This is a genomic window from Salegentibacter haimaensis (genome assembly GCF_054121495.1).
The window spans coordinates 115,343-172,493 of record NZ_JBSYGH010000004.1; the positions used below are offsets into that span (position 1 = coordinate 115,343).

The following is a 57,151-nucleotide window of genomic DNA, read 5'->3' on the forward strand; positions in this document are numbered from 1 at the left end:
ATAACGGCTTATTTGTAGGATAAAATTACAGCAGCTTTAGGCTGGAAACTATGACTTTAATCAGTAATGATTTGATCGCCGAGGGATTACATTGTTTTAAGTAGGCAGAGGTAGATTGACCATTATCATATTTTTTCGGGATTTTGCTTGCTATTTTTAAGTATTAATTCCTATCGATATGAAAACTATATACATTTATTTGATGAGCTTCCTTATGCCGGCCCTGCTAAGTGGGCAGGTTTTACAGGATGCCGATTTTGTAGGTAATTTCTATAATAGCTATGCCGCTGTGAAAAAAGGCAACCAATGGGCTTTTTTGGATAGCCTGGGAAACCTAAGTGTTGATTTTCGTGATGATTTAATCTATAATGAAAAAGCTTCAGAACGCACCGATTTGGGGGTGGCCTCGCAGAAAAATCCTTTGATGACCGATGGCCTGGCTATTATCAGGAAAATGAAAAATGGAATTCCCTGGTACGGGTTTATAGATGCTAAGGACAATACCGTAATCGAAGCCGATTTTCTTAATGTTTCCGGATTTAAAAATGGCAAAGCCCTGGCAATTAAAGTTGAAGGCAGGGAGTTGGGTAGAAATGACGTGCTGGATAAGCGAATTGTTTCTTATAAATACGATGTGGTACTTATCGACAAAACAGGCGAGGTAGTACAGTATTTGGCAGGACCCTTTCCAGTCTCGGTATCTCCAAAGAAATTAAGGGAGGCCCCTGAAATTTTGGCGCGAAGGCTATCAGAGAATTTGATTGCGGTTAGAAACCCAGATAAGCGCTGGGAAGTACATAAAGTTGAATAAAAAAGAGGGCTGCATTAGCAGCCCTCTTTTTTAAGAAACCTTAATAGATTTCGACTTTTTTTGTCTGGCCCCATCTTTCTTCATAAGCTCCAGTTTTAAAACTCCATCGCGGTATTGAGCCTTTACATCTTTCTCTTCGTCTATGCTATCTGGTAAAGTTAAACTGCGGGAAAAGGAATTATAACTAAACTCCTTTCTAAGATAACCTTCTTTTTTCTCCTCGCTGCTTTCTTCTTTTTCGACCGAAATGTGCAACATCCCGTTGTCTATAGAGATTTTAAAATCATCTTTACTTAGGCCCGGGGCTGCAAGTTCTATTTCATACTCGTTTCCCCGGTCTTTAATATTCATAGCCGGAGTGAAATCTGTATCAAAATCACCGTTAAATATTCGATTCAGGTTAAAAATACCTTTACGGGTATCCATTAAATCTGAAAAGAAAGGGTCATTTTCCATCCAGTTAGACCTGGAAATTGGGCTGCGGCTTTTGCCTGATTTAATGAGTGACATAATTTATATTATTTATGGTTAATAAAAATTTTCAGCTAAAATTAACCTGGAAAAAAAGAGATTAAAATGATAAAAATCAGAATGCTAATTGGCTGATGTTAAATGTTTTGAAGCTTAAAAAATGGAGTTGGTTTTGGGCGGTAAAAACAGAAACAGGAGACCATTGCCTCCTGTTTCCTAAGAAGATATTAAGTTTACTTACTAACACTTTAATTGATATCAGTGATCTTACACTCAGTAAAATATGTATATCAGGTTGCAAATACCTTTGATATCTTCTCAATTTGATTCTTAACTCCAAGAATGTACTTAAAAATCAAATATATTTTTTATTCTGATTATAAAAGTACATCCAAAAATTCCCGAAAAGGATGACAAATATCAATGTTTTTCTTTTTAAGAAATATTTAACTGTTTGAATTACAGCTTATTTGATGCTGTGTAATTTCTGTAAGTCAAGGATTTTAATGTTCCTGCCTTCAATATCAATAAGACCTTCTTTTTTTAAACTGCTAAGACTTCTTATAAAACTTTCAGTAGAAATTCCTGCCACGCTGGCCAAATCGGTGCGAGAAATACGAATTCCTTCCTGGGCATTATCTTTCATAATTTCAGCAAATTGCAGGATGGTATTGGTGGTTTTTTTTAAGACCGATGCATAAGCCATTTCCAGAAGATTTGTCTTTAATGCCGATAATTTATCGCTAAGCATTTGTGCGAGATCCAGCGTTAACCTATGGTTTTGCTGCAATAGTTCCTGAAAGTTCAAACTGCTCAATCTATAGAGATTGGTAGCCTGTAAGGCAGTGGCAGTTTCAGGATATTGAGATAGATTGCGGAAGTAATAAAACCCAAAAAAATCGTTTTTTTTACTAATGCTGGTAATCAATTCTTTTCCATATTCATCCATTCGATGGGTTTTTACCAGGCCTATTTCCACATAATATACAAAGCTCGCGTTTTTACGCTCTTTGTATATGATCTCATTTTTGAAGACTTTGAAAAATTCTCCCTTCTGCAAAAAATAATTTCGAAGTTCTTCGAGGTCGGTAAGTATCGGCTCCTCACCACTGGTTTCGTTTTCAGATAAAAGCTGGTATCGGGCCAGGCGGCTTTTAATGGTATTCAAGAGATCTTCTTCTTTAAAAGGTTTGGTGATATAATCATCGGCTCCCAGGTTCATTCCTTTTCGAATATCCTCAATTTCTGCCCTGGCCGAAAGAAAAACGAAGGGAATCTTATCGAAGTGCTTATTATGCCGCAAGGCCTTAAAAACCTCGTAACCATCCATAATTGGCATTAGAATATCACATACAATGATATCTGGCGGATCTCTAAAGATGCTCTCCAAACCTTCTTTCCCATTCGAAGCCACCTGAACCTCGTATGATTCAAGTTCCAGAATTTCCCTGGTGTTTTCACGCAAGGTTTTATCGTCTTCTATCAGCAAAACCTTTTTCATATACACTGAAATTAAACCCCATAGGGGTGTTGATAACACACATATCAAAAGTCGGGGGGAGGTAGTTTGGGCATTCCCTGATCCTGAAGAGAGGGGGGAATTTGTACCTAAATATACTCAGTATTTTTTAAAATAAATGATAAAAATCAGGATTTTCATTTTCTGAAAATTTAACTCTCAAATCACCTGTATTTACTGGTTATCAATGCTTTTTTGTGGTTCGGGATTAAATAAAATGTTATACTGAAACTGATATTTATCATACCTGGTAAAGCTTAATCTTCCTAATTTAATCGGTTATAAACTGCTTATGAGTCAAATTTAATTCTTACTAACCCCGGAAAATTAAACCTATGAAAACTACCCATAGTTATAGTATAGATCGACTCTATACAAACCTCGGAAAGCTATTTTATGCCATAGCCGCAGCCGATAAAAACATTAATTCTGCAGAAATCAAAGCTTTAAAAGATTTTGTTCAAAAAGAATGGTTGAAAGTCGATGATTTAGAAGACGAATTTGGTACCGATGCAGCTTACCAAATTGAAATTATGTTCGATTTGTTGATGGAAAATCCACCTGAAGCCGCAGATGCCTTCCAGGATTTTAAAGACTTTAAAGCCCGGCACGAAAACCTGTTTTCCGCAGAGATTAAAAAGCTCACCTGGAAAACCGCCGATGCCATTGCTGCGGCCTTTGCAGGAAAGAATAAATCTGAAGTGATTATGCTTTCCAAATTAAAAGCGATCCTTAAATCCTAAATTATGCAAAGCCTAATTTGCCAAAGCTGTGGCCATAACTTTACACCCGATTTTAGCGGTACTATGCGGGATCATAGTCTTAACGAAGACTATTGCTTCAATTGCTTTAAAAACGGTGAGTTTACCAGGCCTGCCTTAACCTTACATGAGCTGGAGGTTGAATTACTGGAAAAAGCCGAATTACATGAAGAAATTAGTCTCGAAGAAGCCAGGCAGGTCATTAAACGCCTGCCCGATCATAAAAGATGGCGCCTGGCAAATATTTAAGGGCCGGGAGGAATTATATCATAGCTTTTATAGCCGGGTTTTGACCGGGGCGTGGGTATTTCCCATTTTATAAATTCTTTTATAAACTCACCAACTTTTTCCAGAATTAAACTTTCGGTAATTTCAGAAGGACTATAGATGCCAAGTTCCACAATGTCTTTATCTGCCGGCATCCAATTGTCGGTTAAAGGAAAAACTACTATTATATCTATATCACCATTGTATAATTGGGAAAAAATAAGCGCACCACCGGGTAAGAGATTAAAAGCCGGTAATTGAGCGCTTTTATCGGCAAATTTTTCAGGAAAGCTTTCAAAGGTTATGTTGACCGCTTCGGTAGCATGAATCCAGTTTAGATGCTGCACTTTCCAACCAATAGGATAGGTTTTTACCACCCGATGAAGTGTATTCAAAATAAGATTTTTGGTTTCTCGCTGCCATAACAAACGCTTATCCAATAAATTTTGGATCGAGTTATTATATTCATTTACCCGTTCTTCCAAATGTTCCAGTTTCATCCTTAATAGGTTTCGTTATAGCTAAGCACCGGGATTTTTATTTTTGATTGCAACTCCTGCACTAAATCATTGTAAAAAATGCCGCTGCGTTCCGGCCGGGGTGCTCTTTCAAGTATCACCACTAAATCTGCCGAATTTCGCTTAATTACAGTTTGCAGGCCTTTAAGCCTATCTTCAGAAAATATAACCGAGAAATCCAGGTGCTCGTATTTTATTTTCTCCTGAAGGCTTTGCTTAAACCATCCCAGGAGATTTTTGATCATTAACTCATCTTCATTGGAAATGTGCACCACCACGATTTTAACAGGCTCGGGTTTAAAGAGCTGAATCAATTTCCCAATGTGGAAGATATCTTCCTGCTCATAATCTGAAGCGTATAATAAATTAGTTGGATGTTTATATTGATAATTGGGGGGAACGACCAAAACCGGCACGGTAGAGTTTGTCATCAAAGTCCTCACTGTACTGCCTAAAAAGAAGCGTTCTACGGCTCCCAGACCTGCCGTTCCCATTATGAGCAGATCAAATTTCAAATCTTTTATAAAGCCGGAAATTTGCTTTTTCGGATTTCCCATTCGCACTGCCCAGCTAATATCTAAATCATCCTGAGAACTTTCAAGGTGCAGGCTGGTGAAGGCTTCCAGATCTTTATGTTTTTGAAGCAAATAAGCCTTTTCATTCTCCTTTTCTACTTTCTCTGCAATATGAAGCACGATAAGTTCGGCATCCAGCAATTTGCTTAGCCCGGCAGCGTAGTTTAAAGCTGCTACCGAATTTTTTGAAAAATCGGTAGTGTAGATTAATTTTTTCATTTTCAGAGTTTTAAATAAAATTAAATCAAGTCTACTGCTTAAAGTATGATATTGCTCAATTTTGATTTGAGTCCTGAATCCTGGCCTTCTCTTTTTCCTGCTGCCGCTCCAATCTTCTAAAATAACCTCTGAATAGGAAGTTATGCTTTAAGGCTTCCATATTCTCTTCAAATTTTCTGGTAGCCGCTTCTATATTCTTTATGCTCATATCTAGATTTTCAACAAATACACTATCCTTAACCACATAATTAATTCCGCCGCGGGCTTCCTTAATTTCCCGGCTGTAATCTTTTAAGTTTTCACTTAAGGCTTCAATATTTTCAGAAGAATTTTCAAGGTTCTCCAGTAAATTTTTTATTTGTATTGCAGCGCTGCTATCAGAGAGTAAAGTTGCAGCGATGCTGTTTTCGTTATATTCTATTTTTTGACTTAATTGCTGAAGCCTGGAAAGCGTAATTGAAGCCGATTGGCTACTTTTATTAATGTTCACAAGACTTTGCTGAAGATTGTTGGCCATTAGAGAATCTTTAAGCAAATGACCCAGCACCCCTTCACCCGCATTGATAGCGTTGGTGATCTTCAACAAATCTGAAGTAAGTAAAGCTGCATTTTCATTGGTTTTATTAAGAGTGAAAAGCATATCGGCAGTGGCCACCTGGCTTACCGATTCTAAAGTGTCTCCGGCTTTAATTGTTAGACCATCCTTATTTTCACCGGGCATTAAGTTAACCACCATACTTCCAACCAAACCATCGGAATTGATCATAGCCTGGGATGATTTTCTAATGAACCTGGCCGATTTTTCATCGATAAGCATATCCACATTAATAGCCGTATCATTGAGAATGTTGATCGCTTTCACGGTACCTACGTTCACCCCCGAGTATCTTACATTATTTCCGGTTTGCAGGCCATTGGTATTTTTGAATACAGAAGTGATTTGGGTGGTGCTGGAAAACAGGCTTTTTTTCTGGCCAATTAAATATACTGCAAGCACCAGTAAGATGAGACCAATTATGACAAATAGCCCAAGGGTAAATTTTTGTGTATTACTTGTTTTCATATCATCAATTATTTAAAAAAGGCCTGAATATTTGGATCTTTTGAGGCCGTTAATTCAGCATAGGTGCCTTCTGCATAATTTAGTCCATCGAGTAAAAGAATAATTCGATTTGAAATCACCCTGGCGCAGTCTACATCGTGGGTGATGATTAGCGCACTGGTGTTATATTTCTTCTGAATGCTAATCATGAGCTGTATAATTTCTTTAGCGGTTATCGGGTCTAAGCCCGTGGTTGGTTCATCGTAAAATATTATATCGGGCTTTAGAATCAGGGCTCGGGCCAGGGCAACCCTGCGCTGCATCCCACCCGAAAGTTCGGCCGGCATTAGCTCCAGTGCTTTTTCCAGGCCTACGTTATGTAAGGCTTCCCGAACCCTGTCTTCGGTTTCGGCTTCAGTTAAATTAGAATGCCGTCTTAAGGGAAATTCCAGGTTTTCTCTTACCGTCATGGAATCGTACAGTGCACTTCCCTGAAAAAGAAAACCTATATGAGATCTTAATTCATCCATTTCAGTTTGTTTCATTACAGAAAGATCCTTCCCCAAAATTTCCACCTGCCCGGCATCGGGTTGCATCAGGCCCACCATACATTTAATCATCACCGATTTGCCCGACCCAGACCTTCCCATTAAAACCAGGTTTTCCCCTTTAAATAATTCAAGATTAAAGTCGTTCAAAACTTTGTTTTCACCAAAAGCCTTGTATAAATTCGAGATCCTGATTACCGGGTTTTGCGCCTTCATTTTAGTTGTAAAAAATATCGGTTATAAAAACGGCGATAAAATCGAGGATGAACAACAATAAAGAAGTAAAAACCACGGCTGAATTGCTCGCTTTTCCTACCCCGGCGGTACCTTTTTTACTGTTATAACCCTTAAAAGTACCCACCAGGCCAATGGCAAAACCAAAAAAAAATGTCTTGATGGTTGCCGGAATCAAATCGCTAAACTCCAGCGCTTCAAATACCTGGTTAAAGTACAAAGTGAAAGACACCTGTCCTTTGATATTTTCAACCAGGGCCGACCCAAATAAAGCTATGGCATCACCAATAATCACCAATAAGGGAAGCATTAAGGTTGCCGCCAAAATTCGGGTGACCACTAGAAACTTAAACGGATTGGTTCCAGAAACTTCCATGGCATCGATTTGTTCGGTGACCCGCATGCTGCCTAATTCTGCGCCAATTCCAGAACCAATTCGGCCTGCACAGATTAGGGCTATCATTACCGGCCCGATTTCTCTAACTATAGAAATGCTAATCATTGAGGGCATCCAGGACACCGCTCCAAATTCTAAAAGGGTGGGCCTGGACTGCAGGGTAAAAACCAACCCAAGTATAAAGCCGGTAACAGCTACCAAAAGCAAAGACTTTACCCCAAGATTATAACACTGCCTAATAAGTTCTTTAAACTCAAAAGGCGGGCTAATTACCTCCCTGAAGTATCGCCCTGCAAATTGACTCAGCTCTCCAATTTCAATGAAAAAAGACCTGAATTTACTGGTTGGGCTTCCGGCTGTGCTCATAATTACCTGATCAATCCTATAAAATTAAAGCCTGTACAGTCTCAAATAAATGATAAGCATCAGTATTAAACCACAAAGGGCTGTTTTGAAAGTGGGGATTCCGTATTCCAGCAGAGATTGAGGCCCGATTTCAGTTTAAAAAATCCCCCCGATAAACCGAAAAAAAACAAAACATTATAATCTGATTAGGATTTATGGTTTGTTTAATTTTAAATTTTAAGACAAATAGGAAAATTTAAATTTAAATCACACTTAACTACTTGGAAATAAGTATCTTATTTAGTTAATTTAAAGCCGATCCAATTATTTCATTATTTTGAACATTCATTTTTGTAAGAATTTTACTAAATTTTTTCAGGTATATCCGTTAGTTAAAATTTGGTTTACATTAAGAAAGTTAGGTTTTAACCGGTATTTTTGATACTTTGAATAAATTCTATAGATTTTTAATATATATCTGGATTTTTTAATGACACCATCACAAGCATCCAACTCACCTTCAACTGTTTCAGATAATAATTACCTTGCTCAGGATACCCGCATTGTGGCCGTTGGTGCCAGTGCCGGTGGTCTGGAAGCACTTAAGGCTTTTTTTCAGAATATCTCTGAAACCGATAAAAACGCCTATGTGGTTATTCAGCATTTATCACCCGATTATAAGAGTATGATGGGCGAGTTGTTGTCAAAACACACCAATTTACCTATCGTAGAAATTGAGGATAAAATGGAGGTGAAGCAGGGACACATTTATTTGATTCCCCCTGTGAATAACCTGGTGTTGGAAGATGGGATGCTGCATCTTGTGGATAAACCTAAAAATCAGAGTTTAAATCTGCCTATAGATATGTTTTTTACCTCCCTGGCTAATGCATATAAAGAAAGAGCTATTGGGGTGGTACTTAGCGGAACGGGAAGTGATGGTACCCGTGGAGTTAGAGCGATTAAGGAGTATGACGGAATGGTGATGGTACAGGAACCTGAAGAGGCAAAATTCGATGGTATGCCAACCAGTGCAATAAATACCGGGCTGGTAGATTATATACTTCCGGTCGCCGAAATGGGAGATGAACTTCAGGATTTTATCACGGCTCCGCCAGTAATCGAGACAAATAATGGCGAGTTAAACTATGACCAGGAACAGCTTACGAAAATCCTGAAATTCGTAGATGAAAAAACAGGTCTTGATTTTAGGGAATATAAGCATGCTACGCTTGCCCGTAGAATTTCCCGTCGAATGAATGTTTGTAAATGCCGCAGTTTAAACGAATATTATGATTTCCTGTCTTCGAATGAAGAAGAAGTGGATATTTTATACCGTGAATTTTTAATTGGGGTGACTAAATTTTTCAGGGATCAGTCGGTTTGGAAGGTGATGCGTGAAAAGGTAATTCCCGAATTGGTTGCTTCTAAACAGGATGGCGAAATCCTTAAAGTTTGGGATGTTGCCTGTAGCAGTGGAGAAGAGGCCTATACCCTGGCAATGAGTATAGATGCAGAAATCGAAAAGCAAAATAAGAAAGTAGATCTCAAAGTTTTTGCTACAGATATATCTACAAAACATCTGGAAATTGGTAGTAAAGGCCTGTACCCCGAAAGTATAGTAGCCGATATAGACCCCGATTTACTGCTCAAATATTTTCTTAGTAGAACCAATGGTTACCAGGTTGTGGAGAAACTACGGCGAATGGTGATTTTTTCAAGGCATAATATTATAAAAAACCCACCTTTCAGTAATATGGATATGGTGGTATGTCGTAATCTCCTTATCTATTTCCAACCCGGAATTCAAAACAAAGCCCTGAATGTGCTTCATTATGCCTTAAAGGAAAATGGAATACTGTTGCTGGGAACCAGTGAAAATGTTTATAACCACAGGGAAGATTTCGAGGTAATAAGTAAGGAAGGGAAGATCTATAAAAATATAAACCCCAGCCGTAAATTAAAATCGGGCTTATCTACTTCGGCGACAAACGGGTTGATTCAAAACCGAAAATATAAAGAGCGCACTACCAGAAATCACAGGAGTGCTGCCGGCAGTATGAAACAAAAATTAAGCGAAGAGCTTAATGAGAGCATTATGGAAGCCTTTGGTGGCGCCAGCGTTTTCATAGATTCTGAATTTAATATCCTGCAGGCTGTGGGTGAATTTAGAAAGTATGCTAATTTACCGGTAAGTGGCTTTTCTATCAATTTGCTGGATATGCTGGGTTCAGATTTAAGGCCGGTAGTGATGACCAGTCTTAAAAAAGCTGAAGCTGATAATGACAAGGTGATTTACAAAGAGGCTGTATATCAACATAATGGCGAGAAAAAGGGTGTGGATATTATAGTTAAGCCCTTTATGAGTAAAAGTGTTGATAATGATACGAATTTCGTAATCACTTTTATAGAAACCACGATTAAGACTGAAAAACTGACCCAGGTAGATAAAGTTAGTATTAGCAAACGTACCAAGGAATATGTTACCAGTCTGGAAGAGGAATTGAAATTAACCAAAGAAGAATTACAAACTTCTTTGGAAGAAATTGAAACCAGTAATGAGGAGTTACAGGCTGCTAACGAAGAATTGTTAGCCTCTAATGAAGAATTGCAGAGTACCAACGAGGAATTACAAAGCGTTAATGAAGAAATCAATACGGTAAACGCTGAAAATATTCAAAAGGTAGAAGACCTTGCAGCTCTTAATGCCGATATGAATAACCTGCTTGATAGCACTCAAATTGGCACCATTTTCCTCGATAAAGATTTGCGCATCCGTAAATTCACGCCTGCAATAAAGGATCACTTTAATCTAATTAATAGTGATGTGGGAAGACCTCTGGAGCATTTCACGTCAAGTATGGGGAAAAATAACCTTATCCCTAGTTGTAGAAGGGTTTTAAAATCTGGAAATGTGCTTGAAAAAGCCATAATCACCTCAAAAGGAGAGCACTTTTTAAGACGAATTTCGCCTTATTTCAATACAGAAAAGGAAGTAAACGGGGTAGTGGTCACCTTTATAGACATTAGTTTGTTGCAGAGATCCAAAGAAAAACTAATTGCCAGCGAAAAGCGCTTTAAGTCTTTCTATGAAGAAGATCCTGTGATGCATATAAGCATAGACCCCCAAACCTCCTTAATTGTACAGTGTAATAAACGCACGGTTTCGAATCTGGGTTACGATTCTCACGAAGATCTTATTGGGAAGCCAATTTTTGACCTCTATGATGAAGAAGCTCAGATAAAGGCTTTGAAATCCAATAAAACCTTCCAGGAAAAAGGAGAGCTGGTGAATATTGAGCAAAATATGCTCACTAAAGACGGAAAAACTTTACCCGTTATTTTAAATGCCACTGCCGAAAAGGATGAGGCAGATAATATAATTACTATCAGATATTCCTGTGTGGATATTTCAGGAATTCGCCAGGTTGAAGATAAATTGAAAGAACAAAAAGCCGATTTGGAAAGAGCAAATCGCGACCTGGAACAGTTTGTTTCTATTTGTTCACACGATTTACAGGAGCCACTTTCAACCATTAAATTTGGAAGTGATGTGTTAGGGAAGATGTATGCCAAAAACCTTGACGAAAAAGGGCAGAATTATATAAAATATATAGAGGAAGCTTCTACAAGGCTTTCGGCCCAGATCAAGGCCTTATTGGAGTATTCCAGAATTGGCCGAAGCGGTAATAAATCGCTTGTAGATGTAAAAGAAGTAGTAGAAATAGTAAAGTACGATCTCGGTAAAAGTATTCGGGATACAAAGGCCAAAGTACACGTGGGTAAAATGCCTAAATTAAAAGGTTATGAAATCGAGCTGAGATTGCTGTTTCAAAATCTTATAGGAAATGCGATTAAATATACCCGTGAAGACCAGACCCCCGAAGTTCGTATAAATTCTTATCGCGAAGGAGAGTTCTGGGTATTCTCGGTGATGGATAATGGAGTGGGAATTGCCGAAGAAGATCAAAAAAATATTTTTACGATTTTTAACCGGGTAAGAGGAACCGAAGCAAAAGATGGCACCGGAGTGGGCCTTGCGCATGTTGAAAAAATTGTTCAATTGCACGAAGGTAACATTTGGGTAGATTCGCAGGTTGGCGTTGGTAGTACTTTTTACTTTAAGCTAAAAGCTAATTAATGACCAAACTAAAAGACGCTTACCCCTATAAAGTCGATCTTAGTAATTGTGAAAAAGAACCTATACATATTATAGGTAAGGCACAGTCACATGGTGTGATTCTGGCTTGCAATTCCCAGACCTGGGAAATCACTCAATTAAGCGATAATACCGAAAAGTTCTTCGGAATAAAAACCCGGGATTTACTGGGAACATCGCTTCGCGATTTAATTGGAGAAGATAAATTACAACAGGTAGCCGAAGGTTTTAATGAAAAAATTAGCTTCGTTCCTGTTAAGATTACGCTCAATAATTTAGAGTTTTTAATGCTTCCGCATTATTCGGGAGAAAATCTGGTTATAGATTTTGAGCCTGCAGGCAAATTGTGGGATTCGTTGTTTTTTCAGCAGCAACTCACCTGGATCTTAAATAGATTGAGTGCGGCTCCCGATTTGGAAGCAATATGCCGGGAAACGGCGATTATCACCAGGAATATTTTTGAGTACGACCGGGTGATGATCTACAAATTTGATGAGGAATGGAACGGGGAGGTGATTGCCGAAGAAAAAAAGGAAGACCTTGATAGCTGGCTTGGCCTTCATTATCCTTCAACCGATATCCCGGCACAGTCGCGAAAAATGTTTTTGAAGAACAAAGTTCGTATCATCACCGATGTAAATTATTCGCCGGTGCCTCTGGTGCCCGAAATTTCTCCCGTTACTAACGAACCCTTAGATTTAAGCCTTTCCCAGCTAAGAGGCGTATCGCCTATTCATATTGAATACTTGCAAAATATGAAGGTAGGAGCCTCCTTAACAGCAGCTATTATCGTTAGCGGAAAGCTATGGGGTTTAATTACCTGCCATCATTCTACTTCAAAATTCATTAATTACTTTCAACGGGAAACCTGTAGATTTTTAACTCAGGTTTTTGCAAATCAGCTTAGTTTGCGCAGCAATGAAAAATTCATTGAAAAAAACCGCTTAAGTGACGGAATTCGTGCAAAACTGGTGAAACAAATGCAACGCAATATAGGCTTATCTGAAGCCTTAATAAAAAATGAAACTCTCTTTACCAGGCTCATCGAATGTACCGGTGGTGCCGTGGTTTTGGATGGGGAAATTGCGCTTACAGGTAAAACTCCAGACAAATCTCAATTAGAGAGTTTTGTAAATGAATTTTTACAGCATCAGGATGAGCACGTTTTTTTCAGTAAAAATATTTCTGCTGTTTATGCCCCGGGAGCCGATTTTCGTGAATCGGCTTCAGGAATACTGAGTTTGCGTATTGGAGAAGACCGCAATAACTATTTGTTATGGTTTAGACCAGAAATTTCAGAAACGGTTTCCTGGGGTGGTAATCCGCAGAATAAAGCTTCCTATAATGAAAAGGAAAAAAGAATAAGTCCGCGTAAATCTTTCGAAAAATGGACTGAAAAACTGCGGGGAGTATCCCAAACCTGGCAGGATTATGAGATTAGCGCCGCCCGTTTGCTGCGGGAAAGTATTAGCCACGTAATCATAGAAAAGCAAAAGGAGAAAATTGAGCTTTTAAATACCGAGCTAACCAGGGCCAATGAGGAAATGGAATTGTTTAGTTATAGTATTTCACACGATTTAAGAGCGCCTCTAAGAGGAATCGAGGGATTTGTAAAAATACTTCAGGAAGATCATTCCGAAGAATTCTCAAACGAGGTAAAAGAGTTGCTGAATACCGTGCTGCGATCTGCTGAAAATATGGATGAGCTCATCGATGAGCTATTGTCGCTGTTTAAAATTACAAAAGGAGAAATTAACAAGCATGAATTAGAATTAAAGGAGCTGATTAAGGATGTTTTGCAAACTCAAAATCCAGATGTGGCTTATCCCGATTCTAAAATTATAATAAAGGAGGATTTGCCCAGGCTTTCTGCAGATAAACGAATGCTTACCCAATTGCTGTCGAATTTAATTGGAAATGCCTTAAAATATTCTTCAAAAACTGAAAATGCAGTGGTGGAGATTGGCAGTTTGCATAGAAACGGGAAACAAACTATCTATATAAAAGATAATGGCCCGGGATTTGATCCTTCAAAGACCGAAGCAGTTTTTGATATATTCACCCGTTTTGCTTCAAATGAATTTAAAGGAACGGGGATAGGTCTTGCAGTGGTTAAGAGAATTGTCGAAAAACATCACGGCAGGGTTTGGGCCGAAACCAAACCGGGAGAGGGCAGTTGCTTTTACTTTCACCTGTAATAAATGAGAGCTTAATAATGGTATTTTGCCTATTTTTGAATTTTAAGTTAAACGATGATTAAAACCCCTTTACGCATACTATTAGTAGAAGATCAGGATACCGATGTTGTACTCATAAAAAGGCAAATAAAAAAGGTCGTTGAAAAGCCTGAAATAGAAGTGGTTCAGGACCTGGAAAACTGCAGGGAACGATTGTTGAATTTTGTTCCAGATGTTGTTTTATCAGATTATAACCTGCCTACCTGCAACGGATTGGATGTTTTAGAACTCACCCAAACTATCGATGACAATATTCCCTTAATCTTCATTACCGGTACCTTGGAAGATGAAGAATTGGCTGCAAACACGATTCTCTCAGGAGCCTCGGGATTTATCTTAAAAAAGCATATGGATGTGCTGGGTGAAAAATTAAAGCCCTTGCTGAAAAAGGTGGTTTATAATATGGTAGCTCACGAAGAATTACGGGAGCGCATTAGAAGAAATAAAATCGCCGTTAACCAGATATATAAATATTTGGATAATATGCATACCGATAATAAAGAGCAGCGGGAAAATATTGCAAAGATTAGAAGCAATATAGGAGAAATAAATATTGACGATGATGATGAAAATGCTTGATCACCTAAGAGAGGAAACCAAAGTTCTTCACGAAGAAATCGAAAAAGATAATCTTGCGGCAGGCATAATGACGCATCAAATAAGCCTGGAAGAATATAAACTGCTGCTTTTACAAAATTATTTGGCTTACAGGCAAATTGAGGAGCAGGTTCAGCCCTACCTGGAAAACTGGGATTCTACCAAAAGTTCGAGATTAAAACAGGATCTTGATAATTTAAATGTTAATACTGAAGGTATTCCTACTCCCAGTCTTAAAATTAGCAATGAGGCTGAAGCCTTTGGAGCAGCTTACGTGTTGGAAGGCTCTGCCCTGGGCGGGATAATGATTGCCAAAGAAATACCCAATTGCGAGGCCCTGGCACATTTGCCGAAACAATCTTTTTTCTCTCCGGAAAGAGAACATATGCAAGGCTGGAATGACTTTTTAAAGCGAGTACGCAACGCTGAGTTTAGCCAGCTTGAAATTGAACAGGCCGGAAAGAAAGCCCGGGAAACCTTTTTATTCTTTCATCAAATTTTCCAGACCACCCCGGAAATTTCCGGGTCCTAATTTCCCGGAAATACATAGAAACCCTAGGTGTAGGTTTATATAATTGCTCTTAAATTTGGGAAGCAGAAAGTAACCTATTCCCCCCGTACATTTTAAATCCCCCCTTTTTTAATAATTTTTGCTATACGCGGCCCAAATGTGCCATAATCTTAATCTTAAAATGTTAGGTACTAACCTAATACGAATTATTAAAAGATTAAAATTATGAAAAGAAGTATGAAGTTGATTGCAAGCATCTTTATGTTTGCCTTGCTATTTTCATCCTGTTCAAATGAGGAGGCTGTACAACTAAATGAGCCAACTCAAAAATCGAGTATTAATTTTGGGGTGATGCTTAACGATCTAATGAATAGGTCTATGAATAAGCAAGCCATTGAAGAAATACCTGGATGTTCAGATACAGACCCGGCTTATGTTTGGGTAGCTTTACAAGATGCCGATGATAACTGGGTGGGCGGATTTAATGGTGATGAAGATCAATTTATAGAAGTTCCGGTTGCAGGTTTTGGGCCCTATGGAGAAAATGGAGAAGATGCCTGGTTCACCGACGAATCATCTGAACTTGAGTTAGAACCTGGAATGTATACCCTCGAATATTTCTGGGTTTTTGACTCCGACGATAACCTTATTTGGGTGACACCCCGAAGCGGTAGCGAACTTGCAAATTTTGTAGATACAGCATTACCTTTATCGATAAATCTAGGTGCTGGGGTTAAAAAATACGTAGATGTAGAGGTGCTTTGCTTCGATGACCGCATTGTAAATGAATACGGTTATCTTTTCTTCGATATCATTGGGGTGGAAGCTATCACCTTCTGTGTATTTGGTAATTTCTGCGATGAAAAAGGAAGACATTTCCCAGCCCATTTCAGGCTCGAGATCTGGACTTACAGTGGCGATGAAAATAACCCTAAAGGTTCGCCTTTATTTAATTCAGAAGATCCTTATATCAATGAAGTGGGAACTAATAATGATGGAGATTTATATGCTACACCTTTGTGCATTCCTCTACCAGACAGAGGGGGTGAAGACTGGTATTATGCCGAAATCTATTTGCTCGATTGGGGTAATGCCAATGATGCCGGTGAGTTAATTAGAAGCGGAGTCTTTAGTGATGAAGCCGTTAGAAACCTGTACAACGATGACGATACAAATGAGTACTATCACTTTAGAGAAGATTGTACCGGAGAAGACAGTCCTAATATTTTTGATGAAGTTCCCGGTAACGGAGGCGGCAATGGTGGCGATTGTAACCAGAACGATCCAGATGCCGATTGTGACAACGATGGGGTTAGAAACGAAATAGACGAATGTCCCGATACCGATCCCGGCGTGTTGGTAAATGAAAGGGGCTGTGAAAGTATACAGGTACCTGGTCGTGACATAGTGGTGTTTAACGATGTAAACATTTTTGATAATGGTGCTATGAGTGACCCAGATAATGTTCGGCTGGTCCAAAATCTGGTGAATTTCACAACTACGGGTAGTAGGAATAATGGAACAGTAGTGATGATGGATCGTGGAAAAGGGGCACAGTGTTTAAATGATGGTGCCTGTGGAAATTCCCAATGGAATACCTTTAGGCAAACTATGATTGATGAAGGTTTTAGCATTGAAGATGTTCAAACTCCTGAAGGAGGTTTGACAAGCATTGCTTCTAATGTTAAAATTATTTATCTCGTAGGCCCGGTAATAAATTATACCCTAACTGAAATAAATACTTTGAAACAATTTGCTGCTGAAGGAGGTAGAATAATATTTGTTGGCGAACATGCCAGTTATTACAACGGCATAAGTGTTGAAAATCAATTCCTGCTAAATATGGGAGCAGTCCTCCACAACACAGGAGGTGCCATTGATTGTGGTTATACCACCATTCCTGAAAGTTCCAATCGTGAACACCCCATTATGGAGGGAGTTGGCGATTTAACCATAGCTTGTGCTTCTGTAATCGAACCGGGCCCTGAAGATTTCCCCCTATTTTATGATACCACCAATACCTATGTATTAGCTGGTGTTGCTAAAATCGATACGAATCCAATTTCAGAGTTTGTTTCGCAGAATTTTAGTGCAAAACGACAGGTGATTTCAGAAAAAATCCAAAATAAAAATTCTAGTACAGGTTATTAGAGTTTAGGATGTGTTGTTTTCTAAAAAGCTGCCTTCGGGTGGCTTTTTTCTTTTCTCAAAATATTTGATAGAACTGAGTTTTTTCTTTAGGTTTATTGGCTTCTTGAATTATATGAATATAGACCTACTTGTTATGAAAAGAATTTCTCCCGTAATTTTATGCTTACTGTTTATGTTTCAGGGCATTCAGCCCATTTTGGCCCAAAGCGGTCGAATCCCGGTGCGAGCCGAGAATGGAATGGTGGTAAGCAGTCATTATCTCGCTTCAGAAATTGGCACCGAAATCCTTAAAAAAGGAGGCAACGCGGTAGATGCCAGCGTAGCCACTGCTTTTGCCCTGGCGGTTACCTTGCCTTCAGCAGGAAATATCGGTGGCGGCGGATTTCTACTCTACCACGGCGATGACGGGCACCAAACCAGCTTCAACTTCAGGGAGAAAGCTCCCCTGGCGGCAAGCCGGGATATGTTTTTAGATGAAAATGGAAAAATAAAAAATAACTCCAATCACGAAGGGCCGCTTTCTGTAGGAGTTCCGGGAACCGTAGCCGGGCTTTATATGGCCCACCAAAAGATGGGGAAACTTCCCTGGAAAGATTTGCTGCAACCCGCCATTAATCTGGCTGAAAATGGAATTCCCACAACCTATCGCAATCATTCATTTTTAACCTGGGTAGAAGAAAATAAAAATGAGCCGCTATACCAGGCTACGGCAGCTGCTTTTTTAAAAAATGGGACCGAGGTATTTAAACCCGGAGAAACCTGGAAACAACCCGATCTTGCCGAAAGCCTTAAAAGAATAAGAGATAAGGGTGCCGATGGATTCTATAAGGGAAAAACCGCGCAGTTATTTGCTGATTTTATGCAAAAACACGGTGGGCTTATCACACTCGAAGATCTCGCAAAATATGAAGCTGAAGAATTGAAACCGGTTAAATCTACCTATAGAGATTACGATATCGTGGCGATGCCCCCGCCGAGCTCTGGTGGGGTTACCTTAATAAATATGCTTAATATCGTTGAGGCTTATAACCTGGGGGAACTTGGCCATAATTCGGCGGCTTCGCTGCACATACTCACAGAGGCTATGCGCAGGGCCTATGCCAACAGGGCTCAACATCTGGGAGACCCTAATTTCAATCCCAAAATGCCCTTAGATGAAATTATGTCTAAAGATCATGCCGCGGCACTAAGGGAAAATATAAATATGAACAAAGCCTCTAAAAGTGATTCATCCAAATTTGTGAATGCACATTTGAAGTATGAATCTCCCGAAACTACTCATATTTCGGTGGTTGATAAGGAAGGCAATGCAGTATCTTTAACTTATACCCTGGAGCATAGTTATGGGTCAAAAATAACTGTTGAGGGTGCCGGATTTTTGCTAAACAATGAAATGGGAGATTTCAACCCGATTCCCGGTCGAACCGATTCCCGAGGCCTGGTAGGTACCGATCCCAATCTTGTGGCTCCGGGAAAAAGAATGCTTTCCAGTATGACTCCTACTATTGTGGCAAAAAACGGGAAACCGCTTTTGGTTATAGGAAGCCCAGGTGGAAGAACCATCATTAATACCGTATTCCAGGTGATTTTAAATGTCCTGGATTATAATATGAATGTAGCCAGAGCAGTTGAAGCACCGCGTATTCATCACCAATGGCTACCCGACTTCACCCGTTTTGAGCGCTACGGAATATCTCCCGATACGCGTAAACTGTATGAGGAGAAAGGACATACGGTAAGGCTGTATGAAAACCAGGGGCAGGCGATGGGAATTTATCTTGACCACGAACAAGGTCTGCTATTTGGAGCTGCCGATACCCGTAGCTATGACTCCCGTGCAGTTGGCTTCTAAAGCTTGTAAATACGAAGAAAGCGTCGCTTAACTTTATAATAATATTAAAACTATTCGTAGCTTTTTGTTTTATCTTAGGTGAGAAAGACTAATCAACTTAAAAAAACAATGCTATGAGTAAACCAAATGTTGCTATACTATTCTATAGTGCTACAGGAACCAATTATCAACTGGCTCAGTGGGCCGGGGAGGCCGCCAAAAACGCAGGCGCCGGGGAAGTTAGAGTAAAAAAAGTAAAGGAGGTAGCCCCTCAGGAAGCTATCAACCAGAATGAAGCCTGGAAAAAACACGTGGAAGCTACCAAAGATTTTCCCGAGGCCAGTCTTGATGATTTAGAGTGGGCCGATGTGATAATTTTCAGTACCCCAACAAGATATGGGAATCTACCTTCGCAACTACAGTCTTTTATCGATACGACCGGCGGATTATGGTCACAGGGTAAATTGGCAAATAAAGTAGTAAGCGGAATGACCAGCGCGGCTAACCCCCACGGCGGTCAGGAAACTACCCTTATGTCTTTATATAAAACAATGATGCATTGGGGAGCTATTATTGTAGCGCCTGGATATACAGATCAATGCTTATTCGAGGCTGGAGGAAACCCTTATGGCACGAGCGTAACAGCGGGTGACAAGGATCCCGGAGAAAAAATTAAAAAAGCGGTAGAGCAGCAGGTAAAACGAACAATCGAAATTGGGGCTAAATTATCGTCCTAAGGATCATTAACTTATAAACGGCCCAGGTAGGGCCGTTTATTTTTTTGTGTTTTTTGAAATGATTTGAAGGAACTGAGGTAATTTTAGCTTAAACTTTAGTAATTATGTGAAATTCGTAAAAAACCTCCGGGATTTGAAATTGCTGGGTTTTGTTTTCATCTTTGTAAGTCTTCAAATCCTACACAAATGAAATTTAGAATTTTCCTTTTCCTTTTTTGTCTTTCCGTTTCAGGTTATAGCCAGGAGGCTTTAATCGAAAACATCCTAAACGAGCCTGATAGTTTTTATTATCTCAATACTGAAGAGTATCCCATTCAGGATAAATCCTTACCTATTGGGGTTTTCGATTCAGGCATTGGGGGATTAACCGTGTTAGATGCCATTGTGAATTTTGATGAATTTAATAATGAATCTGGAGCACAGCAAAGTGATGGGAAAATCGATTTTAAAAGAGAAAGTTTCATCTACCTGGCAGATCAGGCCAATATGCCTTACGGGAATTATTCCGCAGAAGATAAAGATGAGCTTCTGCGTGAGCACATTATAAAAGATGTTCAGTTTGTTTTAGGTAGAAATTATTATAAATCGGCCGATGCCGAAAATCCCGAAACCAATAAGTCTCCGGTTAAAGCCCTGGTGATTGCCTGTAACACCGCTACAGCTTACGGAAAGGAAAATATTGAGGCTTTTCTCAAACAAGCCGGATTGGATCTAAAAGTTATTGGAGTGATAGATGCAGGCGTTCGCGGCGCTCTTGAAAAGCTGAAATTAGAGGAAGATGCCACCATAGCGGTGATGGCCACCGCCGGTACGGTTTCGTCAAAAGGTTATGTAAATACCCTGCATCAACAAAAGGAGCTTTTGGGCTATACCGGGAATATTGAGGTTTTTCAGCAGGGAGGAGTGGGAATTGCTGAAGCTGTAGATGAAGATTCCGATTATTTTGATAAACAATTGACGGCTCCAAGGGAAGGCTACAAGGGTCCGGCCCTGGATTCAGAAATTAAGATAGACCAGGCCTTACTGGATATTTATAATTTCGATTATGAAGATTATAAAATGCTTTGTGATGCCAGCACAACCGATGATTGCAATGTGCTTCAAATCAATGATGCCGAAAATTATGTGCGCTATCACCTGGTTTCCCTGCTGGAAAAAATAAGAATAGCTCAGGTAAAACAACCCCTTAAATCGATAATCTTGGGCTGCACGCATTACCCATACCTCACCAAAGAAATCGATTCGGTTTTAGAGGAATTATACAATTACCGCGAAAAAGATGGCAGCTACCGGTATCGGGAATTTATGGCAAAGGAAATAGACTTAATCGATCCTGCCGTGAATACAGCCCGGGAGCTTTATGAATATTTACAATTAAACGAATTATTCAATCCTTCCGGAGAAATTACCGATTCAGAATTCTATATAAGTTTACCTAATCTTTCCAATCCCAATGTTCAGTTGAATGAGAAAGGAGATTTCCCTTATGCCTACAAATACGGGCGAAACGCGGGAGAAATTCAGGAATATGTAAAAGTGGTTCCTTTTAGTCGAAAAAGTATTTCTAATGATATTTTAGATCGCCTTGAAACACAATTGCCTTTTACCTTTGAGCTTATTCAGAAATTTAATGCTGTAAATTCCAAAACTCAATTCTTAGAAGAGGATGATAAAATCTAAAAAAATACTCTTACTGTTTCTGATCTTCACCTGCTTCGGAATCTTTCAGAATCTTTGGAGTCAGGATGCAGACTATGATTTACTTATCGATAATGCCCAAATCTTAGATGGAAGCGGTGCGAAAGCCTTTGCCGGAAGAATTTATATCAGGGATGGCAAAATTGCGAAAATAGAGCAAGGTTTTTCTGAAGTACATTCAGCCACAAAACGAATCGATGCCAGTAACCGCCTGGTAAGCCCCGGCTTTATCGATACCCACGCTCACGGAAATCCGGAGGAAACTCCAAATTTTGAAAATTTCCTGGCGATGGGAGTGACCAGTATTTTCTTGGGTCAGGATGGGTATAATGCAGGAGGCACAGATTTTCAGGTTGAATTCCAAAAACTAAAAGACCTTAAAACGGGGCCAAATATCGGCTATTTTCTGGGTCACAATAGTTTAAGGCAAAGTTCGGGAGTAAATTATGATTCTATACCTTCTGAAGAGGGTTTGCATCGAATGAAATCTTACTTAGAGGCTGCTTTAAAATCCGGAGCCTTTGGAATGAGCACCGGCCTCGAGTATAATCCCGGAAGTTTTTCTCAGGAAAATGAATTAAAGGAATTAGCCAAAATTGTTGGGAAACATGAAGGCATACTAATGAGTCATATGCGCAATGAAGATGACTCTGAAGTGGAAAATTCGATCAGGGAGTTACTGGCACAGGGTCAATATTGTCCTGTTCATATTTCGCATATCAAATCGGTTTATGGAAAGGGGGAGTCCCGGGCAGAAGAAATTCTAAACCTTTTAGACAGCGCAAGAAACAACGGAATCAAAGTAACCGCCGATTTATATCCCTATAACGCCAGCTATACCGGGATTGCCATAGTTTTTCCCGATTGGGCTAAAAAACCGAATAATTACCAAGAGGTTGTAGTGAACAGGCGGGCAGAACTGGCAGAATTTTTAAGAAATCGAATCACCAAACGCAATGGCCCTGAGGCTACTCTCATTGGCTCAGGAAAATTCGCCGGTAAGAATCTAAAACAAATTGCTTCCGAATTAAATAAAAGTTTCGAAGATGTGCTCATCGACGATATTGGCCCGTATGGAGCCGGAGGTGCTTATTTTATTATGGATGAAGCTTTACAATCCCGACTTGTGCAGCACGAAGCCGTAAATATTTGCAGCGATGGAAGTCCCAGTATGAGACACCCACGGGGCTATGGCAGTTTTTCAAAGGTCCTGGAAGATTATGTGTACGCGCAAAATCTGTTAAGCCTGGAGGAAGCGGTCTTTAAAATGACGGGCTTACCGGCAAAAACTCTTGGATTAAAGAATAGAGGTTTGCTAAAAGAAGGCTACCAGGCCGATCTCTTAATTTTCAACCCAAAAAATGTGAAAGCAAATGCCACTTATGAAGAGCCGCATCTTCTGGCTGAAGGTATCGATCTTGTGCTTGTAAACGGTAAAATAGCCAAAGAGGAAGGGAAGTTTTCTGAAGAATTAAACGGGAGAATTCTTTTAAAAAATCAGTAATCAAATTTTTCGACTTCTATAACTTCCCCGGGTTGCATTTGGTTGAGGTGTTCATTTCCTATCCGCACTCTAACGAGCCTTAAGGTTGGAAATCCTACGGCTGCAGTCATTTTTTTCACCTGCCTGAATTTACCTTCTCTAAGACTTATGCTTACCCAGCTGGTAGGGCCGTGACGTTCATCCCGAATTTTTTTGGCCCGCTCGGGGAAGAGGGGTGGGCTGTTTAATTTTTCAGCTTTACAGGGCAGGCTTTTATGCGTTTCGCCATTAATGCTAATTTCCAGGCCCTCTCTTAATTGTTGCAGGGCAGCTTCAGTAATATCACCATCAACCTGGGCGTAATATTCTTTTTCTACCTGTTTACCGGTAACTTCAGCGCTTGTTTTTCCATCGGTGGTGAGAAACAGAAGTCCTTCAGAATCCTGGTCCAGGCGTCCCACGGCCATAGTTCCTTCAGGAAAGTCAAATAATTCCCCTAGTAATTTTTTCTTTTTCCTGGGGCGCTCGTTGGTGATAAACTGGCTTAAATAGCCGTAAGGTTTGAAAATTTTAAAATAGCGATGGGACATTGCAAGAAGACTGGCTTAGCGTAGAACTAATTTCTGAATCAAATTCTTCCCCAATTCTTCATTGAGCATTTTAATGATCTTTTCCTTACCATAACTCAGTTCTTCCCGCAAAACCGAAGAACTTAATTGCACGTATAAAGTGTCGTTTTGCAATTTTAGACCCGTAGTATATTTTTGGATAGCAGGCCCCATTTCCCGGTTCCAAACTTCCCGAACATTGACCTTATCCAGGCCCTGTTCTAATTTACTGGATGAAACGAAGTCTTTTAAAACATCGCCAATACTCATATTTTCGTTAGTTCTTCTCTTCTTCATAGTCGATCAATGCTTTATATTTTTTATAATGATAAATGAGTCCGTCGCGGTTTAGGATGCTTAGCTCTTCCTCATTGGCTTTTAAAACCGTTTCTTTCCAGGAATCGAAAGCGGTGGTGTAATAAATTCTTAAACTGTCGTCCTCGAGTTTTAGTTTAATTTCTTCGGAATCTTCTGTGCTTAAGTAACTGCCGTCTATCTGAGGTTGTAGCTTTTTTCTGAAGCCTGTACTGTCTTCCTTTATTTCCAAATAGTCGATCGTAGGGTTGTAGGAATAGTCTCTAATACTGTCTTTCCCTACTTCTACGCGGTCTATCTCCCAGTAGCCGGTAAGATGTTTCATTTGCTCAGAAGCATCCTGTTTTTGACAGGAGACCAATAAAACAAGGCTAAAAATGACAAAAATTGATTTTTTCAAAGTTCAAATATTTTATAGGATTGGTTAGTGCTTTTCACGACATCTTCGGTGCGTTTTGCGTGGGTATCGCTAATAAAAATCTGGCCTAACTGCTCGGTGGCAACCAGAGAAACTATATGCGAAACCCTTTGCTCGTCCAGTTTGTCAAAAATATCATCTAAAAGTAGAATGGGATTTACCTGGCTAATTTCTTTTATAAAATCGAATTGCGCCAGTTTTAAGGCTACCAAAAATGATTTTTGCTGGCCCTGAGATCCGAATTTTTTAATGGGATGACCTGCAATTTCGAAATTCAAATCATCCTTATGTACCCCAACGCCGGTGTACTGCAACGCCATATCTTTTTGCAGATTCTCCTGAAGGAGTTTAGCAAGATCATCCTGATAAAGCTGACTTTTATAACTAATATCTACTTCCTCTTTATTTGCGGTGATATCAGCATATCTTCGGTTAAAAATAGGGATGAATTTTTCCAAAAAATCTTTTCGCTTCTCAAAGATCCAGGAACCCAATTGGGCGAGTTGCATATTATAGACCTCAAGGCTGTCCCGGTCAAAACTATGATTGGCGGCGAAAAACTTCAGCAATGAATTTCTTTGCGCCAGAATTTTGCCGTATTGAATAAGCCGGTTGAGGTAAAGATTATCGCTTTGGGAAATCACCCCGTCAATAAATTTTCTACGGGTTTCACTGCCCTCGATGATCAAATCCCTATCGGCCGGGGAGATCATCACCAGCGGAATAAAGCCAATATGATCGCTAAATTTCTCATAGGCTTTATTATTTCTTTTAATGACTTTCTTTTGCCCTCGTTTGGCACTTACCACGATACGCTCGGGTTTTTCATTTTTTTCGAATTCTCCTTCTACTACAAAGAAATCGGCATCGTGATTTATATTCTGAGAAGTTACTGGGTTAAAATAACTTTTCCCGAATGCCAAATGATAGATGCTATCCAAAACATTGGTTTTACCCACTCCGTTTTGACCCACTAAACAATTGATCTTAGCATCAAAGTTAAAGTCGGCCGAATTCAGGTTTTTGTAATGCAATAAATGCAAATGTTTTAAAATCATAAAGGATTGAAAATCAGTAGTGATTTAGAAGATAGCTTAGTTGTGGCGAATGACCCGAAAATATTAAAAAAATACAAATATTTTTCCTTTTAAATTTTAAGAAAAATTTTATTTTTGCCACGCATTAAACCCAATTTATGGCAACTTACAAGAAAAAAGGATATAAACCTTCCAATAAAGAAGAACAGAAGAAACAGGTTGAGGAAGAATCAACAACAGCTGAAGTATTTAATACCCTGGATGAGGGTGCTGGTAGAGCTGAAACCTGGGTTGCCGAAAATCAAAACTATATCTATGCTATCGTTGGAATCGCTGTGATCGTGGTTCTGGGATATCTAGGTTACCAAAGATTTATACAGGAGCCAAAAGAATCTGAAGCTGCCAATGAAATGGCTATGGCCGAAGAATATATGAGCAATGCTATGAATGCCAGCGGTGCACAAAGAGATTCTCTTTATAATTTAGCACTAACCGGTGGAGAAGGAAAATACGGTTTCCTTGATATCATTGAAAATTACGGCGGCACCGATGCTGCCAATCTTGCTAAATACAATGCTGGCTTTGCCTATTTGCATACCGGAAATTACCAGGAAGCCATTAATCATCTTGAAGATTTTAAAAGTAAAGACGAAGTGCTTGCCGCACTTGCTACGGGAGGAATTGGAGATGCATTTCTTCAACTAAATCAGCCTGAAGAAGCATTGGATTACTATGAAGATGCAGCTAAGATGCGTGATAATGAGTTTACCACTCCAAGATTTTTGCTGAAAGCTGCAATTACTGCACTTCAGTTAGATAAGGCTAAAGATGCTGAAAATTTCCTAACCAGAATTCAGGACGAATATCCAAATACTCCTGAAGCAGAGCAGGTAGCAGTGTATCTGGGACAGGCCAGAGCTAAACAATAAATTTATATGGCCACCGAAGGACATAACCTATCAGAATACGATAAAGATAAACTTCCCGAAGCGCAGGATATGCGCTTCGGGATTGTTGTTTCTGAATGGAACGAACAGATTACCGAAGGTCTCTACCAGGGCGCCTACAATTGTCTTATCGAAAACGGGGTGCAGGACGCGCGTATTATTCGCTGGAATGTTCCCGGGAGTTTCGAACTCATCTATGGCTGTAAAAAAATGCAGGATAGCTACGATATGCTAGACGCTATTATTGCTATAGGTAGTGTGATTGAAGGCGAGACCAAACACTTCGATTTTGTTTGCCAGGGGGTAACCCAGGGCATCAAAGATCTGAATGTACAGAGCGAAATTCCTGTTATTTTCTGCGTACTTACCGATCAAAATATGCAACAGGCCATAGACCGCTCTGGTGGGAAACATGGCAACAAAGGAACCGAAGCTGCCATCGCTGCCATAAAAATGGCGCAATTACGCCTGGACTCCCGCCGCTAGGATTTTGATTTAAAACCTTTCAAAATTCAATTTCACCTCATAAGTGCGGTACATTTCTTGTGCTGTTTAATTTCAAACCAGGAACTTCGAATTCTGAAGCATTTTGAGTAAATTTGGAGTGCCATACTAAAGCAGCATATTTTGAAGATCAATTTCTATAAATTAAGAAAAAACACTCGTTATAATTATACCCCACGATACTACAAAGGTAAGGAGGAGGGTAATATTTATGAATTTGACTCAAAATTCAATAAATACAGGGATGCCACTAATTCTATAGATTTTGGATCTCAGTGGGCCAGCGCCCGAAAAGATAGTCGCACCCGTGGAAACAGGGAGATTAACGGTCGGGTTGTTTTAATTATCCTGATTTTAGTCTTCATTTTTCTATGGATCATAGATTTCGATTTATCCATCTTCGCGAATAATCGATAAATGAGTGACATCATACAATTATTACCAGATCACGTAGCTAACCAGATTGCGGCCGGGGAGGTGGTGCAAAGACCGGCTTCGGTAATCAAGGAATTATTGGAAAATTCTATAGATGCCGGTGCCAGCAGTATCCAGGTAGTTATCAAAGATGCCGGGAAAACTCTCATTCAGGTGGCCGATAATGGCAAGGGGATGAGCTTAAGCGATGCCCGGCTGTGTTTTGAGCGCCACGCAACTTCCAAAATTAAATCGGCTGAAGATCTTTTTAGTCTTACCACTAAAGGTTTTAGAGGAGAAGCTTTGGCTTCTATTGCGGCCATTGCTCACGTTGAACTTAGAACCTGCGAAGCCAATGCCGAGGTAGGTACCAGTATCAAGATTGAAGGCAGTGAAGTGGTTTCCCAGGAAGCCTGTGTTTGCGCCAAAGGAACTTCTATAAGCGTTAAAAATCTATTTTATAATATCCCTGCCCGTCGCAATTTCCTGAAGTCTGAAAATGTAGAAACCCGGCATATTATCGATGAGTTTCAAAGAGTAGCCCTGGCACACCCCACGGTGGCTTTTTCTTTATTTCATAATGGAGGCGAACTTTTTCAATTGCCTGAAACTAATTTAAGACAACGCATCACCAATATTTTTGGGGGCAAAACCAATGAAAAACTGGTGCCGGTAAACGAAGACACCGAAATTGTGAAAATTGAAGGTTTTGTCGCAAAACCAGAATTCGCCAAACGCAGCAGGGGAGAGCAGTTCTTTTTTGTAAATAATCGCTTTATAAAGAGCCCCTACCTCAATCACGCTGTTACTGCAGCCTTTGAAGGACTCTTAAAAGAAAAGAATCATCCGGGTTATTTTTTATATCTCAGTGTAGATCCTAAAAGTATCGATATCAATATTCATCCTACCAAGACCGAGATCAAATTTGATGATGAGCACGCTTTATATGCGATTTTAAGGTCGGCTATTAAGCATAGTCTTGGCCAGTTTAATGTTGCCCCGGTACTGGATTTTGAAAGAGATTCGAATCTCGATACCCCCTATGATTATAAAAACAAAGATGCCGAAGTTCCAAAAATCGAAGTAGATCGCAATTTTAATCCTTTTGCTGAAAATACTTCAACCAAAACTTCGCGACCGTCTTATATTCCAAAATCTGAAAAATCATCGGCTTCCTGGGAGAGTTTATATTCAGGAATGCAGAATGAAAACCCGGGGAAAGAAGACTATCGGGAAATCGAGTTTGAAAGCGAGGAGGTGACGGGAAATTTATTTGGAGCCGGCGACCACCAGGCCGAAAAGTCAACCTTTCAGCTTAATAAAAAATATATAGTGAGCACCCTGAAAAGTGGAATTTTGGTTATTGATCAGCACAGGGCGCATCGCAGGATACTCTACGAAGAATTGCTGAAGAATATAACGGTAACGGCCGCGGTAAGCCAGCAGTTGTTATTTCCGCTTATGCTTCAGTTTAGTACTCACGAGATCAATTTGCTTCAGGAAATCAAAGAAAGCCTCGAACAAACCGGATTTGTTTTTGGTAAATTAGCCGAAGATTCCGTAGAAATTACCGGGATACCTACTCTAATCGCCGAAAGTGAAGTAGAAATGTTGCTGGAACAACTCATTAGCGACCTGGAACAGGAGGTGCCCGATAACGGATTTTCACAAAACGATTTGCTGGCCAAATCTATGGCGAAGGGAATGGCGGTGAAATCGGGAATGATTTTGAACAATAGTGAACAACAACATATCGTTAATCGTTTATTTGCCTGTAAAGAACCCGACCTTAGTCCCACCGGGAAGTCGGTTTTTATTACTTTGACCGTAGATGAGCTGGATAAAAAATTTATGTAGATGGGAAGAATTACCGATACTGTAAAGGTATTACTTATTATAAATGTTATTTTCTTTATTGGAAGTCAGTTTCTTGGGAACTTTTCCTATCAATTATTTTCTCTTTGGTATTTTGAAAATGACAATTTTCAATTTTGGCAAATTCTAACCCATATGTTTATGCACGGGGGCTTAATGCACCTGGTATTTAATATGTATGCTCTCTGGGCTTTTGGAAGCCCAATAGAACATATGCTGGGACAAAAGAAATTCCTGTTCTTCTATTTTTCGGCCGGTTTGGGGGCCGCCCTTTTGCACAGTTTGGTTAATTATTATGAGGTTCAAACCGGCATAAATGCCCTGGTAGAAGCAGGGATGAGTATGGGAGCTGTAGAAAATCTATTGCAAACAGGACAATACAATACCGGCATATTAGATAGTATCTCTAAAGAAAGCCTCGAGAGTTTGTATATGAGTTTCAATACCCCGGCTGTGGGTGCTTCGGGAGCTATTTATGGTATTTTAGTGGCATTTGGAATGATGTTTCCAAATGTGGAATTATTCTTACTTTTTGTACCGGTGCCCATTAAAGCGAAATTCTTTATACCTGCATTAATTGCGCTCGATCTGTTTTCTGGCTTCACGGGATATTCTATATTTGGAGGAGGTATAGCGCATTTTGCCCACGTTGGGGGTGCATTTTTTGGATTTATAATGATGTGGTACTGGAAACGTAACCAATTCAATCAAAATCGTTGGGATTAGATGAATACAAACTGGAAATATAAACTTAAAACAGCCACGGTGGTTGAAAAACTTATAGGCATTAATGTGCTTATTTTTGTCTTTTTCTTCGTGTTTCGTACTATGGCGTTTTTATTTCAGTTTCCCGATGATTTTTTGATGCAATGGCTGGTTTTTCCCAAAGATCTCTTTGAGTTTATTCTGAAACCCTGGTCTATAATCACCTATTCATTTTTGCACGGCGGGATATGGCATATCCTGTCTAATATGCTTATCCTCTATTTCTCCGGAATTTATTTTTTGAATTATTTTTCACCAAAAAGACTGCTTAATTATTATTTCCTGGGCATTATCGTGGGTGCTTTGGTTTATATGCTTAGCTATAATCTTTTTCCCGCCTTTGCAAGTACCGGAAGGTCCTATCTTATTGGAGCTTCAGCCGGGGTTATGGCGGTTTTGGTCGGCATAGCCACTCATATTCCCAATATGCGTGTTCGATTGCTTTTATTGGGAAGTATAAAATTCTGGTATATCGCTGCATTCCTGGTGCTTCTTGATGTGATTCAAATCCCAATGGGAAATGCAGGGGGACATTTGGCTCATTTAGGCGGGGCTTTGCTGGGCTATACCTATACCAAACAGCTTCAGAAGGGCAATGATATAGGTAGTTGGTGGGAAAAAATAATGGACTTTTTTGTGGGGCTTTTTCAAACTTCAGAGAAAAAACCTAAAATGAAAACCGTGTACCGCAATGGCAGTAAACCTGCTGCAAAAGCCGCCGCTTCAGTAAAAAGCCGTTTGAGCAAAACCGAAAAGCAGAAGCGCATAGACGATATTCTCGATAAAATAAGCAAAAGCGGTTATGACAGTCTAAGCAAGGAAGAAAAGGATTTTCTTTTTAAAGCCGGAAAGGAAGATTGATGAAGAAGTTAAGCTGGTTAGATAAGATTGTATTCTTTTTCAATTCCCTTGCCGCTGCAGCACTCCTGTTGTCTTATCTGGTAGCATATATCCCGCCTAAGAGCTTTCCCTTAATCTCGGTACTTAGCCTGGGAGTGCCTATTCTACTCATCTTAAACGCCTTTTTTGTGGTGTATTGGCTTCTGCGGCTTAAGCGGCAGATTTTGCTTTCGGCCATAGTATTGCTTATTGGGTATAGTTATATAGGAAGTTTTTACAAATTCACTTCAGAAAAAGCCGATAGAAAAGAAGCCGGGCAACTCTCTATTATGAGCTATAATGTTCGCATGTTTAACGCCTATAAGTGGGTGAAAGACGAAACTATTCCTGAACAAATAGTAGATTTTATAACCGGCCAGGACCCCGACATTCTGTTAACCCAGGAACATTACGTAAATGCTACGAATCTCAAGGAAATTTATCCGCATCATTATGTATATCAGAAACACGAAAACGATGAATTTGGGATGGCTGTTTTTTCTAAATATCCCATCTTAAAGCGGTTTTCGGTAGATTTTCCCCACAATGGTAATAACAATTCAATCTATACCGATATCCTGGTAAATGAAGATACCCTGCGGATTTTTAATGTTCACCTGCAATCGCTTAATATCAAGCCCGAAATTCACGAATTAAGACAGGAGGACGGTAAGAAGCTTTTTGGCCGAATTGGGGGTGGCTTTGCGATGCAGCAGGAGCAGGTAGAACTTATGATGGAAGAAGTTAATAAAAGCCCACATAAGACCCTGGTGATTGGCGATTTTAATAATACCACATTTTCTTACATCTATAAAGAGGTGAATAAAAATGAAAGGTTTAAAGATGCGTTTTTGGAGGCAGGCTCGGGTTTTGGCCAAACCTTTAATTTGAGCTATTTTCCTTTGCGCATCGATTTTATGCTGATAGATCAGGATATCGAGATCGAAAGCTTTAAAAGGTATAAAATCAATCTCTCAGATCATTTCCCAATTATGACCAGGCTTCGGCATTAAAACCCTGGTTTTTTAAATATTCTACTGAATTTGGCCCTTCATTGAAAAGTAAATCTACGATGCTCAAATCGGGTAAAAATCCGTTTTTCTCCTGAAAGACCTGGGTATAAGGCTTGTTCTCAAATTTTGGTTGTCCTTTAAACTTGATCAGATTCCGCAGATCGGTTAGATTTTCCGGAGATATCTGGTATTCTGAAGTTTTCTCGTATTCCAGATCCAGCTGAAGCGCTTCAGAAATAAACTCCAAACTCGCATAATTGAAGTCTATTAAATATTTGAAAGAGGTATGATAAAGCGGGTAAAGCTCATCCTCATAAAACTCAAAAAACGGACTGGTTTGATAGCTGGCTTTTAAGGCACGCCAATGCTGGGTTTGCCAATCGAAATCGCTTTCAATTTGAACCTCCTTATATTTTTGGTGTTTACCCGGCATTTTGGGTTGATTCAAAAGTGAAGATCTATGTTTTATAGGTATGTTTAAAAGCAGTTTCCCGTTAGAATCGTAAATGTACATCCGGTTTCTATAGGTTTGCTTTTGATAATTATCCTCATTTTCAAAAACCAGGCTTTCGGCCTTCAACATCGCTACATACTGGGAGACTGGCCCAAAATAGGCGGGATGCAAAAGTACGCTATCCATATTAAGAGTTTTGGCGGCGTTTTCTAAAGAAGTTGAAAGCGATTATAATCACCACCAAAATCAGAAAATAGGGGAGGTAAGAAACCGGTTCGGCATCGCCTTTAACCGTGGTGAACATTCGGTCCCATCTAATTTTATCCAATCCCTGGGCATTTTGGTCTAAACTAAGCCAAACAAAAACCGGTTTTCCCACAATATGATTAGCGGGTACATAACCCCAGCTTCGGCTGTCTTCACTGTTATGGCGGTTATCTCCCATCATCCAGTAATAATCTTGCTTAAAGGTATAAGAATTAACAGGTTGCCCGTTCAACAGCACCTGGGTGCCGTTTACACTTAGTTTGTTGGAGCGGCCCATTTCGAGGCCTTCGTAAGTTTCGATAATCGCCTTGTAATAAGGCATAGAACGCGCCGTAAGTTCTACAGTTTCTCCTTTCTTCGGAATATAAACCGGTCCGAAATTATCTACATTCCAATTGTTTTTTCCATCATTCGGAAACAGGGAAGCATCCTTTACTCCGGCAGAATCGGCATAGCGTTCTATAGAAGCCACATTGGGGTGATTTCTAAGTCTGCGGTAACCTTCTTCGGTTAAAGCCTGGATCACAAACCTGTTGGTTTGCGGGTCGTAGCCGTAACCATCGGTAATATCAAATTCCTGGTATAAATACCTCGGATTAAAACCTTCCCCTTTCGTATACCCATAATAGGAATACTGGGTTTTTGCCCTTCCCGGCAATTGAAGAGGCTGAGAGTTGATATGAACCTTGCCATCGATAATAGATAGCGAATCTCCCGGCAAACCAACCGCTCTTTTTACATAATTTGATTTTTTGTCGATGGGTTTATCGTAACGCTCCCCCGAACGATCAAAAAATTGTTTTACCGTATCTACCGGCCAGTTAAAAACTACAATTTCATTGCGTTCAATCTCCTGAAAGCCCGGAAGTCTAATGTATGGAATTTGTGGCTTATTCAGGTAAGATTTTACCCCAACTCCTGGAATGGTGTCGTGCACCATAGGAAATGCCACCGCGGTATTGGGAACTCTCGCGCCATAATGGAATTTACTTACAAATAGAAAGTCACCTACCAAAAGCGTTTTCTCCAATGAAGAAGTTGGGATAGTAAATGGTTGCATAATGTAGGCGTGAACAATGGTGGCCGCAATTACTGCAAACAAAATTGAACTTATCCATTCGCCGGCTGCAGTAGGAGGTTTTAAACTTCTGTCTTTAATATAAGCCGCATCGGTGGCATAATTGATATAGAAAATATACAATCCAAAAGTGACCAGCACCAGGATTGTATCGGTAGTGCTGTTTCGGCCGAAACTTCTGATGGTTTCCACCCATATTACCGGGATTATAATCAGGTTCACGATGGGGATAAACATCAAAATAACCCACCACCAGGGCCTGTTGATAATTTTCATTAAAATTACCGCATTATATACAGGAATTGCGGCTTCCCAGGCCTGCCTGCCGGCTCTTTGATAAAGTTTCCAGGTTCCAATAAAATGCACCACTTGCAGTAGCAGGAAAAATATAAACCATTCAGTAAAAGTCATAAACTAAAATTTTTTAAGGCAAGTTTTCAGGCCGGTGTTATTAATTATCAAAGTGTTCGGCTAATACATCGCGCATAGAATACACGCCGGTTTTACCCTGAAGCCATTCGGCAGCGAGCACGGCTCCCTTGGCGAAACCTTCCCGGGAATGTGCGGTATGCATAATTTCGATAGAATCTACCGTAGATTTATAGGAAACGGTGTGGGTTCCCGGAACTTCAGCGATTCTTTTGGCGTAGATTGGAATTTCTCCTTTATCGGCCAGGCCTAATTGCCAGGAAGATTTACGGGGGTTTCTCTCTATGATTTGTTGAGCCAGGCTAATGGCCGTTCCGCTAGGGGAATCGAGTTTTTGAGTATGATGAATTTCTTCAATTTCGATGGCGTATTCTTCAAATTCTTTCATCATTGAAGCAAGCTTTTCATTTAGCGCAAAAAACAGGTTAACTCCAATACTGAAATTTGAAGCATAGATAAATGCTGAATTTTCTTGTTTGCAAATTTTGGTTGCCTCGTCGTAATGATCCAGCCAACCTGTGGTTCCACTCACCACCGGAATTCCATTTTTAAAACAGGTCGTAATATTTTTAAAAGCAGCTTTGGGAACGCTAAAATCTATGGCTACATCGATTTCAAGTTCCTGTAGATCATAATCGTCGATATCTTCGGTTACTTTTAAAACAATTTTGTGTGCTTTTTCTCTAGCTATAGTCTCGATGGTTTTCCCCATCTTGCCGTATCCTAAAAGTGCAATATTCATAATTAAAAACTGTAATTTAGTGACAAGCCATATCGGGTTTTGCCTGAAAATTCATCGAAGTTCATTTTGGGATGAAGACTAAGATCTTCACTCACATTAAATTGCCTGAGGTGCGCATCGATATTCGCATCGATGATATTCAGTATGTAAACCCCTGCTGTTACCAGTAAAGAGATTTCTTTGTTTCTTCGGTAAAAACGCTGAGCTCGAAGCAACCCGTCATTTGTGATTCTCCCATCCAATTCGTTTGGCCTTCCCGCTAAACGATCTTTATAGGCATCTCTAAATCGGTTATATTCCTTGTCGTTATTGATATAAAAATAAATTCCTGTGGCCAAACCACCGTAAGCAATTGGAATTTTCCAGTATTTTTTATTGTAAGCCTGGCCTAATCCTGGCAAAATTGCCGAATAAAATGCGGCTCTGGCCGGGGCCAGGGGGTCGTAAGGCTCGTATTCTTCTTCAGGAACAATTTCTGGCTGTGCGGCTATACTGTCTTGCTGGGCATAAGTTGCCGTAGAGAAAAACAGGATAAAAATCACCAAACAGCTAAATGTTTTATTCACCCTGAATAAGTTTTTTGATGCGTTCAAAATCTTCTTCAGAAGTAAAAGGAATGCTTAGTTTCCCTTTTCCATTCTTTGCTACAGTAACATCTACTTTTGTTCCCAAATAATCTGAAAACTCCCTGATTCCCTGTTTATAAACCTTCGGAATACTTTTGTTCTTTTTCGGGTCTTTAGCCGGTTTGGAGTCCTGATTGATTTCCCTCACCAACTGCTCGGTCTCTCTTACCGATAAAGACTTCTGAAGAATTTTTTCATAAATATCCAGCTGTTTTTGTGGATCATTTACATTGATTAAGGCACGCCCGTGCCCCATACTTAAAAAACCGTCGCGCATCCCTGTTTGGATGATGGGATCTAACTTTAAAAGTCGCAGGTAATTTGCAATGGTGGAGCGGTTTTTTCCCACCCGCTCGCTCAATTGCTCCTGGGTAAGATTTATCTCGTCGATTAAGCGTTGATAGGAAAGAGAAATCTCAATGGGATCGAGATCCTGGCGTTGAATGTTTTCTACCAGGGCCATCTCAAGCGATTCCTGGTCGTTAGCAATCCTTATGTAAGCGGGAATGGTCTCCAGGCCAACCAATTTCGAAGCCCTGAAACGGCGTTCTCCCGAAACCAGTTGGTATTTGTTAAATTCCAGCTTTCTTACAGTAATCGGTTGAATTACCCCCAACTCTCTAATCGAACTGGCCAGTTCTTTTAAGGCATCTTCATTAAAACTGGTTCTGGGCTGAAACGGATTAACTTCAATCGATTCCAACTCCAGTTCCACTATATGTCCAACAAGCTTATCGGCATTAGCATCTTCAGCAGATTTGATATCATTTTTTGGGTCCTTCAGCAAAGCTGAGAGTCCTCTTCCCAAAGCTTGTTTTTTAGTAGCTTTCGCCATTTTTTACGAATTTTTCTTTATAATTTCATGTGCCAAACTTAAATAATTGCTGGCTCCTTTGCTCGCAGCATCATAGTTTATAATGCTTTCTCCATAACTGGGGGCTTCACTTAAACGCACATTGCGCTGAATGATTGTATCGAAAACCATCTCTCCAAAGTGTTTCTGAACTTCTTCTACCACCTGGTTGGAAAGGCGTAACCTTGAATCGTACATCGTAAGCAAAAGACCTTCGATATCCAGTTTATTATTATGAATTTTCTGAACACTTTTAATGGTATTCAGTAATTTTCCCAAACCTTCAAGTGCAAAATACTCACACTGAATAGGAATTATAACCGAATCTGAAGCGGTAAGCGCATTCAATGTTAAAAGACCCAGTGATGGGGCGCAGTCTATAAGAATATAATCATACTGGTCTTTAAGCGGGGTGATAGCCTTTTTGAGCATATACTCCCTTTCTTCCTGGTCTACCAGTTCAATTTCAATAGCTACAAGATCTATATGGGCCGGGATGATATCCAGGTTGGGAGAATCGGTTTTTTGAATCGCTTTTTCCGGTTTTACTGAATGTTCCAGAATTTGGTAGGTGCCCAGTTCGACATTTTCTACATCTATTCCCAGTCCCGATGTTGCGTTGGCCTGGGGGTCGGCATCGATTAACAATACTTTCTTTTCCAAAACTCCGAGCGAGGCCGCCAGATTCACTGAAGTAGTGGTTTTACCCACACCGCCTTTCTGATTGGCAATAGCAATGATCTTACCCATTAATTTTTTGCGATTTTTAAGAGGTAAAAATACAATTTATTATAGGTTTATGAAATCATTTTGTTAACAGCTTGTTGGGGAGTTCGCAGTTGGTAGTAATTAGGTAGCAGTAAAAGTAGAATTCAATGGTTCAGGAAAAATCTATAAAATTCTGAAATCACCTGATTACTTAAATTTAAGAACCACAGCCTGCTGCCTACTGCTACTGCCCACTAAGCTTTAGCTGCCTTTTTTCGCCTTTATCATCGCCTCGAGCTGGTCCCAAAGTTCTTCGGGAATCGCTTCCAGCAAATTAAACTGCCCGGCACCTTTAAGCCATTCACCACCATCTATAGTGATCACTTCGCCGTTTACATAAGCCGAAAAATCTGAAACCAGATAGGCAGCCAGATTGGCAAGCTCCTGATGCTCCCCAACCCGTTTTAAAGGTACCTTTTTAGATAGGTCGAATTTGTCTTTTAAATCGCCGGGAAGCAGTCTATCCCAGGCTCCTTTGGTAGGGAATGGCCCTGGCGCTATCGCATTAAACCTTATCCCGTACTTTGCCCATTCTACTGCCAAAGAACGCGTCATCGCCAGAACTCCGGCCTTGGCAGTTGCACTGGGAACCACATAGGCCGATCCTGTCCAGGCATAGGTGGTTACAATATTCAGTACATTTTTATTCTTTTCCTCTTTTTCAATCCAATGCTTTCCGAAGGCGAGCGTACAATTTTTACTGCCTTTTAAAACGATGTCTATGATAGTGTCAAAGGCATTTGCGCTAAGACGCTCGGTAGGGGAGATGAAATTTCCGGCGGCATTATTCAGCAGAATATCTACACTGCCGAATTTCTCCAGTACTGCATCCCGCATTTGTTCAACCTGCTCGTAATGTCTCACATCGCATTGCACTGCAAAACATTTCCCGGCCTGTGGATTGATTTCTTTAGTTTCATTTTCCAGTTCTGAAGCGGTTTTCTCTAATTTTTCCAGATTTCTGGAGGTGATGGCTACATTAGCCCCCAATTCTAGAAAATATCTGCTCATCGCTTTTCCCAGGCCGCTTCCGCCACCGGTAACCACTATATTTTTACCCTTCAGAGCATCATCACGCAACATTTTTTTTGTAAAATCCATCGTATATTTTTTTAGTTGGTTGGTTAAAATCTAATCTTCAATCAATATTTCCAAAAGCTGAATGGCAGCATCGCTAATCCTGGTTCCCGGACCAAAAACCGCTACCGCTCCTGCATCGAAAAGATATTTATAATCCTGAGATGGGATTACCCCGCCTACGATCACCATAATATCCTCACGGCCAAGTTTTTTTAGCTCTTCAACTACCTGGGGAGCCAGGGTTTTATGCCCGGCTGCCAGAGAGGAAACCCCCAGAATATGAACGTCATTCTCAACGGCCTGCCTGGCTGCTTCCTGGGGAGTTTGGAAAAGTGGGCCTATATCTACATCGAACCCGAGATCGGCATAGGCAGTGGCTACTACCTTGGCGCCGCGGTCGTGCCCGTCCTGTCCCATTTTTGCCACCATAATCCTGGGCCTTCTACCTTCCTGTTCAGCAAATTTATCGGCCAGGTCTCTGGCTTTTTGGAAACTCGTATCTTCTTTCATTTCTTTAGAATAAACCCCGCTAAAACTTTGAATTTTTGCCTTATACCTTCCATAAACTTCTTCCAAAGCATCGCTAATTTCTCCCAGCGTAGCCCGGTTTCTTGCCGCTTCTACAGCCAATTCCAATAAGTTGGCATTTTCATTTTTTGCCGCACGGGTTAAAGCCTCTAAAGAATTTTTTACAGCTTCAGCATTTCGTTCTTTTTTAATGCTGTCAAGCCTGGCAATTTGCTGTTTTCGCACACTTTGATTATCGACCTCGAGGGTCACCAATTCTTCCTCTTTTTCAAGGCGGTATTTATTGGTTCCCACGATAATATCGGTCCCGCTGTCTATTCGGGCCTGTTTTCTGGCTGCGGCTTCTTCGATTCTCATCTTCGGAATTCCGGCTTCGATGGCTTTTGTCATTCCGCCGAGTTCTTCAACCTCCTCGATTAATTTCCAGGCCTTTCGCGCAATTTCATCGGTAAGGCTTTCTACATAATAAGAACCCGCCCAGGGATCTACCGTTTTGGTGATCTGGGTTTCTTCCTGAAGATGAAGCTGTGTATTTCTTGCAATTCTCGCTGAAAAATCGGTGGGTAGAGCAATGGCCTCATCCAGGGCGTTGGTGTGAAGGCTTTGAGTTCCCCCAAAAGCCGCTGCAGCCGCTTCAATCGAAGTGCGGGCTACGTTGTTAAATGGGTCCTGCTCGGTAAGACTCCAGCCACTGGTTTGGCAATGTGTGCGCAGCGATAAAGATTTTTCATTCTTCGGATTAAATCTTTTAACCAGTTTTGCCCATAGCATACGAGCTGCACGCATTTTTGCGATTTCCATAAAATGATTCATCCCAATAGCCCAAAAAAACGAAAGCCTGGGCGCAAATGAATCTATATCCATCCCGGCTTTTAAACCTTCCCGAATATATTCCAGGCCGTCGGCCAGGGTGTATGCCAGTTCGATATCACAGGTAGCACCGGCCTCCTGCATATGATAACCGGAAATACTTATGCTGTTGAAGCGGGGCATATTCTTGGAAGTATATTCAAAAATATCTGAAATGATCTTCATCGAAGGAGTAGGAGGGTAGATGTAGGTGTTTCGCACCATAAACTCCTTTAAAATATCGTTTTGTATGGTTCCCGAAAGTTGCTCAGGCTTAACACCCTGCTCCTCTGCAGCGACTATATAAAATGCCATAATGGGTAAAACCGCTCCATTCATAGTCATTGAAACCGACATTTTATCGAGCGGGATTTGATCGAAGAGAATATTCATATCCTCTACCGAATCAATGGCCACACCGGCTTTTCCCACATCTCCCACCACCCGTGGATGGTCACTGTCATACCCGCGATGCGTGGGTAGATCGAAAGCTACCGAAAGTCCTTTTTGGCCTGCAGCCAGATTTCGTCGATAAAAAGCGTTGCTTTCCTCGGCGGTTGAAAATCCGGCGTATTGTCTAATCGTCCAGGGTCTGCGCACATACATCGTACTGTATGGTCCCCGCAAATAAGGTGGGATTCCCGCCGCGAAATTCAAATGTTCCAGGTCCTTAATATCTGCTTCAGAATAAGAAGACTTTAATAAAATCTCTTCCGGAGTTTCGAATTTTTTGGATTCGGAGGTTTGTTGGTTTACTTCACCTAGTTTTATATGTTGAAGGTCTTTCCTGCTCATTGCTGCTTTTCTTTTTTACCGGCTTTTTCCTGTTCCAGGCGTTCTTTTTCCAGGCTTTCACTAAGTCGTTTTTCCAAAATGGGCTCAACCAGGGTTTTGCGCTGTTTCTTTTTTACAAAAGGATAAAGTTCCAGTTCGGCATTCATCTGGTCCTGTTTATTCTCATATTTATTGGTGCCAATCAATACAAGCTCGCCCGAATCAAAAAGCTTTTGCTCCTTTTTTGCGCTGTCTTTTATTGGTTGCTGTATATTTCCCTTTCTCAGAAGTTTTAAAAAGCCTCCCTCGGCCTCGATTTGCTTGAAAATTTCCAGGGCTTTTTCGGCGAATTGGCGGGTTAGTTCTTCAATATAATAAGTTCCTTCAGCAGCGTTTGAAACCTTATCCAGGTAAGCTTCGTGCTTCATTACCAGCAGTTGGTTGCGGGCAATTCGATCTCCAAATTCATTGCTTTTATGAAAAAAGCTGTCATATGCCAGATTATTTACAGCATCGGCTCCACCTAAGACGGCACTCATAGATTCTGTAGTGCTGCGAAGCAGGTTCACATTATAATCATACAGGGTTTTATTGCGCTTGCCGGGGCTGGCAAGGATATGGCAGCTTTCAGGTAACTTATATTCCCTTGCTAAACTGGCGTATAACCAGCGCAAAGCGCGAATTTTAGCAATCTCGAAAAAATAATTGGCACCCTGGGCTACTAGAAATTGAGGTTTAAAGGCTTCTTTAATTTCGTTGAATTTCTCTTCGGAATTTATATGATTTAAATACTCATTAACCTGGGCCAGGCCAAATGCCAATTGCTGCGGAATATTTGCGCCCGAATTATGATAAAGTGCCATATCTACTGAAACTACCGACTCAAAGCCAGCTGAATTTTCTAAAATTTCATCCAGTATTTTATGGTCACTATCCATATCCTGAAACCAATTGCCTGAACGGGCCAGCTTCCCGATAATGTCGGTTTGCAGGTAAATCACGAGGGGAGTTTTTTCAATTTGCTTCCGCAAACGTTTGAAAAAATCATCAGATAAAAAATTTAATTTCAGGTAGACTGGAACCTGATTCCCGGCTACTTTTTCAAGTAGATTTTCGATCTCAACTTCTTCCGAAGGAATTATAAACCAGATACTTTCTGCCCCTTTTTCGAGAACCCGAAATGCCTTTTCCAAAGCTGCATCGCAATCTTTCACATAAATTTTCTCACAGATTTCCCAGTTTTTGGGAGAATTAAGAGAGGGCGTTTTTTTTAAATGCTCAGAATGATAAAAGGGATTAACCTGTATCCCGTCCAGGCTATCGTAAACCAGGCTTTGGTTATAATCGGCACCTTTCAGGTCGAATTGGATCTTTTGTTTCCACTGTTTGGCAGAAACCTCGGAAAATTCCTGAAATAAAGCTTCTTTCATAATTTTTTTGGTTAGTCTATGCTTTCGTATTCGATGATATAGATTTCTTCATCGGGACGTTTCATAAAGTATTTTTGACGGGCGAATTTTTCCAGTTCAACCGAATCCTGAAGTTGCTCGATTACCGCTTTGTCACGGTTAATCTCGTTTTGATAATAACGCTTATTATCTTCGAGCTCATTGATTTCCTGGTCGAGTTCCCGGTGAATAAACCAGGAGTTGCTATCGAGGAAAAACATCCATCCTACAAAGATGAGACTAAGCAATACGTATTTATTGCTTAGAATTTTAAACCATCGTTTCTTGCGCAGCTCTTTTAATTTCATACCGGTTAAAGATACAAAATTAGGCTAAGCGATCTTTGATGATGGTCTGAACAATGTCAACAGCTACGGTATTGTATCGATTGGTAGGAATAATAATATCGGCAAATTCTTTGGTAGGCTCAATAAACTGCTGATGCATAGGTTTTAGGGTGGTTTGGTAACGCCAAAGCACTTCTTCCAAATCGCGACCTCGTTCGGTAATATCCCGCTTTAAACGACGAATAAGACGCTCATCACTATCGGCGTGAACATAGATCTTGATGTCGAACATTTTGCGGATTTCTGGATTGGTAAGGATAAGAATTCCTTCTACGATAACCACTTTGCGGGGTTCGGTAGTAATGGTTTCTGAAGTGCGGTTATGCTCTTTAAATGAATACACCGGTTGTTCTATGGTTTTTCCGGCGCGAAGGTCTTTTAAATGCTGTACCAAAAGCTCAAAATCTATAGATTGCGGATGGTCGAAATTGGTTTTTACCCTTTCTTCCATACTCAAATGACTAAGGTCCTGGTAGTAATGATCCTGGGAGATCACATCTACTTCTTCATTTTTCAACTCTTCAATGATCTGGTTTACCACGGTAGTTTTTCCGCTCCCGGTACCTCCTGCAATTCCTATGATAAGCATCTAAAAAAATTTGGGGCAAATTTAAAACTTTGCCCCAAATACTCCCACAAAGCTGTGAAATGTTTTAATTTTTTTCGATCCAAGCTACTTCTTCTTCGCTAACAATCGGGTTAATTTCGTTGCTCCAGGAATTCATTACATAATTCATCACATCGGCAACTTCTTTATCGCTAAGGCCCATAGGAGGCATTAGATTATTATAGGTTTTGCCGTTTACTTCAATTTGTCCCTGCAAACCAAATTTTACACTTCTTATGCTTTCCTCTCTCTTTTCAGATAACCAATTGGAGCCGTCGAGTGGGGGATAGGTTCCTGGAATTCCCTGGCCGCCCGGTAGGTGGCAGGTTACACAAAGATCGGCGTAGACCGCCTTGCCCCGCTGCATGCTTTCCTGAAGCTCAGAATCAACTTCTGCATTGATGTAATCTTGAGCTCCGGTTTCCTTGTTTTTGCAGGAAAGCAGCATACCTAATAATACTCCCGAGAGGATGATTTTTCTCATAAAATCTTTCTACTCGTTAGGCTCATTTTCATCATTAGAAACAGCAGGAAGCATTTTTACAATTCCGGTTCCTTCGACAGCCGCATAAATATAGCCATCTGGACCTTCACGTACATCGCGAACACGCCCAACATCTTTCAAAAGTTTATAGCGATTTCCAATTTGTTGCCCATCCAGTTCTAAATGTTCCAAATACTGGAATTTAAGCGAACCAACCAACAGGTCGCCTTTAAGTTCAGGGTAGCGATCTGAGGTTACTTTTACAAATCCGCTGGGGGCGATCGAAGGCAACCAGTAGAAAAACGGATCTACAAATTCTGGTCGTGAGGTTTCTTCGGTGAAAGAAGTTCCATCGTAATTCACACCGAAACTTACCACGGGCCAGCCGTAGTTAGCGCCGGCTTTTATTATATTGATTTCATCTCCTCCCTTTGGGCCGTGTTCATGTAGCCAAACCGTACCGGTTTCGGCATCGTAGATCATTCCCTGGGCATTGCGATGACCATAAGAGTAAATTGCTTCCTTAGCGTTTTCTTCGGCTACAAAAGGATTGTCTTCAGGAATACTTCCATCGGCATTCAGGCGATAAACCTTTCCGCCATCGCGGGTTATATCCTGCGGATTCTCATCACGATTGCCGCGATCTCCAATGGTAAAATACAAGCGGTTTCCTTCATCGAAAACGATACGGGAACCGAAGTGTTGTCCTTTGGTGGTGTTAGGTTCGGCTTTATATAATTCTTCAATTTCAGAAAGTTGATTATTGGAGAGTTTCGCACGAATTAGTTTTGTATTACCGCCATCACCTTCTCCATCCTGAGAGGCATAAGTGAGATATACCCAATTGTTCACTTTGAATTCGGGGTGAAGCGCTACTTCTAAAAGTCCGCCCTGGCCACGTTCGTAAACTTCGGGTACGCCTGAAATATTGGTTTTTTGTCCATTTTGAAAACGGATGAGATTTCCGCTTTTCTGGGTGATGAGCATACTGCCGTCGGGCATCCAGGTAAAACTCCACGGAATGTCGATACCCTCTACCACTACCTCGTGCTCATATTCAAGTTCTGGGGTTGCGGCTTCGGGTTGTTCCTTTGGTTCGGGTTGAGCCAGTTCGGCATCGGTGGTCTCGGCCTGGTCTGATGATTTTTGATTTTCTCCACAGGAAGCAAAAGCCACTGCGAAACTAAGTGCGAAAAGAATTCGTTTCATAACATTTTTTTTGGTGATTATAATGCCCGCCTACATTGGCGGGAAACCTCTAAGATATAAAAAATCTCATTTTTTTATAGATAAGTATAAGTTATTATTATATTTGCACCCGCTTAGGAATGATCTAAGATTGGTTCCCGGTCTACTTGAAAAAGTAACTTTGAACCTTCAATTTTGAAATTTTGATTTACAGCATAAGCTGTAAACTACGGGGTGTAGCCCCGACGTAAAGTCGGGATAAACTCCGCCCGGTTCCCGGTCTACTTTTTAAAAAGTAACCTTGAACTTTGAACATTGAAACATTGAACTACAGCTTAAGCTGTAACCCTCGGGGTGTAGCGTAGCCCGGTTATCGCGCCTGCTTTGGGAGCAGGAGGCCGCAGGTTCGAATCCTGCCACCCCGACGAACCGTACTTAAACGGATATAAGAACACTGTTAATCTATTGATTTTCAGTGTTTTTTGTTTTTATGATGTTATTTGATATCATATGAAATCACCCTATCCAGTGAATGATTCGGTGAATACATTCTTTCCAGCATTTCACTATCTTAGAAGAACATTACGGTTGATTTGACTTTCGTCTTTACAAATAATTGTTTCATTTAAAGACGTTAAAAATGCCACATTTTACTACATTCTCCGTGCTTTTCTTTACCAGAAGACTTAACCGGAACAAAAAAGAATTATCCATTTACGCGCGTATCACAGTCAATGGAAAATGCGCTGAAATGAGCCTGAAAAGGAAAACTTCAGTGAATGAATGGGATAGTTCTAAAGGACGGCTAAAAGGAACTACTCCCCGAATTAAAATTCTAAACGGTTATTTAGACCAGGTCTATTCCAAATTGCTGGACACCCAAAAGAGAATTCTGGATAAAGATAATTTACTCACTGCCGATAAAGTCAAGGCTTCTTACCTGGGCTTGGACGAAGAGCATAAAAGCCTCAAGACATTATTACATATCATAATGAGAAGATGAAGGATGTCCTGAAATGGGGAACACTTAAGAATTACCATACTACTTCAAAATACCTACAGGAGTTTTTAAAGAAGAAAAAGAAAACCAGTGATGTTTACCTGAAGCAAATCAACTACCAGTTTATTACAGAATTTGAAATGTTCTTGAGAAATTACCGTGCTAAAAAAGAAAGAAAAACCTGCGGTACAAATGGCACAATGAAACACCTGGAACGCTTAAAGAAACTGCTAAACCTGGCTATCAAATTAGAATGGCTGGAAAAAAATCCATTCAGAAGTTATGATTTTAAGTTTGAAAAAAATGATCGGCAGTTTCTAACTGATAGGGAACTTCATAAGTTAGAAGAAACGGAATTTACCACACCTTCCCTAGAACGGGTAAAAGATATGTTTTTATTTTCCTGCTACTCCGGGTTATCTTATATCGATTTAAAAGAACTCAATACCGATCAATTGGTGAAGGGAATGGATGGAAAGGATTGGATCTATACCAAGCGAGAGAAGACCCAACAATCTGTAAAAATTCCTTTGTTATATACCGCTAATAACATTCTTCAAAAATATCTACAGGAAAATAACTCAAAGAATCCCAAAGTAATTTTTCCGGTGATTTCCAATCAAAAGATGAATAAGTACCTGAAAGATATTATACGATCCATTGGAATTAGAAAGAAAATCACTTTTCATTCTGCCAGGCATACTTTTGCAACCGTGGTCACACTTTCCAATAGCGTACCTATAGAAACCGTTTCTAAAATTCTTGGACATTCTAAGTTTTCCACAACTCAGATTTATGCCCGGGTAATTAATTCTAAAATTTCAAGTGATATGAACTCTTTGAGAATTAAATTAAATAATAGAAATTAAACCTTCTTTTATAAAAATGCAGTTGGTGCAAACCAAGATGTATGAAAATTTTGTCCCGCCCACGGGACGAAATCGAATAGCAAGAGGGTAACACGCAGAGCGATGTTATTCGATTTCTTTTTTTACAACACCTTGATTTTACTGGGCTTTTAAATTTGAAATTTTTCACAAATATCCACTCTAGTGGATATACCCCACTGGTAAGTTTCGTAAAATAAGGATGGTGGTATCCAGTAAATATTAAAATGTATAGTTACTTTTACTTCCATTTCGCAAAAGCTCCTTTAAAATCAAAAATTTCTTAAAAAATATTTTGGACACGAGCCACAAAGGTTAGCATATAAAATATGCAAAGAATAATGCTAAATAAGCTTTTTGACTCAAGTCCGCCTTGCAAGCAACTAAAATTCACCGATCAGGATTTCAGAATTGCTTTAAAATACTTCTTACTTCACCTTACCTTTTTCTGCTAAAAAAACAACCTTTGAAATTAATCGGAGCGTATAAACCGCCTTGCTATTTATAGCTCCTCTGTAATTTCAAAGCTTAAGGATTAAGGAGCATCAAAAGGTAATGCGATGGCGCTGAAAGAAGTAAATAAAAATAGCGGAACCATCAATTCACCCTGATCTACAGTTGTTTTCTATTCAGCTAGAAAAGGAAAATGCTTAAGATGAAAAAAGTAAATTGTTTTGAATTCCCCCTAAACATCTCTTTTTTTTATTGCGACCAAGGGGAGCAATCAAGATGTGTGCCCACAGGCACACATCTTGCATTACTTTTCGAATTATAGCATTTTTTATAATTAATAGTCTTGGCAATATTTTCCATGAGGCTTTTTTATATTTACAAAATAAACTAACGGAATAATGACCACAGAGAGAATACGGGAAATTTTAAAAGAAGGAGAAGGCCTTGAAATTGAATTTAAAACTTCGACATTCGAATTAAATAAAGACGTCTTTGAATCTATTTGTGCATTTCTTAACCGGAAAGGCGGTCATTTATTGTTGGGAGTTAAAGATGATGGCACTGCTCAGGGAATAATAGAAGATTGCCTGGAAGATATAAATAATAATATTGTTACCCTTGCTAACAATCCCCAAAAGCTTAATCCGCCATTCTATTTATCAACGCAGATTGTAGATTATGAAGATAAAAAGATAATTTATGTTTTTGTTCCCGAGAGCTCCCAAGTCCATAGTACCAATGGGAAAATATTTGATCGAAATGAAGATGGTGATTTCGATATTACCCGTCAAACTGAACAGGTGACCCAACTCTATCTTCGAAAGCAAAGTATTTATTCCGAAAACAAAATTTATTCTCATTTAGGTATAAATGATTTTAAACAGGATCTTTTCAGTCGGGTTCGTACCCTTGCCAAAAACCAAAGAGCCGATCACCCCTGGCAGGATATGGACAATGAAGAATTAATGCGGTCATCCGGATTATATAAACGTGATCATCAGACCGGAAAAAATGGTTACACCTTAGCTGCAGTATTATTATTTGGTAAAGATGAAGTGATACAAAGTGTATTACCACACCATAAAACAGATGCAATCCTAAGGATTGAAAATACTGATCGTTATGATGATCGAGATGATATTCGAACCAACCTGATTGAAAGTTATGATAGGCTTATGAATTTTATTAGAAAGCATTTGCCTGACAAGTTTTATCAGGAGGGCGAACAGCGAATCAGTTTGAGAGATCATATTTTTAGGGAAATCATTGGAAACCTTTTAATCCACAGGGAGTATGGGAATGCCTTTCCGGCGAAACTGGTCATTGAAAAGGAACGGGTGATTACTGAAAACTGGAACCGGCCACATGATAGTGGCATTATAAACCCTGCAAATTTTTCACCTTATCCTAAAAACCCTGTAATTGCAAAATTTTTTAAAGAAATAGGCAGGGTTGATGAATTAGGCTCTGGGGTACGCAATACTTTTAAGTATTGTGGTATTTATACACCGGGAACCAATCCTCAGTTTATAGAAAACGACGTATTTAAGACTATTATACCATTAAAACCCGAGCAGAATAATAATGTTAATACTTCCAATGATTGGGAGGAAGTTCGGAATAAGTTCGGAGAAAAGTTGGGAGAAAGTTCGGAAAAGATTTTAGCGTTGATTTACAGTGATCGGTATATCTCGGCCTCGGCAATGGCCAAAATAATAAATATCTCAGAAAGAGCTGTAGAAAAACAAATTGCAAAATTAAAAGAGAAAGGAATCCTCAAAAGAATTGGGCCTAATAAAGGCGGCTACTGGAAGATAATTTTTTAAACGCTTCTTGTTTAAGATAAAGAGAAAGGCTGGTCAATGGAAGTAAATTTAATAAGTTCTTTATTTAAAGGCCGAACCGATGTATTCGCAATTCATTGGCAAAAGGGAAAAAAAAGTGGATATATGCCGGCTTATAGCTACGACCCTTATATGTATCGATTGCATAAAATGAAAGGGGGCTCGTTTAAAAATTATAAAGACAAAACCCACCAACCATTAACCGATTACCAAATTGAAAAACACCTTAACGGTAAACAATTAATAGGAATTTACCCTTTACTGAAAGATAATACTTCTTGGTTTATCGCTGCTGATTTTGATAAGCATAATTGGATTGAAGAATGTCGGAAATTAATTGAAATTTGTTCTGATAATAATTTGCCAGCGTACTTGGAAAGATCACGTTCTGGTAACGGCGGACACGTTTGGATATTTTTCGATGAACCTTATTCGGCATTTAAAAGCAGAAAAATTTTAATCAGCTTAATGGAGAAAGCTGGTTTGTTTTCCATTTTTGAGAAAAACTCCAGTTTTGATCGGTTATTTCCAAACCAAGATTATCACTCTGGCAAGGGACTGGGCAATCTTATTGCCCTACCATTCTATAAGCCGGCAATAGAGAAAGGAAATAGCTGCTTTGTTGATCCAAATTCTAAGGAGTTAACACCGTATCCTGATCAAGAGAAATTCTTAAGTACAGTTGAAAAAAATTCCATTGAAGATCTTGATCGATTATATAATTTGCTAGGAATTGAAACAAAGAATAATCCAGGTATAAAAAATAGTTCAGCAACACTCCAAATAAGTCTGAAAAATACTTTGCGTTTAAATAAGTCGGGAATTAATTCAAATTTGCTCCATTTCTTAAAAGAAGAATTGAATTTTGCTAATTCTGAATTCTTTATAAAGAAAAAATCTGGCAAAAATACCTGGGGAACACAGCCCTATTTCACTTGTATTGAAGATACGGAAAAAGAGATTATTCTACCACGAGGTTTTATTGGAAGGCTAATTCGTTACTGTAATAGCAAAAAGTTTTGTTATGATTTCCACGATAGAAGACAAAAACAAGCATCCGTAGCATTCTTTTTTGATATAGAACTTCGCTCACACCAGCATTTGGCAATTGAAGCGGCTTCAAAGAAAGATTTCGGAATTATTTCTGCTCCACCGGGTTCTGGAAAGACCGTTATGGGCTTGAAGATTATTGCAGAAAAAAGACAGCCAGCACTTATAGTTGTGCATAGGAAACAGTTAATGGAATAGTGGCTTGAACGAATTATATCCTTCCTTAGAATTCCTAAAAATGAAATCGGAAAAATAGGTCAGGGAAAGGCTAAAGTGGGAAAGAAAATTACCGTTGCTATGATCCAAAGTCTGGGGAAACACCTTGAGAAGCAGGAATCAAATGAATTCACCCGATCTTTTGGTACAATAATCATTGATGAATGTCATCATATACCGGCCAAATCATACAGAAATACAATATCAAAATTTTCCTCGTATTATCAATATGGTTTAACTGCTACCCCCTTTCGAAAAGGTAATAATGAAAAGTTACTCTTTGCATATTTAGGAAATAATATTGCAGAAATAAAATCTACGGATATAGATGAATACAAGCGTCCAAGGATTGTGATTAGAAATACTTCCCTGGATATTCCTTTTAATTCCAAGACCGATACGTTTGAAACCTTATCAAAAATTCTAATTCATGATTCTTCCCGAAATAAACTCATTCTAAATGATGTAGAGACTGAACTAAAATTGGGAAAAAAAGCTGTTATTATTACCGAGCGAAAAGAACATATTGAAACCTTGAACCAATACCTCAAACAATCTTATGAATCTATAACATTAAGTGGGGATGATTCTGAGGCAAAGCGTACAACCAAATGGAAACTAGTGAATGAAGGGAATTACCAGGTTTTAATTACTACTGGTCAGTTTTTTGGCGAGGGCAGTGATCTTCAGAATGCTTCCTGTCTTTTCCTGATCTACCCTTTTTCCTTCAAGGGTAAGCTAATTCAATATATTGGACGCGTACAACGTTCAGAGCTTACACCAGTCATTTATGACTACCGCGATTATAAAATCGATTATCTGAACCGTCTATATCTTAAAAGGAATAAACATTACAGACATTTTGATAAACAGGCGACTTTGTTTGATGACCAAAGAAATACAATAGTTTCTTCTCAACTTTTAACGATTGACAAGAAAGTTAAAATAGCAATAACTGATCTTGATTTCCGGTATGGAGCCGTTGCCTTTAATTATCAACCTTCTGAGCTTAATAACCCCCTTGAATTTGAAATTGAAAATGATGATTTACGGCCAGAATTTGATGTTTTAAAACCTTATTTCTCCAAAACATTAAAATCAAAGTATGTTGAAGTTGAAATTTATGCAGAATACGAAAACAAGATCTTAATGGCTCAATCGGCTTATTCAAGAGATATAGATAACATCAACCAGGAGCTTATAGAAAGTGTAAGATTCAGATTTACAGAAAAAAATATTTCAGGCAGGAATTATTCAGATAAAGCAAATGGTGGTCTATTAGATCTTGAAGATTTACAGGATAGGAATAATACAGCTCTTTACAATTCCGAAGAAGATTTAATAAATGAATTATTAAAGAATAAAGATGTAAAGCATTTTCGACAAATACGCTACTTGGCTTTAAAACACGAAAGTAATATTATGAAACTTCGGTTTGTTTTACAGCCCTTTTCGTTTGTTTTCCTGATCCTAGGAAAGGAAGCATATCATCTTATCCTGGAAACTTTAGATACTGAAGAAGCAACTTATATATGGCACTTTGAAAGATTAGAGGAACTACAGAGTGATATCAATCTGGTTCATAAAAACTTAAATCTAATTCGAAATAAAGGCCGGCAATTTTTTTTAGAATCTCCTCCTGAAAATTTTAGTAGAATTGTACACGATTACTCCAACAAGCGTAAGGGTTTTATAATTTGGAAAAGCACGCTGGAAGAAAGGCTTTTTTAATAACCCATTATTTTTGTATCTTTATAGCACCAAAGACGATCAAATAAATTGATCTTATAGTTCTTGCTATTTTAGTGAATGATTCGGTGAATATATCCAGAATTTAAGATACTAAGTCGCATTATTAAAGGGTTAATGAAGTTTAAATAGCTTCCTGCCACCCCGACTTTTAGTGTTTTAAATAGCACTATATTAAACCTAATTAAATTATTTTCAGTACTTTAATAAAACTGGAGATCATTTTTTTTGTTTGATATCAAATGAAAAGTTACCTATTCGGTTACCTGTCCTCGGAAGCTTATTTGAAAAAAATAAACCCAATAAAAAATCCGTGGTTTTTACACACGGATTTTTTTATCTAGGCAAGGTCTCTGTTTATTGCTGCGTATCTTCTTCTTCTGTATCTTCAGAAACTGCCTCTCGCATAGCCTCGTGGTCTTTTTCCATTTGCTCGTGCTCGCTTTCCATATCAGAGTGATCCTTTTTAATTTTATCATGGTCTGCCTTCATCTCATCCAATTGAGATTCCATCTCGGCCTCGCTCATCGCTTCAAATTCCTGCTTCAGGTTTTTATGACCTTCGATGAGTTCGGTATGGCTTTGCAATAAAGCCTGGTGCCTGTTCAAAATTACTTCGTGGCGGGCTAAATCTTCCAATACAGTAGAATCCTGCAATTGTTTTCCCGCTAATTGCTGACTGAATTCCTGGTGCTGAGACTGCATTTGTTGATGAGTCTGCTCAAAATCCTGATGCACTTTTTCAATGCTATCACTTTCTTCCATCAATTTATCGTATTGAGAAGAAAGATCTTTTTTTCGATCATCACAACTGGTTAGGCTTAGAGCGATTCCGAAGAATAAAATAAATAGTCTTTTCATGATTGGTAGTTTTTAGTTGAAAAGTAATATTAGCAGAATAATTTTAGAATTTGTTAAATTTTATCTTAAAACTGGTCTAATCTGCAGTAAGACCTATTGATTGATTCAATTTTCCCAACTTCACGGGATTAGTTCATTTCAACCACCTTAAACATCGATCTTCGGTTTAATTGGTGATCTTTTTCGGTGCAGCGGTCGCAATCAATGGCGGATTGAGTTTCTCCATAACCTTTGAATTCATGGATGCGTTGTTCTGCAATTCCTTTCGAGATCAAATAATCACGGGTAGCCTTTGCCCTGCGTTGTGATAAACCTTCATTATAAGCTTCACTACCGCGCCTGTCGGTATGTGAACCGATTTCTATCACCAGTTCGGGATACTTATTCTGCATCAAATCTACCAGTTTATCCAGTTCTTTGGCCGCATCGGGTCTTATGTTGCTTTTGTCAAAATCAAAATAAATATTATCGATTTCGGCCAGGTATTCCACATCCTGTACCGGCTGAAGCTGGATATTGTATTCCATTTCTTCCTGCTCGTCCTTACCACTGGTGCTAAGGCTGGTGTCAAAATCCTGATATTCTATCTGGCGAACCTGCATAGGGATTTCCCGATCGCGGGCGACAATAGTGCTATAATTTCCTTCGGAATCGGTTTCCAGGAAAGCCGACTGATTTCCATCCTCATCCAACAATCTGATAGTGGCACTCGCAATTGGCTCGCCATTTACCGCATCGCTCACCTTACCTCTTAGCATAAGTGGCCCCAGGTGATTGAAAGCATAAATATTATCGTTCCCCGATCTATTGGAGGAAATATATCCGATTTTGGAATCGCTTAGCTGAAAATAGGCGAAATCGTCCATACTGCTGTTTACCGGTTCTCCAAGATTTTCTGCGGAAGCTTCAGCGTTTGAAAGATCTATCCTGAAAATATCGGCTAAACCTAATCCGCCGTGACCGGTAGAGGAGAAGTAAAGCTGATTTTCCATCACAAAGGGAAAGCTTTCATCTTCAGAAGTATTAACTTTTTCTCCCAGGTTTTCGGGCTGGCCAAAGGCATCATTTTCTCTTATCTCTACCCGGTAAATATCGGTGCCACCCATACCTCCCGGCATATCTGAAGTGAAGTACAGATATTTCCCGTCTGCAGATAAGGCCGGATGCCCCACCGAATAGGTATCGCTGTTAATTGGCAACTCTATTACGTTGCCCCAGCTTTGTCCGTTTCGGGTTGCTTTGTAAATCTTTAGATGATTTATCGCATTTTTATCTCTTTTTCCCAATTTATCATTTAGAATGTTATTTCGGGTAAAATACATGCTGTTACCATCCTTAGAAATCACCAGCGGGCCATCGTGTAGTTTGCTGTTTACCTCTCCAGGTAAGGCAGAAGCATTCCCGTTTTCATCTATTACATAAATATCCAGAAAAGGTTCCCCATTCCAGGAGTAAATACGGTCTTTTTTAGCAACTCCCTGGGCCCGGGCCGACACAAAATAGATTTTCCCGTTTTGTTCAAAAACCCCAAAATCACTCATTTCAGAATTAAAATTAGCCTGATTCAATTTATAAATATCCTCAATTTCAGCAGTGGTTTCCCCGGCGAGTTCGTCTAGCTCGCTTGCCGGCCGGCCTTTGCTTTCCAAATAACGCTTCAGCCATTGCCGGGATTCGTCATAACGTTTTACCGCTCTTAAAGCCTGGGCGTATTTATAATAATATTCAGGAGAAATATTTGGGTCTTCCATCACATCTCCATAATAATGCACTGCATTCTCTGGACTGCGCAATTTCATATAGGCATCTCCAAGCTTTAAGCTGTTTTCAAGCTCGTTGTAGTTCCTTTCCAGCAATTCCTTATAGACATCGGTGGCTTCGTAATAAGCCATTTCTTTGTAGAGCCTGTCGGCTTTACGTTGTTTAGACTGCTGTGCAAATCCTGAAGTTCCAAGAAGGAATAGCGCCAGGAAGATATAGTTGAAATTTTTCATATTCTGCAGCTTTTAGATTAAAAGAATCGGGGAGATTTAAAACGCGTGTTTTTGAATCTGAATTCATAAATAAGCAATACCTCGTGTGATCCTGAAGTATAGGGTCTTATATCTGAAATTGAATATTCATAGGCATAACCTGCTCTAAAACCATCAAAAATCTCTACATCCAGAAAGGCTCCAATCGCATCATCTATCCTGTAGTTTGCCCCCAGCCAGAATTTCTCGTTGAAGATAAATGTACCCGAAAAATCTACCGAAAGCGGCGCTCCACTGGTTAACTTTACCAATGAGGTGGGGCGAAACTTAAGGCTTTCATTCAGATCGAAAACATAACCCCCGGTGAAGTAATAGTGAACCTGCTCCATCGCTAAAAATTCGCTATACTCGTGGTTGTTGTTATTGATGAGCTTTGGTGCCGAAGCCCCGATATACCAGTCTTCTGCAGATAGATAAAAACCTATTCCCACGTTAGGCGTCCATTTGTTAAACCTGTCGTTAAAGAAAGGATCATCCAGCAATTGCGGGTCGGTAAACAATTCATTATCCAGGTTGTAGTAGCTCATACCCCCTTTAACCCCCATACTTAAAGATACATTGTTGGCAAAATCAAGACGGTAGGCAAAATCGCTATACACATAGGTGTATTTCTCATACCCGGTTTTATCATTGATTACCGAAAGTCCTAATCCCACCCGGTCATTTCTAAGCGGGGAATGGATGGAAAGGGTTTGAGTAACGGGAGCACCGCTAACTCCGGCCCATTGATTACGGTTAAGAGCCGTGATCGAGAAGCCGTCTCTACTCCCCGCATAAGCGGGGTTAATAGAGATCGTATTATACATATATTGGGTGAACTGCGGGAGCTGCTGTGAAATCACCGGACTGGTAATTACAAGTGCCAATATGAACAGATATACTTTTTTCATGATTTCCCTTTTTTATTTTGTTCCTAAGTAGATATAACCTTGAATGGGCTCAAAACCGCTGTTTCTTATTTCCAGTATGTAGAAATAGGTTCCAGATGATAGTTGATTCGAACTGGTAGCCGAATTGGTAGAGAACCCATCCCAATCATTTTGATAGTTTGAAGACTCATACACCTTATTGCCCCAACGGTTGAAGATTTTAAGATCATAAGTAAATCCACATTCGCTGGCGAAATCTATGGTGAAATAATCGTTGCGATTATCCCCGTTTGGCGTTACCGCTTTCGAAATACTGGATCTAATATCTTCCAGGCTACAGGGTAATACCACACAATCATCATTTATGTTAACAGTAACATTTGCGCTGGTAGGACAGTTTGAATTTTCAATTCTGTATTCAAATTGATAATCGCCCAGTTGCATCATTTCAGGATCTATAAAACTTCCATTTAGGGCACCCGAATTATTTAGGTCTACCCAAACCCCACCTTCTTCATAATCTCCGCTTAAAAGCTCAAAGAGGTCGAAAGTGGTATCTTCAATACACAGGCTTATATCGCTGGTAGTGATTTCCTGGGCTACAGGAGTTTCAATAATTACCACAGTTGCTTCGGAAGTTTGCCCGAATTCATCTCTGGCGGTCACCTCATAAGTTCCCGGTTCGAGATCGTGGAACTCGGCTTCAGCCTGGTAATTTTCGCCATCTATGCTATAAGTCAAACCTTCAAGAGCTACAATCAGGATACTTCCCTGTGGAAGTACACAGTCTGGCTGGATCACTTCAACTTCGGGAGCTGCAGGTGCCTCAGGAATGTTTTGATCTTCCTCCTCAATAGTCACTGTAAACGTACAGGTGCTACTGTTGCCTGAAGCATCGGTGGCAGTCCAGGATACCGTGGTAGTTCCTACAGGAAACTCCTCGCCCGAAGCCAGGCCTGATTCCAATACCAGGTCTACTTCAGAACAATTGTCTTCAGCAGTAATATCATAATTCACAATTCTACCTGAAACCCCGTATTCCACGCTAAAATTCAGATCTGAAGGGCAGGAGATTGTCGGTGCGGTATTGTCATTTACCACAACTTCAAAACTTACACTGCTGCTATTGCCCGATGCATCGGTGGCAGTCCATTCTACCCGGGTGCTACCTACAGGGAAGAATTCTCCTGAATCAAGTCCGGAAGTTAGCTCCAGGCTTACTTCGCCACAATTATCGGTTGCAACAGGTAATTCATAGTTTACAACAGCGCCACAGGATTCGTTTTCTGCATTCACTTCAATGTTCTGAACCTCGCTAATCACCGCCGCCTGGGTATCTTCTACAGTTACAGTTTGAGTACAGCTGGTTGAATTCCCGGCGGCATCGGTCACGGTCCAGGTCACGATGGTATCTCCCAGTTCGAAAACTTCAGGAGCATCGTTGGTGATAGAAAGTTCAGCATCACAATTGTCGGTAGCCATCGGCATTCCCAGTTCTACTTGCGAAGCAGAACATAGATCTGCATCAGCTGAAATGGTGATGTCTGAAGGACATTCGCTAATCACCGGCGCCTGGGTATCTTCCACAGTTACAGTTTGAGTACAGGTAGTTGAATTTCCGGCGGCATCGGTCACAGTCCAGGTCACGATGGTCTCTCCCAATTCGAAAACCTCGGGAGCATCGTTTGTGATGGAAAGTTCAGCATCACAATTATCGCTAGCCATCGGCATCCCTAATTCCACTTGCGAAGCAGAACAAAGGTCTGCATCAGCTGAAATGG

The 57,151-nt window shown here is 39.9% G+C and carries 52 protein-coding genes, 1 tRNA gene and 1 pseudogene (1 of these 54 only partly in view); 25 read left to right on the forward strand and 29 right to left on the reverse strand.

Annotation, left to right across the window (positions count from 1 at the left end):
• On the reverse strand, positions 1–2 hold a 2-nt sliver of the coding sequence (locus ACW6QP_RS05930) for a universal stress protein (protein WP_457909938.1). Its footprint begins 853 nt before the window's first position; a 2-nt sliver of its 855-nt coding sequence is all that appears in the window; only part of the start codon is in view: it crosses the left edge, with 2 bases visible at positions 1–2; its stop codon lies off the left edge, out of view.
• A gap of 176 nt (positions 3–178) precedes the next feature.
• Between ACW6QP_RS05930 and ACW6QP_RS05935 the strand changes: the two genes are divergently transcribed.
• Entirely contained in the window at positions 179–811 is a 633-nt protein-coding gene (locus tag ACW6QP_RS05935; protein ID WP_457909939.1) for a WG repeat-containing protein, read from the forward strand.
• A 30-nt stretch (positions 812–841) separates the two neighbouring features.
• Here ACW6QP_RS05935 and ACW6QP_RS05940 read toward each other — a convergent pair whose 3' ends face one another.
• Complete coding sequence (locus tag ACW6QP_RS05940) at positions 842–1,321, reverse strand: Hsp20/alpha crystallin family protein (RefSeq protein ID WP_457909940.1); 480 nt, start codon at positions 1,319–1,321, stop codon at positions 842–844.
• A gap of 427 nt (positions 1,322–1,748) precedes the next feature.
• Complete coding sequence (locus tag ACW6QP_RS05945; protein ID WP_457909941.1) at positions 1,749–2,783, reverse strand: response regulator; 1,035 nt, start codon at positions 2,781–2,783, stop codon at positions 1,749–1,751.
• A gap of 353 nt (positions 2,784–3,136) precedes the next feature.
• Between ACW6QP_RS05945 and ACW6QP_RS05950 the strand changes: the two genes are divergently transcribed.
• Both ACW6QP_RS05950 and ACW6QP_RS05955 read left to right on the forward strand, forming a co-directional pair.
• Positions 3,137–3,544 carry a hypothetical protein gene (locus ACW6QP_RS05950; protein WP_457909942.1) on the forward strand — a complete coding sequence of 136 codons (408 nt, stop codon included), beginning with the start codon at positions 3,137–3,139 and terminating at the stop codon, positions 3,542–3,544.
• A 3-nt stretch (positions 3,545–3,547) separates the two neighbouring features.
• Positions 3,548–3,811, forward strand: a complete 264-nt coding sequence (locus ACW6QP_RS05955) for a zinc ribbon domain-containing protein (protein WP_457909943.1) — start codon at positions 3,548–3,550, stop codon at positions 3,809–3,811.
• Here ACW6QP_RS05955 and ACW6QP_RS05960 read toward each other — a convergent pair.
• From ACW6QP_RS05960 to ACW6QP_RS05980, 5 genes are read right to left on the reverse strand one after another with little or no spacing between them, the layout of a single operon-like run.
• On the reverse strand, positions 3,808–4,329 hold the full coding sequence (locus ACW6QP_RS05960) for a hypothetical protein (protein WP_457909944.1): 522 nt from the start codon (positions 4,327–4,329) through the stop codon (positions 3,808–3,810). The genes ACW6QP_RS05955 and ACW6QP_RS05960 overlap by 4 nt on opposite strands.
• A 2-nt stretch (positions 4,330–4,331) precedes the next feature.
• Entirely contained in the window at positions 4,332–5,141 is an 810-nt protein-coding gene (locus ACW6QP_RS05965) for a universal stress protein (protein WP_457909945.1), read from the reverse strand.
• A 55-nt stretch (positions 5,142–5,196) separates the two neighbouring features.
• On the reverse strand, positions 5,197–6,204 hold the full coding sequence (locus tag ACW6QP_RS05970) for an MlaD family protein (protein WP_457909946.1): 1,008 nt from the start codon (positions 6,202–6,204) through the stop codon (positions 5,197–5,199).
• 8 nt (positions 6,205–6,212) lie between these two features.
• Positions 6,213–6,947 carry an ABC transporter ATP-binding protein gene (locus ACW6QP_RS05975; protein ID WP_457909947.1) on the reverse strand — a complete coding sequence of 245 codons (735 nt, stop codon included), beginning with the start codon at positions 6,945–6,947 and terminating at the stop codon, positions 6,213–6,215.
• A gap of 1 nt (position 6,948) precedes the next feature.
• Positions 6,949–7,728, reverse strand: a complete 780-nt coding sequence (locus tag ACW6QP_RS05980; protein ID WP_457909948.1) for an MlaE family ABC transporter permease — start codon at positions 7,726–7,728, stop codon at positions 6,949–6,951.
• A gap of 469 nt (positions 7,729–8,197) precedes the next feature.
• Here ACW6QP_RS05980 and ACW6QP_RS05985 point away from each other — a divergent pair, with 469 nt between their 5' ends.
• The 9 genes from ACW6QP_RS05985 (at position 8,198) to ACW6QP_RS06025 (ending at position 23,132) form a co-directional block, all read left to right on the forward strand.
• Entirely contained in the window at positions 8,198–11,848 is a 3,651-nt protein-coding gene (locus ACW6QP_RS05985) for a chemotaxis protein CheB (protein ID WP_457909949.1), read from the forward strand.
• Entirely contained in the window at positions 11,848–14,064 is a 2,217-nt protein-coding gene (locus ACW6QP_RS05990; RefSeq protein WP_457909950.1) for an ATP-binding protein, read from the forward strand. Before ACW6QP_RS05985 ends, ACW6QP_RS05990 begins: the two co-directional genes overlap by 1 nt.
• A 54-nt stretch (positions 14,065–14,118) precedes the next feature.
• Positions 14,119–14,682, forward strand: a complete 564-nt coding sequence (locus ACW6QP_RS05995) for a response regulator (RefSeq protein WP_457909951.1) — start codon at positions 14,119–14,121, stop codon at positions 14,680–14,682.
• A complete protein-coding gene (locus ACW6QP_RS06000; RefSeq protein ID WP_457909952.1) occupies positions 14,663–15,232 on the forward strand; it encodes a biliverdin-producing heme oxygenase in 570 nt (189 codons plus the stop codon). Before ACW6QP_RS05995 ends, ACW6QP_RS06000 begins: the two co-directional genes overlap by 20 nt.
• A 204-nt stretch (positions 15,233–15,436) precedes the next feature.
• On the forward strand, positions 15,437–17,362 hold the full coding sequence (locus ACW6QP_RS06005) for a hypothetical protein (protein ID WP_457909953.1): 1,926 nt from the start codon (positions 15,437–15,439) through the stop codon (positions 17,360–17,362).
• Positions 17,363–17,495: 133 nt separating this feature from the next.
• The gene (gene ggt, locus ACW6QP_RS06010; RefSeq protein ID WP_457909954.1) at positions 17,496–19,214 is read left to right on the forward strand and encodes a gamma-glutamyltransferase; all 1,719 of its coding nucleotides are present in this window, start codon (positions 17,496–17,498) and stop codon (positions 19,212–19,214) included.
• 113 nt (positions 19,215–19,327) lie between these two features.
• On the forward strand, positions 19,328–19,930 hold the full coding sequence (gene wrbA / locus ACW6QP_RS06015) for an NAD(P)H:quinone oxidoreductase (protein ID WP_457909955.1): 603 nt from the start codon (positions 19,328–19,330) through the stop codon (positions 19,928–19,930).
• Positions 19,931–20,116: 186 nt separating this feature from the next.
• Positions 20,117–21,610, forward strand: coding sequence for a glutamate racemase (locus ACW6QP_RS06020; RefSeq protein ID WP_457909956.1), 1,494 nt, complete (start codon positions 20,117–20,119; stop codon positions 21,608–21,610).
• Positions 21,597–23,132: an N-acyl-D-amino-acid deacylase family protein gene (locus ACW6QP_RS06025; protein ID WP_457909957.1), complete on the forward strand. Its 1,536-nt coding sequence runs from the start codon at positions 21,597–21,599 to the stop codon at positions 23,130–23,132. The genes ACW6QP_RS06020 and ACW6QP_RS06025 overlap by 14 nt, the downstream gene beginning before the upstream one ends.
• Here the strand turns inward: ACW6QP_RS06025 and ACW6QP_RS06030 are convergent.
• From ACW6QP_RS06030 to recF, 4 genes are read right to left on the reverse strand one after another with little or no spacing between them, the layout of a single operon-like run.
• Positions 23,126–23,701, reverse strand: coding sequence for a pseudouridine synthase (locus ACW6QP_RS06030; RefSeq protein WP_457909958.1), 576 nt, complete (start codon positions 23,699–23,701; stop codon positions 23,126–23,128). The genes ACW6QP_RS06025 and ACW6QP_RS06030 overlap by 7 nt on opposite strands.
• Positions 23,702–23,716: 15 nt before the next feature.
• On the reverse strand, positions 23,717–24,016 hold the full coding sequence (locus ACW6QP_RS06035; RefSeq protein ID WP_457909959.1) for a DUF721 domain-containing protein: 300 nt from the start codon (positions 24,014–24,016) through the stop codon (positions 23,717–23,719).
• A complete protein-coding gene (locus tag ACW6QP_RS06040) occupies positions 23,997–24,434 on the reverse strand; it encodes a lipocalin family protein (protein WP_457909960.1) in 438 nt (145 codons plus the stop codon). Before ACW6QP_RS06040 ends, ACW6QP_RS06035 begins: the two co-directional genes overlap by 20 nt.
• Positions 24,431–25,510, reverse strand: a complete 1,080-nt coding sequence (recF, locus tag ACW6QP_RS06045; RefSeq protein ID WP_457909961.1) for a DNA replication/repair protein RecF — start codon at positions 25,508–25,510, stop codon at positions 24,431–24,433. Before recF ends, ACW6QP_RS06040 begins: the two co-directional genes overlap by 4 nt.
• A gap of 137 nt (positions 25,511–25,647) precedes the next feature.
• On the opposite strand from recF, the gene ACW6QP_RS06050 reads away from it, so the two are divergent.
• The 7 genes from ACW6QP_RS06050 to ACW6QP_RS06080 all read left to right on the forward strand — a co-directional run bounded on the left by ACW6QP_RS06050 (position 25,648) and on the right by ACW6QP_RS06080 (position 31,886).
• Positions 25,648–26,418: a tetratricopeptide repeat protein gene (locus ACW6QP_RS06050; protein WP_457909962.1), complete on the forward strand. Its 771-nt coding sequence runs from the start codon at positions 25,648–25,650 to the stop codon at positions 26,416–26,418.
• 6 nt (positions 26,419–26,424) lie between these two features.
• Positions 26,425–26,922 (forward strand): 6,7-dimethyl-8-ribityllumazine synthase, encoded by a 498-nt coding sequence (gene ribH / locus ACW6QP_RS06055; RefSeq protein ID WP_457909963.1) that lies wholly within the window; start codon positions 26,425–26,427, stop codon positions 26,920–26,922.
• Between the two features lie 141 nt (positions 26,923–27,063).
• A complete protein-coding gene (locus ACW6QP_RS06060; protein WP_457909964.1) occupies positions 27,064–27,357 on the forward strand; it encodes a hypothetical protein in 294 nt (97 codons plus the stop codon).
• On the forward strand, positions 27,358–29,211 hold the full coding sequence (mutL, locus tag ACW6QP_RS06065) for a DNA mismatch repair endonuclease MutL (protein WP_457909965.1): 1,854 nt from the start codon (positions 27,358–27,360) through the stop codon (positions 29,209–29,211).
• Positions 29,212–29,955: a rhomboid family intramembrane serine protease gene (locus ACW6QP_RS06070; protein ID WP_457909966.1), complete on the forward strand. Its 744-nt coding sequence runs from the start codon at positions 29,212–29,214 to the stop codon at positions 29,953–29,955.
• On the forward strand, positions 29,956–30,855 hold the full coding sequence (locus ACW6QP_RS06075; protein WP_457909967.1) for a rhomboid family intramembrane serine protease: 900 nt from the start codon (positions 29,956–29,958) through the stop codon (positions 30,853–30,855). It begins immediately after the preceding gene.
• Complete coding sequence (locus ACW6QP_RS06080) at positions 30,855–31,886, forward strand: endonuclease/exonuclease/phosphatase family protein (RefSeq protein ID WP_457909968.1); 1,032 nt, start codon at positions 30,855–30,857, stop codon at positions 31,884–31,886. Before ACW6QP_RS06075 ends, ACW6QP_RS06080 begins: the two co-directional genes overlap by 1 nt.
• Here ACW6QP_RS06080 and ACW6QP_RS06085 read toward each other — a convergent pair.
• From ACW6QP_RS06085 to ACW6QP_RS06145, 13 genes are all read right to left on the reverse strand, one after another.
• Positions 31,864–32,526: a WbqC family protein gene (locus tag ACW6QP_RS06085; protein WP_457909969.1), complete on the reverse strand. Its 663-nt coding sequence runs from the start codon at positions 32,524–32,526 to the stop codon at positions 31,864–31,866. The genes ACW6QP_RS06080 and ACW6QP_RS06085 overlap by 23 nt on opposite strands.
• 1 nt (position 32,527) lies before the next feature.
• Positions 32,528–34,096, reverse strand: a complete 1,569-nt coding sequence (lepB, locus tag ACW6QP_RS06090; RefSeq protein ID WP_457909970.1) for a signal peptidase I — start codon at positions 34,094–34,096, stop codon at positions 32,528–32,530.
• A 40-nt stretch (positions 34,097–34,136) separates the two neighbouring features.
• The gene (dapB, locus tag ACW6QP_RS06095; RefSeq protein WP_457909971.1) at positions 34,137–34,856 is read right to left on the reverse strand and encodes a 4-hydroxy-tetrahydrodipicolinate reductase; all 720 of its coding nucleotides are present in this window, start codon (positions 34,854–34,856) and stop codon (positions 34,137–34,139) included.
• A 2-nt stretch (positions 34,857–34,858) separates the two neighbouring features.
• Positions 34,859–35,422, reverse strand: a complete 564-nt coding sequence (locus tag ACW6QP_RS06100) for a DUF5683 domain-containing protein (protein WP_457909972.1) — start codon at positions 35,420–35,422, stop codon at positions 34,859–34,861.
• Complete coding sequence (locus ACW6QP_RS06105) at positions 35,415–36,317, reverse strand: ParB/RepB/Spo0J family partition protein (protein WP_457909973.1); 903 nt, start codon at positions 36,315–36,317, stop codon at positions 35,415–35,417. Before ACW6QP_RS06105 ends, ACW6QP_RS06100 begins: the two co-directional genes overlap by 8 nt.
• A 3-nt stretch (positions 36,318–36,320) precedes the next feature.
• Positions 36,321–37,085 (reverse strand): ParA family protein, encoded by a 765-nt coding sequence (locus ACW6QP_RS06110; protein WP_457909974.1) that lies wholly within the window; start codon positions 37,083–37,085, stop codon positions 36,321–36,323.
• Positions 37,086–37,304: 219 nt separating this feature from the next.
• Positions 37,305–38,204, reverse strand: coding sequence for an SDR family oxidoreductase (locus ACW6QP_RS06115; protein ID WP_457909975.1), 900 nt, complete (start codon positions 38,202–38,204; stop codon positions 37,305–37,307).
• Between the two features lie 30 nt (positions 38,205–38,234).
• A complete protein-coding gene (gene scpA / locus ACW6QP_RS06120) occupies positions 38,235–40,355 on the reverse strand; it encodes a methylmalonyl-CoA mutase (protein ID WP_457909976.1) in 2,121 nt (706 codons plus the stop codon).
• On the reverse strand, positions 40,352–41,764 hold the full coding sequence (locus tag ACW6QP_RS06125; RefSeq protein ID WP_457909977.1) for a methylmalonyl-CoA mutase subunit beta: 1,413 nt from the start codon (positions 41,762–41,764) through the stop codon (positions 40,352–40,354). Before ACW6QP_RS06125 ends, scpA begins: the two co-directional genes overlap by 4 nt.
• An 11-nt stretch (positions 41,765–41,775) precedes the next feature.
• Positions 41,776–42,090 (reverse strand): FtsB family cell division protein, encoded by a 315-nt coding sequence (locus tag ACW6QP_RS06130; RefSeq protein WP_457909978.1) that lies wholly within the window; start codon positions 42,088–42,090, stop codon positions 41,776–41,778.
• A 19-nt stretch (positions 42,091–42,109) separates the two neighbouring features.
• Complete coding sequence (gene udk, locus ACW6QP_RS06135) at positions 42,110–42,718, reverse strand: uridine kinase (protein WP_457909979.1); 609 nt, start codon at positions 42,716–42,718, stop codon at positions 42,110–42,112.
• A 64-nt stretch (positions 42,719–42,782) separates the two neighbouring features.
• Complete coding sequence (locus ACW6QP_RS06140) at positions 42,783–43,220, reverse strand: c-type cytochrome (protein ID WP_457909980.1); 438 nt, start codon at positions 43,218–43,220, stop codon at positions 42,783–42,785.
• Between the two features lie 9 nt (positions 43,221–43,229).
• Positions 43,230–44,429 (reverse strand): PQQ-dependent sugar dehydrogenase, encoded by a 1,200-nt coding sequence (locus ACW6QP_RS06145; RefSeq protein WP_457909981.1) that lies wholly within the window; start codon positions 44,427–44,429, stop codon positions 43,230–43,232.
• Positions 44,430–44,758: 329 nt separating this feature from the next.
• Here ACW6QP_RS06145 and ACW6QP_RS06150 point away from each other — a divergent pair.
• From ACW6QP_RS06150 to ACW6QP_RS06175, 6 genes and pseudogenes are all read left to right on the forward strand, one after another.
• Positions 44,759–44,833: transfer RNA gene (locus tag ACW6QP_RS06150), tRNA-Pro, on the forward strand.
• Between the two features lie 215 nt (positions 44,834–45,048).
• Entirely contained in the window at positions 45,049–45,411 is a 363-nt protein-coding gene (locus ACW6QP_RS06155; protein WP_457909982.1) for an Arm DNA-binding domain-containing protein, read from the forward strand.
• A complete protein-coding gene (locus ACW6QP_RS06160; protein ID WP_457909983.1) occupies positions 45,408–46,277 on the forward strand; it encodes a site-specific integrase in 870 nt (289 codons plus the stop codon). Before ACW6QP_RS06155 ends, ACW6QP_RS06160 begins: the two co-directional genes overlap by 4 nt.
• An 869-nt stretch (positions 46,278–47,146) precedes the next feature.
• The gene (locus ACW6QP_RS06165) at positions 47,147–48,574 is read left to right on the forward strand and encodes an RNA-binding domain-containing protein (RefSeq protein ID WP_457909984.1); all 1,428 of its coding nucleotides are present in this window, start codon (positions 47,147–47,149) and stop codon (positions 48,572–48,574) included.
• Between the two features lie 36 nt (positions 48,575–48,610).
• Positions 48,611–50,101: pseudogene (locus ACW6QP_RS06170) on the forward strand (TOTE conflict system archaeo-eukaryotic primase domain-containing protein); the annotation flags it as partial.
• Positions 50,102–50,209: 108 nt separating this feature from the next.
• Positions 50,210–51,589: a DEAD/DEAH box helicase gene (locus ACW6QP_RS06175; protein WP_457910013.1), complete on the forward strand. Its 1,380-nt coding sequence runs from the start codon at positions 50,210–50,212 to the stop codon at positions 51,587–51,589.
• Positions 51,590–51,964: 375 nt separating this feature from the next.
• Here the strand turns inward: ACW6QP_RS06175 and ACW6QP_RS06180 are convergent, their stop codons facing one another.
• The 4 genes from ACW6QP_RS06180 to ACW6QP_RS06195 all read right to left on the reverse strand — a co-directional run.
• Positions 51,965–52,468, reverse strand: a complete 504-nt coding sequence (locus ACW6QP_RS06180; protein WP_457909985.1) for a hypothetical protein — start codon at positions 52,466–52,468, stop codon at positions 51,965–51,967.
• 128 nt (positions 52,469–52,596) lie between these two features.
• Positions 52,597–54,462 carry an OmpA family protein gene (locus ACW6QP_RS06185; RefSeq protein ID WP_457909986.1) on the reverse strand — a complete coding sequence of 622 codons (1,866 nt, stop codon included), beginning with the start codon at positions 54,460–54,462 and terminating at the stop codon, positions 52,597–52,599.
• Between the two features lie 17 nt (positions 54,463–54,479).
• Entirely contained in the window at positions 54,480–55,391 is a 912-nt protein-coding gene (locus ACW6QP_RS06190) for a PorP/SprF family type IX secretion system membrane protein (protein ID WP_457909987.1), read from the reverse strand.
• 12 nt (positions 55,392–55,403) lie between these two features.
• Positions 55,404–57,151, reverse strand: a 1,748-nt coding sequence (locus ACW6QP_RS06195; RefSeq protein ID WP_457909988.1) for an HYR domain-containing protein, incomplete at its 5' end; no start/stop codon positions are given.

Bases quoted from the DNA above. Each gene is read 5' to 3' on its own strand.
- ACW6QP_RS05935 (WP_457909939.1), top strand. From the start codon at position 179: ATGAAAACTATATACATTTATTTGATGAGCTTCCTTATGCCGGCCCTG.
- ACW6QP_RS05940 (WP_457909940.1), bottom strand. From the start codon at position 1,321: ATGTCACTCATTAAATCAGGCAAAAGCCGCAGCCCAATTTCCAGGTCT.
- ACW6QP_RS05945 (WP_457909941.1), bottom strand. From the start codon at position 2,783: ATGAAAAAGGTTTTGCTGATAGAAGACGATAAAACCTTGCGTGAAAAC.
- ACW6QP_RS05950 (WP_457909942.1), top strand. From the start codon at position 3,137: ATGAAAACTACCCATAGTTATAGTATAGATCGACTCTATACAAACCTC.
- ACW6QP_RS05955 (WP_457909943.1), top strand. From the start codon at position 3,548: ATGCAAAGCCTAATTTGCCAAAGCTGTGGCCATAACTTTACACCCGAT.
- ACW6QP_RS05960 (WP_457909944.1), bottom strand. From the start codon at position 4,329: ATGAAACTGGAACATTTGGAAGAACGGGTAAATGAATATAATAACTCG.
- ACW6QP_RS05965 (WP_457909945.1), bottom strand. From the start codon at position 5,141: ATGAAAAAATTAATCTACACTACCGATTTTTCAAAAAATTCGGTAGCA.
- ACW6QP_RS05970 (WP_457909946.1), bottom strand. From the start codon at position 6,204: ATGAAAACAAGTAATACACAAAAATTTACCCTTGGGCTATTTGTCATA.
- ACW6QP_RS05975 (WP_457909947.1), bottom strand. From the start codon at position 6,947: ATGAAGGCGCAAAACCCGGTAATCAGGATCTCGAATTTATACAAGGCT.
- ACW6QP_RS05980 (WP_457909948.1), bottom strand. From the start codon at position 7,728: ATGAGCACAGCCGGAAGCCCAACCAGTAAATTCAGGTCTTTTTTCATT.
- ACW6QP_RS05985 (WP_457909949.1), top strand. From the start codon at position 8,198: ATGACACCATCACAAGCATCCAACTCACCTTCAACTGTTTCAGATAAT.
- ACW6QP_RS05990 (WP_457909950.1), top strand. From the start codon at position 11,848: ATGACCAAACTAAAAGACGCTTACCCCTATAAAGTCGATCTTAGTAAT.
- ACW6QP_RS05995 (WP_457909951.1), top strand. From the start codon at position 14,119: ATGATTAAAACCCCTTTACGCATACTATTAGTAGAAGATCAGGATACC.
- ACW6QP_RS06000 (WP_457909952.1), top strand. From the start codon at position 14,663: ATGATGATGAAAATGCTTGATCACCTAAGAGAGGAAACCAAAGTTCTT.
- ACW6QP_RS06005 (WP_457909953.1), top strand. From the start codon at position 15,437: ATGAAAAGAAGTATGAAGTTGATTGCAAGCATCTTTATGTTTGCCTTG.
- ggt (WP_457909954.1), top strand. From the start codon at position 17,496: ATGAAAAGAATTTCTCCCGTAATTTTATGCTTACTGTTTATGTTTCAG.
- wrbA (WP_457909955.1), top strand. From the start codon at position 19,328: ATGAGTAAACCAAATGTTGCTATACTATTCTATAGTGCTACAGGAACC.
- ACW6QP_RS06020 (WP_457909956.1), top strand. From the start codon at position 20,117: ATGAAATTTAGAATTTTCCTTTTCCTTTTTTGTCTTTCCGTTTCAGGT.
- ACW6QP_RS06025 (WP_457909957.1), top strand. From the start codon at position 21,597: ATGATAAAATCTAAAAAAATACTCTTACTGTTTCTGATCTTCACCTGC.
- ACW6QP_RS06030 (WP_457909958.1), bottom strand. From the start codon at position 23,701: ATGTCCCATCGCTATTTTAAAATTTTCAAACCTTACGGCTATTTAAGC.
- ACW6QP_RS06035 (WP_457909959.1), bottom strand. From the start codon at position 24,016: ATGAAGAAGAGAAGAACTAACGAAAATATGAGTATTGGCGATGTTTTA.
- recF (WP_457909961.1), bottom strand. From the start codon at position 25,510: ATGATTTTAAAACATTTGCATTTATTGCATTACAAAAACCTGAATTCG.
- ACW6QP_RS06050 (WP_457909962.1), top strand. From the start codon at position 25,648: ATGGCAACTTACAAGAAAAAAGGATATAAACCTTCCAATAAAGAAGAA.
- ribH (WP_457909963.1), top strand. From the start codon at position 26,425: ATGGCCACCGAAGGACATAACCTATCAGAATACGATAAAGATAAACTT.
- mutL (WP_457909965.1), top strand. From the start codon at position 27,358: ATGAGTGACATCATACAATTATTACCAGATCACGTAGCTAACCAGATT.
- ACW6QP_RS06070 (WP_457909966.1), top strand. From the start codon at position 29,212: ATGGGAAGAATTACCGATACTGTAAAGGTATTACTTATTATAAATGTT.
- ACW6QP_RS06075 (WP_457909967.1), top strand. From the start codon at position 29,956: ATGAATACAAACTGGAAATATAAACTTAAAACAGCCACGGTGGTTGAA.
- ACW6QP_RS06080 (WP_457909968.1), top strand. From the start codon at position 30,855: ATGAAGAAGTTAAGCTGGTTAGATAAGATTGTATTCTTTTTCAATTCC.
- ACW6QP_RS06085 (WP_457909969.1), bottom strand. From the start codon at position 32,526: ATGGATAGCGTACTTTTGCATCCCGCCTATTTTGGGCCAGTCTCCCAG.
- lepB (WP_457909970.1), bottom strand. From the start codon at position 34,096: ATGACTTTTACTGAATGGTTTATATTTTTCCTGCTACTGCAAGTGGTG.
- dapB (WP_457909971.1), bottom strand. From the start codon at position 34,856: ATGAATATTGCACTTTTAGGATACGGCAAGATGGGGAAAACCATCGAG.
- ACW6QP_RS06105 (WP_457909973.1), bottom strand. From the start codon at position 36,317: ATGGCGAAAGCTACTAAAAAACAAGCTTTGGGAAGAGGACTCTCAGCT.
- ACW6QP_RS06110 (WP_457909974.1), bottom strand. From the start codon at position 37,085: ATGGGTAAGATCATTGCTATTGCCAATCAGAAAGGCGGTGTGGGTAAA.
- ACW6QP_RS06115 (WP_457909975.1), bottom strand. From the start codon at position 38,204: ATGGATTTTACAAAAAAAATGTTGCGTGATGATGCTCTGAAGGGTAAA.
- scpA (WP_457909976.1), bottom strand. From the start codon at position 40,355: ATGAGCAGGAAAGACCTTCAACATATAAAACTAGGTGAAGTAAACCAA.
- ACW6QP_RS06125 (WP_457909977.1), bottom strand. From the start codon at position 41,764: ATGAAAGAAGCTTTATTTCAGGAATTTTCCGAGGTTTCTGCCAAACAG.
- ACW6QP_RS06130 (WP_457909978.1), bottom strand. From the start codon at position 42,090: ATGAAATTAAAAGAGCTGCGCAAGAAACGATGGTTTAAAATTCTAAGC.
- udk (WP_457909979.1), bottom strand. From the start codon at position 42,718: ATGCTTATCATAGGAATTGCAGGAGGTACCGGGAGCGGAAAAACTACC.
- ACW6QP_RS06140 (WP_457909980.1), bottom strand. From the start codon at position 43,220: ATGAGAAAAATCATCCTCTCGGGAGTATTATTAGGTATGCTGCTTTCC.
- ACW6QP_RS06145 (WP_457909981.1), bottom strand. From the start codon at position 44,429: ATGAAACGAATTCTTTTCGCACTTAGTTTCGCAGTGGCTTTTGCTTCC.
- ACW6QP_RS06155 (WP_457909982.1), top strand. From the start codon at position 45,049: ATGCCACATTTTACTACATTCTCCGTGCTTTTCTTTACCAGAAGACTT.
- ACW6QP_RS06160 (WP_457909983.1), top strand. From the start codon at position 45,408: ATGAAGGATGTCCTGAAATGGGGAACACTTAAGAATTACCATACTACT.
- ACW6QP_RS06165 (WP_457909984.1), top strand. From the start codon at position 47,147: ATGACCACAGAGAGAATACGGGAAATTTTAAAAGAAGGAGAAGGCCTT.
- ACW6QP_RS06180 (WP_457909985.1), bottom strand. From the start codon at position 52,468: ATGAAAAGACTATTTATTTTATTCTTCGGAATCGCTCTAAGCCTAACC.
- ACW6QP_RS06185 (WP_457909986.1), bottom strand. From the start codon at position 54,462: ATGAAAAATTTCAACTATATCTTCCTGGCGCTATTCCTTCTTGGAACT.
- ACW6QP_RS06190 (WP_457909987.1), bottom strand. From the start codon at position 55,391: ATGAAAAAAGTATATCTGTTCATATTGGCACTTGTAATTACCAGTCCG.